Source organism: Enterovibrio baiacu (assembly GCF_004120195.1).
In the GTDB taxonomy this organism is placed as follows: Bacteria; Pseudomonadota; Gammaproteobacteria; order Enterobacterales; family Vibrionaceae; genus Enterovibrio; species Enterovibrio baiacui.
Map to the genome: position 1 here is coordinate 1 of NZ_SCHN01000009.1, position 57,348 is coordinate 57,348.

At 48.0% G+C, this 57,348-nt stretch carries 54 protein-coding genes and 2 pseudogenes; 32 read left to right on the forward strand and 24 right to left on the reverse strand.

Annotated elements, in window-relative coordinates:
• Positions 1-389, reverse strand: a 389-nt coding sequence (locus EQP46_RS09470) for an Hcp family type VI secretion system effector (RefSeq protein WP_161972855.1), incomplete at its 3' end; no start/stop codon positions are given.
• Between the two features lie 280 nt (positions 390-669).
• Between EQP46_RS09470 and EQP46_RS09475 the strand changes: the two genes are divergently transcribed.
• Positions 670-1,197 (forward strand): DUF4395 domain-containing protein, encoded by a 528-nt coding sequence (locus tag EQP46_RS09475; RefSeq protein ID WP_129493419.1) that lies wholly within the window; start codon positions 670-672, stop codon positions 1,195-1,197.
• Positions 1,198-1,272: 75 nt separating this feature from the next.
• Here the strand turns inward: EQP46_RS09475 and EQP46_RS09480 are convergent, their stop codons facing one another.
• Positions 1,273-3,513, reverse strand: a complete 2,241-nt coding sequence (locus tag EQP46_RS09480; protein WP_129493420.1) for a DNA/RNA non-specific endonuclease — start codon at positions 3,511-3,513, stop codon at positions 1,273-1,275.
• A 141-nt stretch (positions 3,514-3,654) separates the two neighbouring features.
• On the opposite strand from EQP46_RS09480, the gene EQP46_RS24105 reads away from it, so the two are divergent.
• The 4 genes from EQP46_RS24105 (at position 3,655) to EQP46_RS09495 (ending at position 5,807) form a co-directional block, all read left to right on the forward strand.
• Positions 3,655-3,831 (forward strand): hypothetical protein, encoded by a 177-nt coding sequence (locus EQP46_RS24105; protein ID WP_161972856.1) that lies wholly within the window; start codon positions 3,655-3,657, stop codon positions 3,829-3,831.
• Positions 3,825-4,040 carry a DUF3820 family protein gene (locus EQP46_RS09485; RefSeq protein ID WP_074928672.1) on the forward strand — a complete coding sequence of 72 codons (216 nt, stop codon included), beginning with the start codon at positions 3,825-3,827 and terminating at the stop codon, positions 4,038-4,040. The genes EQP46_RS24105 and EQP46_RS09485 overlap by 7 nt, the downstream gene beginning before the upstream one ends.
• An 84-nt stretch (positions 4,041-4,124) precedes the next feature.
• Positions 4,125-5,276 carry a winged helix-turn-helix domain-containing protein gene (locus tag EQP46_RS09490; protein ID WP_129493421.1) on the forward strand — a complete coding sequence of 384 codons (1,152 nt, stop codon included), beginning with the start codon at positions 4,125-4,127 and terminating at the stop codon, positions 5,274-5,276.
• Between the two features lie 138 nt (positions 5,277-5,414).
• Positions 5,415-5,807: a hypothetical protein gene (locus tag EQP46_RS09495; RefSeq protein ID WP_129493422.1), complete on the forward strand. Its 393-nt coding sequence runs from the start codon at positions 5,415-5,417 to the stop codon at positions 5,805-5,807.
• 99 nt (positions 5,808-5,906) lie between these two features.
• Here EQP46_RS09495 and EQP46_RS09500 read toward each other — a convergent pair whose 3' ends face one another.
• From EQP46_RS09500 to EQP46_RS09520, 5 genes are all read right to left on the reverse strand, one after another.
• Positions 5,907-6,872 (reverse strand): nucleoside hydrolase, encoded by a 966-nt coding sequence (locus tag EQP46_RS09500; protein ID WP_129493423.1) that lies wholly within the window; start codon positions 6,870-6,872, stop codon positions 5,907-5,909.
• 301 nt (positions 6,873-7,173) lie between these two features.
• The gene (locus tag EQP46_RS09505) at positions 7,174-9,162 is read right to left on the reverse strand and encodes a putative bifunctional diguanylate cyclase/phosphodiesterase (protein WP_240671695.1); all 1,989 of its coding nucleotides are present in this window, start codon (positions 9,160-9,162) and stop codon (positions 7,174-7,176) included.
• A 113-nt stretch (positions 9,163-9,275) separates the two neighbouring features.
• Positions 9,276-10,100 carry a substrate-binding periplasmic protein gene (locus tag EQP46_RS09510; RefSeq protein ID WP_167482756.1) on the reverse strand — a complete coding sequence of 275 codons (825 nt, stop codon included), beginning with the start codon at positions 10,098-10,100 and terminating at the stop codon, positions 9,276-9,278.
• Positions 10,101-10,866: 766 nt separating this feature from the next.
• Positions 10,867-11,754 carry a LysR family transcriptional regulator gene (locus tag EQP46_RS09515; RefSeq protein WP_129493425.1) on the reverse strand — a complete coding sequence of 296 codons (888 nt, stop codon included), beginning with the start codon at positions 11,752-11,754 and terminating at the stop codon, positions 10,867-10,869.
• A gap of 76 nt (positions 11,755-11,830) precedes the next feature.
• Positions 11,831-12,394 carry a pyridoxamine 5'-phosphate oxidase family protein gene (locus EQP46_RS09520; RefSeq protein ID WP_129493426.1) on the reverse strand — a complete coding sequence of 188 codons (564 nt, stop codon included), beginning with the start codon at positions 12,392-12,394 and terminating at the stop codon, positions 11,831-11,833.
• Between the two features lie 457 nt (positions 12,395-12,851).
• Here EQP46_RS09520 and EQP46_RS09525 point away from each other — a divergent pair, with 457 nt between their 5' ends.
• Complete coding sequence (locus tag EQP46_RS09525) at positions 12,852-14,063, forward strand: iron-containing alcohol dehydrogenase (RefSeq protein WP_129493427.1); 1,212 nt, start codon at positions 12,852-12,854, stop codon at positions 14,061-14,063.
• Positions 14,064-14,158: 95 nt separating this feature from the next.
• Entirely contained in the window at positions 14,159-15,058 is a 900-nt protein-coding gene (locus EQP46_RS09530; RefSeq protein WP_129493428.1) for a hypothetical protein, read from the forward strand.
• A 68-nt stretch (positions 15,059-15,126) separates the two neighbouring features.
• Here EQP46_RS09530 and EQP46_RS09535 read toward each other — a convergent pair whose 3' ends face one another.
• Positions 15,127-15,780, reverse strand: a complete 654-nt coding sequence (locus EQP46_RS09535) for an HD domain-containing protein (RefSeq protein WP_129493429.1) — start codon at positions 15,778-15,780, stop codon at positions 15,127-15,129.
• 304 nt (positions 15,781-16,084) lie between these two features.
• On the opposite strand from EQP46_RS09535, the gene EQP46_RS09540 reads away from it, so the two are divergent.
• Together EQP46_RS09540 and EQP46_RS09545 are read left to right on the forward strand one after the other, a co-directional pair.
• Complete coding sequence (locus tag EQP46_RS09540) at positions 16,085-17,458, forward strand: DEAD/DEAH box helicase (protein ID WP_129493430.1); 1,374 nt, start codon at positions 16,085-16,087, stop codon at positions 17,456-17,458.
• A gap of 186 nt (positions 17,459-17,644) precedes the next feature.
• A complete protein-coding gene (locus EQP46_RS09545; protein WP_240671696.1) occupies positions 17,645-18,289 on the forward strand; it encodes a hypothetical protein in 645 nt (214 codons plus the stop codon).
• 86 nt (positions 18,290-18,375) lie between these two features.
• Here EQP46_RS09545 and EQP46_RS09550 read toward each other — a convergent pair whose 3' ends face one another.
• A complete protein-coding gene (locus tag EQP46_RS09550) occupies positions 18,376-19,821 on the reverse strand; it encodes an ArnT family glycosyltransferase (protein WP_129493431.1) in 1,446 nt (481 codons plus the stop codon).
• Positions 19,818-20,891, reverse strand: coding sequence for a glycosyltransferase family 2 protein (locus EQP46_RS09555; RefSeq protein WP_129493432.1), 1,074 nt, complete (start codon positions 20,889-20,891; stop codon positions 19,818-19,820). The genes EQP46_RS09550 and EQP46_RS09555 overlap by 4 nt, the downstream gene beginning before the upstream one ends.
• A 125-nt stretch (positions 20,892-21,016) precedes the next feature.
• Between EQP46_RS09555 and EQP46_RS09560 the strand changes: the two genes are divergently transcribed.
• From EQP46_RS09560 to EQP46_RS09575, 4 genes are all read left to right on the forward strand, one after another.
• Positions 21,017-21,703 (forward strand): response regulator transcription factor, encoded by a 687-nt coding sequence (locus EQP46_RS09560; protein ID WP_017010229.1) that lies wholly within the window; start codon positions 21,017-21,019, stop codon positions 21,701-21,703.
• Positions 21,700-22,971 carry a sensor histidine kinase gene (locus EQP46_RS09565; RefSeq protein ID WP_129493433.1) on the forward strand — a complete coding sequence of 424 codons (1,272 nt, stop codon included), beginning with the start codon at positions 21,700-21,702 and terminating at the stop codon, positions 22,969-22,971. Before EQP46_RS09560 ends, EQP46_RS09565 begins: the two co-directional genes overlap by 4 nt.
• Positions 22,972-23,035: 64 nt before the next feature.
• Positions 23,036-23,410, forward strand: coding sequence for a c-type cytochrome (locus EQP46_RS09570; RefSeq protein ID WP_017017410.1), 375 nt, complete (start codon positions 23,036-23,038; stop codon positions 23,408-23,410).
• A 677-nt stretch (positions 23,411-24,087) separates the two neighbouring features.
• Positions 24,088-25,212 carry a DUF3541 domain-containing protein gene (locus tag EQP46_RS09575; protein WP_129493434.1) on the forward strand — a complete coding sequence of 375 codons (1,125 nt, stop codon included), beginning with the start codon at positions 24,088-24,090 and terminating at the stop codon, positions 25,210-25,212.
• 90 nt (positions 25,213-25,302) lie between these two features.
• Here EQP46_RS09575 and yegD read toward each other — a convergent pair whose 3' ends face one another.
• On the reverse strand, positions 25,303-26,655 hold the full coding sequence (gene yegD, locus EQP46_RS09580; RefSeq protein ID WP_129493435.1) for a molecular chaperone: 1,353 nt from the start codon (positions 26,653-26,655) through the stop codon (positions 25,303-25,305).
• Positions 26,656-27,168: 513 nt separating this feature from the next.
• Here yegD and EQP46_RS09585 point away from each other — a divergent pair.
• Positions 27,169-27,918, forward strand: a complete 750-nt coding sequence (locus EQP46_RS09585; RefSeq protein WP_129493436.1) for an HAD-IA family hydrolase — start codon at positions 27,169-27,171, stop codon at positions 27,916-27,918.
• 198 nt (positions 27,919-28,116) lie between these two features.
• The gene (locus tag EQP46_RS09590) at positions 28,117-28,653 is read left to right on the forward strand and encodes a DUF924 family protein (protein ID WP_129493437.1); all 537 of its coding nucleotides are present in this window, start codon (positions 28,117-28,119) and stop codon (positions 28,651-28,653) included.
• Between the two features lie 88 nt (positions 28,654-28,741).
• On the opposite strand, the gene EQP46_RS09595 is transcribed toward EQP46_RS09590, so the two are convergent.
• A complete protein-coding gene (locus EQP46_RS09595) occupies positions 28,742-30,265 on the reverse strand; it encodes an FMN-binding glutamate synthase family protein (RefSeq protein ID WP_129493438.1) in 1,524 nt (507 codons plus the stop codon).
• Positions 30,266-30,554: 289 nt separating this feature from the next.
• Between EQP46_RS09595 and EQP46_RS09600 the strand changes: the two genes are divergently transcribed.
• Positions 30,555-30,809, forward strand: coding sequence for a DUF3081 domain-containing protein (locus tag EQP46_RS09600; protein ID WP_129493439.1), 255 nt, complete (start codon positions 30,555-30,557; stop codon positions 30,807-30,809).
• A 68-nt stretch (positions 30,810-30,877) separates the two neighbouring features.
• Here the strand turns inward: EQP46_RS09600 and EQP46_RS09605 are convergent, their stop codons facing one another.
• The gene (locus EQP46_RS09605) at positions 30,878-31,945 is read right to left on the reverse strand and encodes an acyltransferase (protein ID WP_129493440.1); all 1,068 of its coding nucleotides are present in this window, start codon (positions 31,943-31,945) and stop codon (positions 30,878-30,880) included.
• A gap of 407 nt (positions 31,946-32,352) precedes the next feature.
• Between EQP46_RS09605 and fusA the strand changes: the two genes are divergently transcribed.
• Positions 32,353-34,440 carry an elongation factor G gene (gene fusA, locus EQP46_RS09610; protein WP_129493441.1) on the forward strand — a complete coding sequence of 696 codons (2,088 nt, stop codon included), beginning with the start codon at positions 32,353-32,355 and terminating at the stop codon, positions 34,438-34,440.
• A 138-nt stretch (positions 34,441-34,578) separates the two neighbouring features.
• Here the strand turns inward: fusA and EQP46_RS09615 are convergent.
• From EQP46_RS09615 to EQP46_RS09640, 6 genes and pseudogenes are all read right to left on the reverse strand, one after another.
• Positions 34,579-35,037, reverse strand: a pseudogene (locus tag EQP46_RS09615) (DUF302 domain-containing protein); the annotation flags it as partial.
• Positions 35,038-35,272: 235 nt separating this feature from the next.
• A complete protein-coding gene (locus EQP46_RS24585) occupies positions 35,273-35,509 on the reverse strand; it encodes a winged helix-turn-helix domain-containing protein (RefSeq protein WP_338068750.1) in 237 nt (78 codons plus the stop codon).
• Positions 35,460-38,195 (reverse strand): alkaline phosphatase family protein, encoded by a 2,736-nt coding sequence (locus EQP46_RS09625; RefSeq protein ID WP_129493740.1) that lies wholly within the window; start codon positions 38,193-38,195, stop codon positions 35,460-35,462. The genes EQP46_RS24585 and EQP46_RS09625 overlap by 50 nt, the downstream gene beginning before the upstream one ends.
• Before the next feature lie 293 nt (positions 38,196-38,488).
• Positions 38,489-39,145, reverse strand: coding sequence for a c-type cytochrome (locus tag EQP46_RS09630; RefSeq protein WP_192545494.1), 657 nt, complete (start codon positions 39,143-39,145; stop codon positions 38,489-38,491).
• Between the two features lie 14 nt (positions 39,146-39,159).
• Positions 39,160-40,494 carry a molybdopterin-dependent oxidoreductase gene (locus EQP46_RS09635; protein WP_129493443.1) on the reverse strand — a complete coding sequence of 445 codons (1,335 nt, stop codon included), beginning with the start codon at positions 40,492-40,494 and terminating at the stop codon, positions 39,160-39,162.
• Positions 40,495-40,722: 228 nt separating this feature from the next.
• Positions 40,723-41,997, reverse strand: coding sequence for an amino acid deaminase (locus EQP46_RS09640; RefSeq protein WP_129493444.1), 1,275 nt, complete (start codon positions 41,995-41,997; stop codon positions 40,723-40,725).
• A 35-nt stretch (positions 41,998-42,032) separates the two neighbouring features.
• Between EQP46_RS09640 and EQP46_RS09645 the strand changes: the two are divergent.
• A pseudogene (locus tag EQP46_RS09645) lies at positions 42,033-42,218 on the forward strand (RidA family protein); the annotation flags it as partial.
• A gap of 46 nt (positions 42,219-42,264) precedes the next feature.
• Here EQP46_RS09645 and EQP46_RS09650 read toward each other — a convergent pair.
• The 3 genes from EQP46_RS09650 to EQP46_RS09660 all read right to left on the reverse strand — a co-directional run bounded on the left by EQP46_RS09650 (position 42,265) and on the right by EQP46_RS09660 (position 44,057).
• Positions 42,265-43,179, reverse strand: a complete 915-nt coding sequence (locus EQP46_RS09650) for a sterol desaturase family protein (RefSeq protein ID WP_129493445.1) — start codon at positions 43,177-43,179, stop codon at positions 42,265-42,267.
• 108 nt (positions 43,180-43,287) lie between these two features.
• Entirely contained in the window at positions 43,288-43,563 is a 276-nt protein-coding gene (locus tag EQP46_RS09655; protein WP_129493446.1) for a VF530 family protein, read from the reverse strand.
• A 152-nt stretch (positions 43,564-43,715) separates the two neighbouring features.
• Positions 43,716-44,057, reverse strand: a complete 342-nt coding sequence (locus tag EQP46_RS09660) for a hypothetical protein (RefSeq protein WP_129493447.1) — start codon at positions 44,055-44,057, stop codon at positions 43,716-43,718.
• Positions 44,058-44,321: 264 nt separating this feature from the next.
• On the opposite strand from EQP46_RS09660, the gene EQP46_RS09665 reads away from it, so the two are divergent.
• From EQP46_RS09665 to EQP46_RS09705, 9 genes are all read left to right on the forward strand, one after another.
• The gene (locus EQP46_RS09665; RefSeq protein ID WP_129493448.1) at positions 44,322-44,690 is read left to right on the forward strand and encodes a DNA-binding response regulator; all 369 of its coding nucleotides are present in this window, start codon (positions 44,322-44,324) and stop codon (positions 44,688-44,690) included.
• Between the two features lie 264 nt (positions 44,691-44,954).
• Positions 44,955-45,728, forward strand: a complete 774-nt coding sequence (locus tag EQP46_RS09670) for a DUF3450 domain-containing protein (protein ID WP_129493449.1) — start codon at positions 44,955-44,957, stop codon at positions 45,726-45,728.
• On the forward strand, positions 45,725-47,074 hold the full coding sequence (locus EQP46_RS09675) for a MotA/TolQ/ExbB proton channel family protein (RefSeq protein WP_129493450.1): 1,350 nt from the start codon (positions 45,725-45,727) through the stop codon (positions 47,072-47,074). The genes EQP46_RS09670 and EQP46_RS09675 overlap by 4 nt, the downstream gene beginning before the upstream one ends.
• Positions 47,071-47,652: a MotA/TolQ/ExbB proton channel family protein gene (locus tag EQP46_RS09680; protein ID WP_129493451.1), complete on the forward strand. Its 582-nt coding sequence runs from the start codon at positions 47,071-47,073 to the stop codon at positions 47,650-47,652. The genes EQP46_RS09675 and EQP46_RS09680 overlap by 4 nt, the downstream gene beginning before the upstream one ends.
• Positions 47,649-48,053, forward strand: coding sequence for an ExbD/TolR family protein (locus EQP46_RS09685; RefSeq protein WP_102315868.1), 405 nt, complete (start codon positions 47,649-47,651; stop codon positions 48,051-48,053). Before EQP46_RS09680 ends, EQP46_RS09685 begins: the two co-directional genes overlap by 4 nt.
• Complete coding sequence (locus EQP46_RS09690) at positions 48,053-48,748, forward strand: energy transducer TonB (RefSeq protein WP_129493452.1); 696 nt, start codon at positions 48,053-48,055, stop codon at positions 48,746-48,748. Before EQP46_RS09685 ends, EQP46_RS09690 begins: the two co-directional genes overlap by 1 nt.
• Entirely contained in the window at positions 48,745-49,962 is a 1,218-nt protein-coding gene (locus EQP46_RS09695) for a tetratricopeptide repeat protein (RefSeq protein WP_129493453.1), read from the forward strand. The genes EQP46_RS09690 and EQP46_RS09695 overlap by 4 nt, the downstream gene beginning before the upstream one ends.
• Positions 49,963-50,180: 218 nt before the next feature.
• Positions 50,181-50,729: a hypothetical protein gene (locus tag EQP46_RS09700; protein WP_129493454.1), complete on the forward strand. Its 549-nt coding sequence runs from the start codon at positions 50,181-50,183 to the stop codon at positions 50,727-50,729.
• Positions 50,730-50,931: 202 nt separating this feature from the next.
• Positions 50,932-51,390: an exoribonuclease R gene (locus EQP46_RS09705; protein WP_129493455.1), complete on the forward strand. Its 459-nt coding sequence runs from the start codon at positions 50,932-50,934 to the stop codon at positions 51,388-51,390.
• Between the two features lie 273 nt (positions 51,391-51,663).
• On the opposite strand, the gene EQP46_RS09710 is transcribed toward EQP46_RS09705, so the two are convergent.
• On the reverse strand, positions 51,664-52,146 hold the full coding sequence (locus EQP46_RS09710; RefSeq protein WP_010439750.1) for a hypothetical protein: 483 nt from the start codon (positions 52,144-52,146) through the stop codon (positions 51,664-51,666).
• Positions 52,143-52,478, reverse strand: a complete 336-nt coding sequence (locus EQP46_RS09715) for a DUF805 domain-containing protein (protein ID WP_029189246.1) — start codon at positions 52,476-52,478, stop codon at positions 52,143-52,145. The genes EQP46_RS09710 and EQP46_RS09715 overlap by 4 nt, the downstream gene beginning before the upstream one ends.
• 188 nt (positions 52,479-52,666) lie before the next feature.
• Between EQP46_RS09715 and EQP46_RS09720 the strand changes: the two genes are divergently transcribed.
• The 5 genes from EQP46_RS09720 to EQP46_RS09740 all read left to right on the forward strand — a co-directional run bounded on the left by EQP46_RS09720 (position 52,667) and on the right by EQP46_RS09740 (position 57,089).
• The gene (locus EQP46_RS09720) at positions 52,667-53,707 is read left to right on the forward strand and encodes a helix-turn-helix domain-containing protein (RefSeq protein ID WP_129493456.1); all 1,041 of its coding nucleotides are present in this window, start codon (positions 52,667-52,669) and stop codon (positions 53,705-53,707) included.
• A 365-nt stretch (positions 53,708-54,072) separates the two neighbouring features.
• Positions 54,073-54,348, forward strand: a complete 276-nt coding sequence (locus tag EQP46_RS09725; RefSeq protein ID WP_129493457.1) for an ECs_2282 family putative zinc-binding protein — start codon at positions 54,073-54,075, stop codon at positions 54,346-54,348.
• A gap of 14 nt (positions 54,349-54,362) precedes the next feature.
• A complete protein-coding gene (locus tag EQP46_RS09730; protein WP_129493458.1) occupies positions 54,363-54,824 on the forward strand; it encodes a hypothetical protein in 462 nt (153 codons plus the stop codon).
• Between the two features lie 466 nt (positions 54,825-55,290).
• A complete protein-coding gene (locus EQP46_RS09735; protein ID WP_129493459.1) occupies positions 55,291-55,812 on the forward strand; it encodes a hypothetical protein in 522 nt (173 codons plus the stop codon).
• A gap of 221 nt (positions 55,813-56,033) precedes the next feature.
• The gene (locus EQP46_RS09740; protein WP_129493460.1) at positions 56,034-57,089 is read left to right on the forward strand and encodes a hypothetical protein; all 1,056 of its coding nucleotides are present in this window, start codon (positions 56,034-56,036) and stop codon (positions 57,087-57,089) included.
• Positions 57,090-57,348: the final 259 nt, after the last annotated feature.

Genomic DNA, 57,348 nt, shown 5'->3' on the forward strand with positions numbered 1-57,348 from the left:
CAATGAGGCATTTGGCAATCGATATCGATGATGGTGCCGTCGGTCAGAATGGTAGAKAAGAAGTGCTCTTGCTTACCTTCCACCGAGGTGCGGTACCACTTGAGTTCAATCTTCGGCAGCATCTCACCAGACGCTAGCGAGTTGTACATCAGTGGCACGGCTTTGTTCAGTGCCACGGTGAACTTGAATGGCTTGTGAACACGTTGGCCAGAAGGTTGGCCGCTTTGTGGGTCAGTCGGAACCGTCACGATGTGGTCAAAGGCTTGAACCAGCATTTGGTCTTCGTGGCCTTCCACGTAGATGTTACCGACAGAATCAGCAGTGAACGCGCCAGCAGTGATGTTGCCCTGAGTTTTGCCTTCGATGGCGATATAACAAGGAGTTGGCATTGCGATGTCCTTATGCAGTGGATACCGACCAACAAGGTCGATATAGACGTTAGTTTTGATTACAACGTAGGAGATAACGCAAGGGGTGTGCCAGCTATGGAGGTCAATAAAAACATAGGGTTAGGTTACATTAAAGGAATGAAGAGCAAGGAGTTGCTTAGTTGCTGGGCGAAAAATTGCTCACTGAGCAAGAATTGGCCGAAATGAGCAGATAGGTTTTTCTGCATTGTCTTATAATTAGGAAAAGCTAATCTACATGCAATCCCTGAATGGAATCGTGATGAACATTGAAGACTTCAAGCAATACCATACATTTCTTACCCAACCTATTCTTGCTGTTGGGCAGTGTATTCCGGGAGAAAGTGACTTACGGTTAGATGAGACGGCGGCGAGAGCCAGAGCCGGGTTGCTGAATGTTTTATCTGGTATCACGATATTTCTCTTGATCATGCATCCGGAGTTAGACCCCGTTCTCTATGTCGCTCCTTACGTTATCTTTGATATGTTAATGGCTGTGCTTTTCGGGTTAACACCTTTGAGCCCGAGTGGGGTGTTAGGCACAGCACTGACTATGAAATCTAAGCCTGTTTGGAGACCAATCAAACCGAAACGTTTTGCATGGACCTTAGGCGCGATCATGGGGGCTAGTTGCTTAGGTTTTCGATTACTGGATACCCCAGACAGTTGGATGCTGGCGGTATTGGGCATGTGTTTTGTGCTGACATGGCTTGAGGCTGTACTAGGCTTCTGTCTTGGTTGCTGGATGTATGGGAAGCTGTTTGGTTGTGAGGCCTGTGCGTGGGATTGAGCCAATAAAAATAAAGGCAGCAAACGACATAGCGTGTTTACTGCCCTTCAACGTTTTGATTGGCGTGTCGAAACGTTAACTAAATGTCAGCACTTGGCCTTCAGCGCTTCTACTAAGGGCTTTGTATTCCACTTTTGACACAACATTGCCCTGGGCATCATGCAATTCAATCCATGTGCCTTTGTTGGAAAGTGCCGCGCCACCACCGCCCGCGCGAACAATCACTTTATGTTCTCGCCCTAGCGACAGCACCAAACGCTGACGCAAGGTTGTCGTGCCGGATTTGGTTTTGACCTGCCAGCCTGTGACATCAAGTAAACCGGGGCTATCATTTCGAATGGCAACCCATTCATTCCGATCACCCGCACCAACGGGGTTCGGCAATGCAGATGAAATGGCGACGTCGCCTTCCTCAAATAACACCACATCAGGATTAGAGTGCGGGTCGAGAAGCGGTTTGCTGTCATCTCGGTTTTTCAATACGGGGAAGAACGAACGGATGTGCATACCGCGTGATTTATCTTGCGCGGTTTCTCGGTAAACCACCAAATCGTAGCGCCAACCATTGATCGCGACACGGCGTTTTGCTTCGCCATTGAAAAACGAAAGAGGGTCGACATCATTCTTGTAACTCTCAATGGTCGCGAGCGTCCCAATGGCGAGCAGGCATTCAGGGCTGATGCCGACGAAGAACCCACCTTTCGATTTGTGTGCCGTTTTGTTGCCTACGCGCCAACGCATCGACAGGGTAGCGACATCGGTATTCAATTGGCCTTCTGGGCCGTCGTAAAACGAACCGAGGTAGTTCAAATCCGTTTTGCCATCAATGCCGTTTTGCTCATCCCAATAGAATTTCACCCAACAGTGATAGCCGCCCACTTGGTACTGCGCGCCTTGCTTCTTAAATTCGCCGAGGAACACATGTTCAAAGCCCGAGCAATCGTGAGTGGGGGAACTGTAGTAGTTGGTGTAAAGCCCAAACCACATGTTTTTCACTGAGGCTTTGAATGTTTCTAGGCTCGTGAAATCAACACACTGATTGGCACCAAAGGTATCACTACTGAACGGCAAATCTGTTTGTTTATTTGTGTCGTAACCCAAGCCGCCTTTTGCCGTGTCTGCGATGGCATACTGATAAACCTGCTCCATCAGTGACGGTTGGTCGGCTTGATTACGCGCAAAGCACGCATCTAAGAAGGTGTCGATCTCCTGCAGTTCTTCTGCGGTGTAGCCCTCTTTTTTGCTCTGCACCAGATTGTAATTGTCGATCAGCGCCTTGAGTGATTGGTAGGTCGGTAGCGTCGCGAGCTTGTCGGTATTCACGTCTTCAAATAACGAAAACAGCGCAAAATCACGATGTTTTGGCTTACGATTGCCTTGCTCGCGTAACTTGATATCTGCGTGTTCATTGACCCAGCGGCCATCTTTCATGCGCGTGACGGAAAAGCCCGTTTCGTCACCATCCCAGAGATCTTGCACGATGTCGAAGTAGTCGCCACGCGTCTCAATGATGTCTGTTGGAGACTCAATTGGCTGCATTTCTGGTGTTTGAATGTCATTAGCGTCGGTGTAGTTATTTGGGGAATAGAACATCGGGTTTGCTTCGTACAGCGCTTGCTCAAAATACAGGTCAGTCAGTTCGCTGATCTGCGTTAATGAAACCTGATAGTTCTCGAGGTTCAGGGCATGCTTGCCGTTCTGATCATCCCAAAATTCGCTTTGTTTCATCAAAAACGCTCGGCACTGCAATTCCCCATTTTTGGTGAACACAATCACCTTCCAAAACGCAGAAGGAATATAAGTACCGCGATAGGGCTGATCGTTGATGGTGTTGATAGGGCCGGTAAACACCGACAATTTGTCGCCGAGTTCCGGGTCTTCAAGCAGCCAGTTTTCAAGCTCTAGCCACTCATCTTGATTGAACTTGGCATGCTGCAGGTTCGCATTGGTATAAAAAAACGAGTCGCGGTTCGCTTGGCTAGCTTCGGCACGTGTGCCCCAAGTGATCGCTGCGCGGCGAACCATGTGGCCACGGTCCCAATCATTGTTCTTGTATACGCTTGCCCCTGCTTGATAAGCAATGTCTACGCGTGGGTCGATTTTCCAACGGCTACGACGGATCTGCATCAAGCCGTTACGGTCAACGTTATGGGCGGTGTAGAACGCGGTTTTGGTTTCGCGGTTCATCACCAATGAAAAATGCTCATAGTGGAGCGGATCGCCATCATCCCAAGCAATTTCTCGTAGTTCTTCGCCAAGGCGAGGTAATTGAACAGGATGCGCGAGAAAGTCGGTATTGAATCCTTGAGCTGCCATCAAAATCTCCAGTAGGGGAATGAAAACACCCTCCTACGGTAAAGCACTTGCCTTGGAAAATGGGCGAAACTGGCGCTGGATTCCAACATTGCTTCGTTGTGTTACAAGGTGATCGAACGTGTTGGAAATAAGAGTCGGGCGTTGACGGCAGTGGATCAAGAATCGCCGGGCGGAAGAAATATCGGAAAGATGATCAAGGTAAATTATTACCGACAACGAGAGGCGATGGCGGCATTTACTCGCGTTCGCCTAATGAGTGAAAAAGCACAAGGTGATACACTGCTCGCTTTCTACGTTACGAAGAAAATCCCATGTTAGACAAAGAAAAGATGCTGAAACTGGCACGCATGAAAATGCCGTTTGGTAAATACGCGGGGCGCGTGATCATTGATTTGCCCGAAGAGTATTTGCTGTGGTTTCGCAAGCAAGGCTTCCCTGAAAATGAGCTAGGCGCATTAATGGAACTGGCACTAGAGCTAAAAATTGAAGGGTTAGAAACCCTCATTCGACCGCTAAAACAAGATTGATAATCACGTCGTAAACAACTTACCAATTGCTGAGTGGCGGCTCAGCAAGCTGCATCAAGGACGAGTGTTCGCTCGATAGACATCATGGAATCATTGTCACTCTCGCAAGCCCGTAAACTTATCCTCCATTCTCAATGGCTGCCCCAAACCAAGCAAGGGGGCAGTGCCTTGTCAGCCACCTTGTCGGCGATTGAGCAATTGGGTTACATCCAAATTGATACCATCTCCGTGGTGCAACGCGCGCATCACCACACCCTGTGGAATCGTAACCCGCGTTATGACGTTTCCCACCTTGATACCTTGGTTGCAAACAAACAGGTCTTTGAGTACTGGTCACATGCCGCTGCTTTCCTGCCCATGCGAGATTATCGTTATAGCTTACCGAGAAAACATGCGTTCAAAAGCGGCATACAAAACCACTGGTACAAACGTGATCAAGCGATGATGGATGCGATCCTAAAGCGCATCGAACGTGAAGGCCCGTTGTTGGCAAAAGATTTTGAAGGGGAGCGTACAACCAAACAAGGGTGGGGGAGAAAGCCATCAAAGCACGCGCTAGAGAACTTGTTCATGCAAGGTGACTTAATGATCACCGAACGTCGAAATTTCCAGAAAGTGTATGATCTTACAGAACGTGTGTTACCTGAAGGCATAGACACATCACGGCCAGATGACGAGGAATACGCCCGCTTTTTGATCACGCGTTTTCTTGAAGCCAATGGCTTAGGGAATGCAATAGAAATGAGCTATTTGCTCAAGAACACCAAACCGCTTATCACGTCGGTGCTGAAAGATATGGTTGCCAGTGGAGACATCCTTGACGTTGCGATAAGCGATGCGGTGTATTTCGCGTTGCCTCAGTCTCTTTCCTTACTCGATAAATCCCTCGTCAAACGCAAAGCCAAGATCTTGTCCCCGTTCGATAACCTGCTCATTCAACGAAAACGCGCCCAGTTCTTTTTCGACTTTGACTACCTGATCGAATGCTATGTGCCGGAAGCCAAGCGCCAGTTTGGTTACTTCTCGCTGCCCGTATTGTGGAATGGCGACTTGGTTGCGCGAATGGATTGTAAAGTCGATAAGGCGTCGTCAACCTTGTTGGTGTTGCACCTTGCCCTTGAAGCAAAGCTCAAGAAAACAGAAACATTTAACGCGAGTTTGCACGACGAGCTACAGCGTTTCGCTGCATTTAACGGGTGTGAAGGCTATCGTATTGAAAGAACCTCAACAGCGTAAAGTGCCTTAGGAGGAAGAGACATTAAACCGGTTCAATTTTTGTCTTGGTTTCTCACTATTGGTTGATTGTCTATCTGCGTTGTCGTGCACCATATCGACAACAAATCACGTCGAACAAGGTTAATCACCTCACACACCATGAACAAAGCAAAACACCTTCAATTACTCATCTACAGTTTCGTCACGTGGTTGAGTTTCTACTTGATAGGCTTACCTGAGTATTATCAACAATGGCCGCTATGGTCCAAATTGGTGATCCTTCCCTTGGTGACCTTCATCTACTTTCCCGTCACCCGCTACACGCTCAAGAAATATTGGGATGATGGGCGTCACCTGGTTAACGCATGTTGGCTCGCGTTATACCTCACCGTGCCACTGTTCATCTATGACTACTTGCTGCTTGCCGTCTACAAAGGGCTAGGAATCGAATTCGTCATACCGTATTGGTATCTCACCTTCTTCTATTTCTCATTCTGGGTGCAGTTTCCCTACGTGGGGTGGCGAATGGAGCAAGAAGAGAGCAACGCATAGCCGTTACTCACTCCTTTTGATAGGAGGAGAAAATGGTTTATGGGGATGGGGATGCGCGTCAGACGAAAAGAGGCCGCATCATGCGGCCTCTTTGGGTGTTTATTCCGCGCCGTAGCTGGTCATAGAATCGAGGTAGAGATCGAGCAAGGCTTGATCGTTAACCTGAATGGCAACGTTTTGCGCGGGCATGTCACTCCATTCATCGGTTTTGTGTTTGGTGTCCGCGTATTTTTGCAACGTATGGCCAACAGCGGGGCCATCGCAGACGACGCGCACCGGGCCTTTACGAAGGGTGAACAGCGAAGGGTCTATCACATAGGCGATGGCTGATGGATCATGCACAAAGCAGCCATCTACCCCCATGCGTTCTTTGTAGAAGTTTAAGTAGAAGCGACTGATGTCCCACATAAACTGTCCCACTTCTCCGCACGTATCGCGCAGTGTGTCGATGTAATCTGACGAGAAGAAGGCTTCATGTGTTACATCCAACCCCACGATGGTGACTTGCCAAGGTGCGGTGAACACAATGTCTGCGGAGTGCGGGTCATCGTGAATGTTGGCTTCGGCAAACGGTGTGACGTTGCCTGTGTGTTCGCGCGTGCCAAATGCGCCACCCATGATCACGACTTCTTTTACGAGGTCAGCGATTTCAGGGGCATGATTATACGCAAGCGCAAGGTTGGTTAATGGACCAACAGCCACGAGCGTGACGTCGCCAGGCGATGCTTTTACGGTATCGATGATGTATTGAAACGCGGGGCGCGGATCCGCGGCGATCGTTGGGGCATCAATTTCAATGCCACCAAAGCCATTTTCGCCATGCACGGCGACACTGGCACCAACTGGTTCGCGATATAACGGTTTATCTGTCCCTTTCACAACGTCGCACTGAAGATTAAAGCGTTCTTTGAGATAAAGCGCGTTGCGTGTTCCGGTGTCGATGTCTGCATTGCCAAAGATGGTGGTGAGAGCCAACAGTTCAATGTTTGGATTTGCTTCAGCAAAGAGGATCGCCATTGCATCATCAATCCCCGGGTCTGTGTCTAATATTATTTTGGTTGTCATTGTGGAGACCTAGCCGATGAGTGAGTGCCTATTCTAGGGAAATTTCACTGGTGACTTGTGGGGATATGTGTATTTTTATTGTGACACCTATCAATTAATACGCGGAAAGTGACGTTTATCCCACTGAAAATAGAGGGGAATTATCACCAAGTCTCTCATTTTAGATGTCAGCGTTTCTGTGTAGAGAAAGTTTTATCACGTGCGTGGCATGGCAGTGCGTTGTTTAAATAGAGATAAAAGAGTGCCAGAGGCTGCTCTTTTATCTCGTCGTGGTTTTTAGACAATGCATAAGAAGGCGTGACTAACGATCGACACCCTCTATAGCGGGAGAGATAAGGTGTCGGTTTTCTAAAAAGCTCATTAAATCTTCAATAGGTAGGGATTTAGAATAGAAATATCCCTGAACATAATCAAAACCTTGATGTTGCAAATAAGATTGTTGATCAATGTTCTCAATACCCTCTGCGATGATCCCCATATTGAGCTTATCGGCAAGGTATTGAACCACACTGAAAATGGCTTTTGCATCTTCATCACGCGGTAGTGCTTGAGTGAAATGACGATCGACCTTTATTTGGTCAAACCCGTAGGTCAGCAAATACTCCAGTGAAGCAAAGCCTGTCCCAAAGTCGTCTAGGGTTACAGTCACCCCCGCATTCTTTAGCCAGTGACGCACTTTGTAGCTTTTCTCGGTATCACAAATTTGGCAAGACTCTGTAATTTCGATATCAATGCGCGTCAACGGAACATTAAACTCGTCTGAAAACGTCAATAAGTCGCTGATGAATTGATCTGACACCAACTGCTTCGGTGACACATTCACACTCATCCGAAAGTTTTCAGGTAGTGCATCTAAATAATGACTGAGGTCGGAAAAGGCGCGACGTAGGATGGCTTGCCCAAGCGCAACGATCAGCCCGTTCTTTTCTGCTTCTTCAATGATTTCGACAGGGGCGCCGTCTTGTTTGGTGTTACTGTTCAATCGCAATAAAGCTTCACAACCGACGACTTCACCCGAGTGCATGCTGACTTTGGGTTGGTACTCCAAATAGAAATCATCATTTTCAATGATTTTCTGTAGTTTCTTCCTTGTCACATCACGGCGAGAACGCTCTAGGTCCGCATCTTCGTCATAGAAGCGAATGCATTTTCTGCCGGCGTCTTTCGCCACATATAGCGCGATATCCGTGCAGTGAAGAAGACGTTGAGGTGTGTGTGCATCTTGCGGATACACAGTGACGCCAATGGAGGTGGTAATCCATTGCGTGTTGTTGATGTCTTCGCGATGCAAAGGCACGTTCAACACAGGGTTAAGTTGCTCGATCAACGCCTCGGGTGTGGTGTAGTTGTTAAACACGATGATAAATTCATCGCCACCCGGCCGACTAATGATCGCGGTGTCTTTTAGTGTGCTTTGAAGAATCTCGGCGAGTGTGGTGAGCAATTCATCCCCCAATTGATGTCCGTACGCATCATTAATGCCACCGAAGTTATCAATGTCCAAGGAGACAACAGCAAAGCGAGAGTTTTGTTCACACAGCGCACTGAGCGTTGAAAGCAATGCTCGTCGATTAGCTAACCCTGTTAATGGGTCTTTCTCAGACAATGCTTTAAGTTCCGCTTTGGTTCTTTCTAGCTTGTTCATGTACTTGGCAGCATGATCAATGGAGGTGTTGTAGGCCTGAATGAGTCGGCCAAATTCATCCTTTTCATGACCGGCGACGGTGATCAGTTTTGCTCGGTTAGTACGATCAATGTGTGAGTTTTCATCAATGTGCTGAATAATGCTCGACAGTGGCTTACCAATCTGGCGGTGAAAGAAAACACACAAGAACACTGCCGTCATGAAAATTTCGACTGATGTAGAAAGGAAAATCGTCCAGATCAGTTGGTGAAACTCATCTGCAGTGGGCACATAGTCGATGCTGCCCACGAGTGAGCCCACGTCGGAGTCTACGTGCTTACCGTCGCGAAAGACGGGAAACGTCAGTGCATGGTTTATCGTTGATGTTTCGTAGTTTGGTAGAAAAGAAACGAACCAATTTTCCGTCGAAGAAGACGGTGTTTTTGATGCTTTAGCAACGACGTCACCATAGTTATCGAGCAAGATAACTTCTGAAAATAAAGAATCTTTCTCGAAACCTTTGAGCAGCGAATACGCCTGCGTGGAATCCAAGTTGAATGCGGCGTAGGCGGCGCTGTCAGTAATGTTCTCTAGCTGAGAGTTGGCTTCACGATACTTTTCGTCATAGAGGCTCTGCAATTGCACATTGGCCATGATGACGCTCATTATCATCCCTGCCACAAAACTCAGTAATATCACTGAGGTGACAAATCTGCGCATCAATGGTGCTTTTGATGATGAAAACAACCAGTTGCTCATGGATTACCTTCTGTTTTTCACTATGGTGCTGCGGCTTCACACGAAGCAACGTGCAGTTTTTTAGGATCATCTTGCGTGCACACGTCATAGAGCTTGCCGCTTTTACGTAATCTGTTGTATGCATTCTCTAATGCGCTAATCACACTAGGGTCTGATTTGGGGTTAATGGCAAGGTTAAGTACCAGAGGGGATTCAGGGTCGCCTAAATAAAGGAACGATTTCAGGTCTTTGCCGATGCTGTCGTCAAATGCATAGGTAGACCAAGGGCCTAATACGAAATCGCACTTTCCGTTTCTCAACAAGCTAATGCGAAGCGCCGGTCGAGCGACACTGCCATCCGGCGTTCGGAATGTGTTTAGAAGGCTGTTTAAAGAGAAGAGGTTTTTATTTTGCTCGAACCCGAGTGTTTGTAGCTGCTGGTAAGAATAGGTTTCTAGTTCAGAGCAGACTCGAAATCGTTTGGCATCTTCTAAAGAGGTAATGGCTAAATCTTCACGGTGGTTTAAACCAATTAATGATGAACGTTCAAGCGCATAAAGGGGGCCAATCCAATGAAATAAGTTTTTTCGCTTCTCGGAATAAGCGATGGAGAAAATGGCAACATTCTTTTCTTTTGTCGCCGTTTTATAAGCGCGCGCCCAAGGCATAACATCAATTTCTGACTCTTCCATATTCGCTTCTTTGAGTATGACTTCCATCATATCAACGGCGCGACCACTGAATTGGCCTGCATCATTAAAGACTTGAAATGGGGGTAAAAACTCACTCACAACGCGTAAGCTATTGTCTGCGCGTGCTCGTTCGCTGAATATCATCGTCATTACAACTAATAGTATTAATTTCATTATTTTATCTTGCCCGTCAGCGTTGGTTTAATGCTGCTGGATGCTCACGATTCGCGGTGTGTCACCTTTTGGTATGGCACGCGAGTTCGGTTGCTGTACATCTCCTAAAACTGGTTTAGGCAGCACGACTTAGTCATTAATTAGAAAGTGTACAAGGTGCATCAATAAGAAACTGTCTCTTATTTGACACATTCAAAAGTTTATTCGCGATTGAATTTAAGTGTCGATACAAAAGAATGGAAAATAAGTCTTTGTTTTAGTGAAATTAAACAGATTGCTTATCTAAGTAAGGTGTTGAATATAATATTGAAATAAAGGCTATTTGTGCGCAAATTCAAACAAGGGGTCAATAACCTTAACAGTGCTATGTCTATATTAACAGCATAATTCGTTTGATTTCATAATGGGAAGTAAGCTCACACTTTTGATGTTTAAAAAACGGGGAAATAAACCCAAACAATCTGAAGATGCTCGATGTCATAGGTCATCAGAGTGTTCAATTCAAGGCAAATTCTTGTAGGAATAGTCATTCTATTTCACAGGGATTTAACGATGAAGTGGACGCTCTGAGGGCCTCCCTTCGGGCGAGTTTACTGATGCCACACCTTGTGTTGTCCCTTTTTGATGGAGCCCACTATATCGGCAAAGGGACGCCTTGATCATAACGTCAGTAAAGCTCGCTGAATCCTGCATCTTCAGGTTGTTTGGGTATAGACCCTGATAATCTAAAAATACCAGCGACAGAGTGCCAAGGTGAATGTTTCGATTACCAATGTTGAGCAGAGAAATAGTCGCTAAGGTGATCAATGAGCGCACGCACCGCAGGTGGCATATTTTTTCGCGAGGAATAGAGCACATAGATCTGCATGTCTTTAGGCTTCCAGCTGGGTAATACCTCAACAAGCTCCCCTGATTGCAAATGTTTGGCAACAAGGTATTTAGGTTGCATCGCGATGCCTAAATCGGCAATGGCGGCTTGCGTTAATAATGTCGCGTCATTTGCGGTGAGGTGGCAGCTGATATCAATAGATTCAATGTCAGCGTCTTTGTGAAGGTGCCATACGTGGCGTTCGAAGTTTTTGTATCCCAAGCATTCATGCGTCTCGAGATCGCGTGGGTGTTCTATCCTTGATGCGCTGTTGATGTACCCCGGAGAAGCCACCAGTATTGATTCGCACGGTGCAATTGGCTTACCAATGAGTGACGGGTCAGGATCGGAGGCTATGCGCAAAGCAAGGTCGATGCGTTCTCGTGTCAGATCCGTGGTCGAATCTTCCAAATCCACATCTATCACCACGCTCGGATGGGCTGACATAAACCCTTTCAACGCGGGCACCAGTTGTGCATAACCAAAAGACATGCTCGTCGCGAGCCGTATTGTGCCCGTCAGTTCATCATTTGCCGTGGTGAGTAAGGTGAGTTCATCCGCTTTTTCGAGAAGGCGTTCGACATCGGCAAGGCACGTTTCTCCTGCAGATGTCAGAGACACTTTGCGCGTGGTGCGATTCAAAAGGCGTGTTTGCAGCCAGTTTTCCATTGCTTCGATATAGCGAGTCACCATGGGGCGGGACATGTCCAAACGATCGGCGGTCGCCGTAAAGCTCCCTGAGTAGGCCACGTCCACGAAGACCTTTGCAGCGGTTATTCTGTCCATAGATGTCTATTTTACGAAATAATAGCATCAGTATTTGCGGCATTTTTGAACATGTCAACACTGCCCATTTTCATGCTTATTCTTCCCCAAGCCCTGTGCGTTTGGCGATGTCAGATTCAAATCCATCTAAGCTGGTTTGGTTTTTCTTGAGCCAATAGCGTTCAATACCGGCTTCACCTTGACGATCTGACCACTTGTCCAAATCGTCACGATCTCCCTGGTAGCTGTAATACGGCACAGACATACCACACGAGCTTTGCACAAGATCGATATCCAATAAGAAGATTTGACGTGAGGCAAAATTGACGGGAAACAGGGCCGAGAAAATTTCCCACTCAGGATCGTTTCTATGCAATGCACGGGCTTGACCATAAGCGCGAAGGATCAATGGCGCGCCTTCAAATGCACAAAACATAATGGTCATTCGTGGGTCGCGAAGCACATGTGCTGCAGATTCATTGCCGCTACCTGTTTGGTTGAGCCAAGCAATGGTCTTGTTGTCGATAACGCGCAGTGAATCACCGCCCTTGGGAGACAGGTTAACTTTCCCGCTCTCAGCCGCTGTGCCGACAAAGTACATTTTCTGCTCGCCAATAAACGCGATGTGTTTTTCACTCAGTGATTTGGTTATTTGTCCCATGTTTCGTCCTTTATGTTGCCGCTATATACCCAAACAACTTGAAGATGCCGGATTCAGCGAGCTTTACTGACGTTATGATCAAGGCGTCCCTTTGCCGATGTAGTGCGCTCCATCAAAAAGGGGCAACACCGAGCATGGCGTCAGTAAACTCGCCCGAAGGGAGGCCCTCAGAGCGTCCACTTCATCGTTAAATCCCTGTGAAATAGAATGACTATTCCTACAAGAATTTGCCTTGAATTGAACACTCTGATGGCCTCTGATATTGAGCATCTTCAAGTTGTTTGGGTATATGCCGAGCGAATACCGTAACATTGTTGAATTTTCATACCAAATCACGTGGAACACTGTGCGATTGAAGTGGCTGAACCGTGACAAAACGCGCCCTTTTCGTGTGTCCAAATAGCTGCTTCAATGAGTCTTGCCTAATCTTAAGCGACTGTTTTAAGGAGTGAACCGCATGTCTGGCAACGCAGCGCTATTTGTCTACAAGACGTACATGAAAGCCCTGAAAATCGCGGCGCGAGTGATTCCGATTCCTCGGCCAACGCTTTTTTCTGGCGCAAATAGCAGCGAGCAACTGTGCGAAGCGATTGGGTTAATGCACATTGGCAAGTTGCTGATCGTGACAGATAAAGCGCTGGTGGACATTGGCCTTGTGGGCAATATCGAAGCGCACCTCATCGCAAACGGCGTGGACGTTGTGCGTTTCTCTGATGTCACGCCTGACCCCACTTACCCGCAAGTTGAAGAGGGGTTGGCGCTTTATCACGCAGAGCAGTGTAACGGCATTCTCGCCATTGGTGGCGGCTCCCCCATTGACTGCGCGAAAGTGATCGCCGCGCGAGTAACCAATAAAAAATCAATCAAACGTTTAGCGGGTTTGCTGAAGGTATGGCGAACGCCCGCGCCACTGTTTGCAGTGCCAACTACCGCGGGTACAGGTTCTGAGGTGACAGTCGCTGCCGTGGTTTCCGATCCCAATACGCACCAAAAAACACCGTTAATGGACCCGAAACTTGTGCCCATTATGGCAGCACTCGATCCCGTATTGATGACGGAACTTCCTCCGCACATTACGGCTGCAACGGGCATGGACGCGCTCACGCATGCCGTGGAAGCGTACCTTTCGTTGAATGCCACACCAGAAACCGATGGTTACGTGAACGCCGCCATGACCCTGCTAAGTCGCAACCTTATCGCCGCTTACAAGGACGGACGTTCTCTTAAAGTCAGGCAGAACATGGCGTTCGCGTCTTACTATGCTGGCCTTGCGTTTACCAAAGCGAGCTTGGGTTACGCTCACGCCATTGCGCACAACCTCGGTGCGAAATATGGCACGCCACATGGCGTCGGAAACGCGCTGGCGCTTCCTCATGTTCTGGCATTTTCATTGCCAAACGCAGCCCGCCGAATGGGTGACCTTGCAAAGATGGTGGGGGTGGGCGATGAGGAGTGGGACGACATGACCAATGCGCAGGCGTTTATTGATTATGTGGTGATGTTGCAAGAAGAAATGGCGCTACCGAAAACCTTAGAAGCCATCAAAAACCACGACGTGTCCACTATCGCAGAGTTGGCCATCAAAGAGGCGAACTGGAATTACCCTGTTCCCCGTTATTTAACCCAGCTTGAATGTGAATCACTGATTCAAAAATTGATGGTGCAATAAGTTTTATTTTTGGTTCGCATAAATACGATGGCCGGATTGAGGATAATAATAATCTAGTAAACAATAGCCTCCGCTAATTAACGCAAGGAGGCTTTATGTTTAGTGTGTGCAATGTGATCAAGAAAACCATCATTTCTCTCGGATTAATATCGTTAGCAGGTTGTGCGACACCGCCTGTTATCGACACGTCAAAAATTAAGAATGTTAAAAGCGTTACGATTGTTGATATTCCAGAGGTTCGTGTACATGCGTTAGTCGGACAACTTCCCAATACGTATGGCATTGTGCATTTCTCCGATGATTTGGCTGCATTTTATGATGTAGAAAAAGCGCGAAAAACTGTCGCCATTGAACAAGCGAACATGGAAATAGGTAAAGCGGTCGTTGAAACACAAATCATGAACACGCCGGATACAACGGTGGTGAGCGCAGGGCTGTCTGGGGCGGCGGCAGGTGCAACCGCTGGGTTGATCAATGCGATGGGAGAAAGCGCGAATGAGAACGCGGCTAACTTCAATGAAATCTTTGAAGAGAAGAACCCCAACTTAAATATTCGTCATGATTTTCTTACTGGATTAACCAAGGCCTTAGAGGGGAAAGGCATTGAAGTGTATCTTGCGAGTGATCAGCTATCCCATACCCCTTACTTTAGATGGGATGCACCCAATAAAAAGGGGGCATCGTTCCAGCAGCAATATCCTGATGCTTTGCCCGCTGTGGACACTGATATCCTGATTCAAGTCAGTCCTATCGTGTTGTTCAATGCGCAGTCCGCGCTTAATGCGTATGCAAGAATTGCGAGCGTAGGCATTGCGGTTTATGACGGCCGAACGAAAGAGTTCTTTGGCTATCAAGAGCTATCTTCTGTTGATGGGCTGTTTGACTACCATGTCTACGACAATCTCGTGAAGGACATTAACGTTGCAGGGCCAGCTATTCATGCGCAGTTGATGATGCTTATACCTGCCATTGCCGATGCAATGGAAACAAACTAATTCATTAAGATAGGGGAGCTTGGCTCCCCTGCTTCTTTCCGGTTATCCCTTCTTTCATAAACGCCTGTTTATCCGATTTCTTCTGCAAGCTGTGCCAAATACGATTGCATGAACACGGTGCGACGTTTGGCTTCTTTTTGCGCTGCGGCGGTTTTCATGGTGTTTTCGAGTTTCAACAGCTTGGTATAGAAATGATCCAAGGTGAACTCACCATCATCTGGCTCTCGCGTTTCGCAGAAAGGGTCATCCGGCGAATAGAAAGGGCGATTAAGCGTCACGCTCACTTGTAAGCAGCGAGCAACGCCAACGGCACCAAGGGCATCTAAACGGTCAGCGTCTTGAACAATTTTCGCTTCGAGCGTGTCTGTTTCCACATTGGCACTAAAACTGTGCGCCACAATCGCATGATGAATACCTGCCAGATACTGTTTTGGATAACCCGTATCTTCCAGAAAGGCTTGCGCTTTGTCAGCGGCATAAAGCGAGCTTTGGCGGCGTTTAGGGTGGCCTTTTCCAAAGGAAAAACAATCATGCAAGTAGGCGGCGGGAATCACGATTTCAGGTATTCCGCCTTCTTCTTTGCACAACTGCTTGGCGGTTTTTACCACACGCAGAACATGTTGAAGATCATGCGCGAGATCTTGCGTCATTTCTTGTTCGATAAAGGCAAGAAACGTGGATTCACGCTCAGGCGTAAGGGCTGGGGTGTTGTTTAGGATCATGTCGGCCAACAATGGATTATTTGGAAAGCAATGCGTCGCCTAGTAAGGTCCGCAAACCGTTGAAATTTGCGTCATAGTATGCGCCAATTGCCGTTGAATTCTAGCGTCTTAATGCCACATGAACTGGGTGTTATCAGAAAACGTGAAGGCCGAAAGGCGTGCTCTACGTTGTTGCTTATTCTTCGCGCATTTAGGCGGAGAAGACATTGCTCTGTTTTTTTAACGCCCCATGCTAGAATGCGCGCCCTTTGTGGCAGGTGATATCTGCCATACTTGTTGTTTTTCCATTTAGCCGAGATTTCTCATGCCATTCTCTAAGCTGGGCTTAAGCCTGCCGATTGTTTCAGCCGTCACTGAACTTGGGTACGAATCCCCAACGCCGATTCAAGAAAAAGCAATTCCTGCGATCTTGAAAGGTGAAAACCTATTGGCTGCTGCGCAAACCGGTACAGGTAAAACCGCCAGCTTTGTGCTGCCGATTCTGGAAATGTTGAGCCGTGGCGAGACCCAGCGCAAAAAGCGTGTGCGTGCGCTGATCCTTGCGCCTACGCGTGAGCTGGTGGCACAGGTTGAGAAGAATGCAGAGCAATACGCGAAGAACCTTTCGCTGACGACGCTTGCTATGTACGGCGGCAAAGAAATCGCGGCGCAAAAACAACGCTTGATCGAAGGCGTGGATATTCTGGTCGCGACGCCAGGGCGTTTGCTGGATATGTACTCTCAGCGCGCGGTTCACTTCGATGAAATCGAAATCTTGGTGTTGGATGAAGCCGACCGCATGCTCGACATGGGCTTCATTGAAGACATCAATAAGATCATTGAGCGTTTGCCTTATGATCGCCAAAACCTGCTGTTCTCAGCGACCTTGTCTGACAAGATCCGTTTCCTAGCAAAAACGGCAGTCCCTAACCCGATTGAAATTTCTACGGCTAACTCGCAAAGCAAGCCGGAGATTGAGCAATGGTTGACGACGGTTGATAAAGACAAAAAATCCGCGCTGCTAAGCCACTTGATCACCGAACAAGCGTGGGATCAGGCGTTGATTTTCCTCGAAACCAAGCACGGTGCAGCCAAATTGGTTGAACAGCTTGGCAAGCGTGGCATTCAAGCCGAATCATTCCACAGTGGCCGTAGCCAAGCGGTGCGTGAGCAATTGCTGGAAGATTTTAAAGCGGGCGACTTGAAATTCTTGGTTGCGACCGGCGTTGCATCGCGTGGTATCGACATTGAAGAACTGACGCGTGTCGTGAACTACGACTTGCCGTTCCCAGCAGATGATTACATTCACCGCATTGGCCGTACTGGCCGTGCAGGTGCGAAAGGTGAAGCGATCACCTTCTTGTCGAAGGATGATTTCAAAAACCTTTGCATGATCGAAAGCCGTCTTGGGCATTTGATCGAGCGTCGTGAAATTGAAGGGTTTGCACCGCGTAAACCTGTGCCGATTTCTATTTTGAATTACGTGCCAAAGAGCAAGCAAAAAGGCGACGGTGCTGAAAAACGCGATGCGAAATCGCAACGCAGCCCGCGCTCAGGTGCAAAACCAAGTGGACGTTCAAGCAATCAAGATCGTCGTCGCTCTGATGAGCGCACGAACAAACCTGCACCGCGTCAGCGTTCAGAGTCAGGCCGTTCGAGTAACCCTTGGGATTCTCTGAAACCGAAAAAGAACATCTAATAGCGAACATAAAAGCGCAATCATTAAACCTTCGTGTTTACTGAGCGCCTTGTTCTAAGAAGCCCGTGCTCGCGGGCTTTTTTGTGCGCGCAATGAATTACCGCACTGTCGTCTTAAAAACGGGAGACATGAATTGACCTTGGCGCATTTCACCGCCATGGTTGACATGGAGATCACGCAGCAAAGATGAGTGCCAATAACATGCAGAGACAAGCAACACGCAAACAAGCAATGCAGAAAAAACGCATCAAGCAATCCCTGTTGTTGGGTTTGAGCGCGGTGTTGCTTGTGGGCTGTGTTTCACCTCAGCAAGACGCGTGGGTAACGATCAATGGTATTTCCGTCACGGCCGAGGGTGCGCGCGAAGTCAATCTGCACTGTGAAAATGCTATATCCGCTAAGGTTGAGCGAGAAAACATTGATGCTACGCCCCAAGAACGGGCAGAAGCGATGGATGTATGCATGCTTTCAAATGGCCTTGTTCGCAAAGATGATCTCTATGAATACACGCCCATTTTGGTTGAAGCCACGGCACGTCGAATTAACAGCGATGTGCCGGTGATGGTGGATGATGTGACGCGATTAGATTTGGTCGAGAATGATCGCCGCACATTGCGTTTCTATCACACCATTTTGGATGATTTGGTCGAAGACATTAACCTCGAACAATTCAATCATGTCGTGCCCAAAATTGTGGCAAAAAACAGCTGCAGTGTCCGTCCTACCGCGGTATTACTTGAGAATGACGTGGTCTTTCGCTACTTCTATTTCGATGCGGAAGGCGCAAAAATCTCTGACTTTGACGTCGATATTTCTGACTGCGAGCCATAATCGTCGCAACTCGTCATCTTGATTTCCAGACCTTTCCGCATTGTTAGCGTTTACTCATACCGCAATGCCGCAATGCCGCAATGCCGCTATCCGTTGTTCGGCACGCAATACAAAAGAACACGCTTTCTACTTTCCGCCCTCTGCTGGCATTGCGCTAACGACATATCAGTGCTGTCGTCTGAGTGCGCGTGGGCGTGAACAATGAATGCGGGCTGTTCGAGGTCAGTGATAGTGCTTTGCAGATCCGTCGACACGCGTTTCGCTTTTCCATTCGAATAATATTGCGCCGAAAACGGGCGACTCCCAACATAGTAAAGATCGACGAAGCGAGCTTCCGGTTGTTTCTCCCAAAGCGTCAGCAACGCGTTCTCCGCCGTTTTCCCAGCAAGGTTGAAATTTAAGGCGAGCGCAGCAAATAAGATCAGCACGGGCGTGGTTAAACCGGTTAAATACGCGCGAGTGTTGAGCGGGTTTTCTGACTGATACAAAGCAATCAGCAATGCAAAAGCAGGCAGCCCGGGTAAAACGTAGCTGGCGAGAATATTCCCCGCGAAGGTGAACAGCACCAACGGCGACAGCATCCAACACCACAGGTACTGCGCATACGCATTCGTGACACTCTCTTTTCCTTGTAGAAAGCGTTTGACCAGTTGCCAGAAGAACAAAGGCGTCCACGGCAGTGCTGCAATGGCGGCATACAACCAAATTGTGCCGCGCGGTTCGTTGTGCGCGGTGCCATACAAATCGCCTTCCCAGCCAGAAACCACAAAGCGCATGAAGTGCTCACCCACCAAGAAGTAATTCAAAAATCCCGGGGTTTTGAATTCAGCCAGCATGTACCAAGGTAGTGAAATAGCCAACATCAGCATAGTGCCGCTCACCCAAGGGAGCGCGTGCAACACTCGTCGCCAGCGACCATCGAGCACTATCCAACAACAGAGGCTGATACCAATCAATACCAGCGTGAGAGGGCCTTTGGCGAGTATGCCAATCGCGAGGCCAACGAAAAACAGGTAGCCCGCCATTTTGGAATGGTGCTGAAACGCGAGCCAGAAACTCGCCATGCTGAGGGTGATGCCGAGCGCTAATGCAGTGTCGGTCATGACGGCGCCAGAAATGACAATGAACGCAGTGCTTGTCGCCAAAACCGCGACTGACAGCATCGCTTCTTGCACGGACTTCCCAGCGCGAACACAAAACTGATAGGTGATCGTCAAGATAAGCATGCCCACAAAAAGATGCGGTACCCGAACGGCAAACTCATTATTGCCAAACAAACCGATTCCTCCCGCACTTAGCCATGCAAATAAGGGCGGTTTTCCCCAGAAGGGCACATCGTAGTCGAACATGGGGGTGATCCAGTTTTGGGTTTCGAACATGATGCGCGCCATTTCGCCATACCGTGCTTCTGTCGTGTCCATGAGGGAGTACATCGGCAAAGTGATAAGGCGAATACCTAATGAAATGATCAGCGTGCTAAGGGCGAGTTGGGTCAACGATAGGCGTGAAACGAAGTGTCTTAAACGGTTCATGGTGTAGGGATCTCAGAAACAGCGGAAGTGGATGCTTTGGCAGTGTTTGAAGCCGATGCAGGTGTGACCGTTGAGGCGTTAAAAGATGACGTTGCTGCTGCCTTGGTGAATTGGGAATCCACCAAAAAGAGTGGGCGTTGTTTGGCTTCAATAAACAAACGGCCGAGGTATTCACCTAGCAAGCCAATGGAAAGCAACTGGACGCTGCCGAGTGTCAGTACGGTGAGCATCAGGCTGGGATAACCAGCAACAAGATCGCCCCATATGAGGGTTTTGAGTACGACGACCACGGCGATGCAAAGGGCACTGATCCCCGTGATTAGTCCCGCATAAGTGGCGAGTCGAAGCGGCTTGGTGCTGAAAGAGGTAATGCCTTCCGCGGCGAGATTAAACAGCTGCGCGGTATTCCATTTGGTGGTGCCCGCGAAGCGAGCATCGCGGTCAAATTGAAGCACCGTACGTTGAAAACCAGGCCACGCAAACAAGCCTTTCATAAAACGCGTGCGCTCGGGCAGGGCGTTGATGGTGTCCACAACGCGCCTATCTAACAACCGGAAATCCCCAACGTTTTCAGGAATAGGCACGTCACTCAGTCGGTTCAACAGGGCATAGAACATACGCGCGGTGAATCGCTTGAATGCACTTTCGCCTAAGCGAGCTTTACGCTGCATATCCACAACGTCGTAGCCTGATTGCCAAGCTTCAATCATCTCGGGGATAAGCTCTGGCGGGTCTTGAAGGTCGGCATCCAACAATATGACAGCATTGCCTCGGGTGGCTTTTAACCCCGCAGACATTGCCGCTTCTTTACCAAAGTTCCGGCTGAGCCGAATCAGGGTGACATCATGGTGCGCGGCATCAAGTGCACTGGCAATGTTTGCACTGTCGTCCTTACTGCCATCGTCCACATAGATGATTTCACAGCGGGCGTTGAGTGTGTCGAGCACAGACAAAATGCGCTGATGACACGCTGCAAGAACAGCTTGTTCGTTAAAAAATGGCACCACCACAGAAAGGTACGGTGGGGTATGAGAAGTTGGCTGAGCTGGGAAATATCGGATCACGGTCAAAATGGGCCCTCCTACGTCAGTGAGTGCCACATTACGAGGAGAGAAGTGAAAGAAAGGTCGTTCACTTTTTTTTTATGTTTTCTGTGCAAGAATAAAGAGGAATTCCACTGTCAGGTTTAGTGAAAATGAAAATATTACTCGTTGAAGATCATGCAGATATTGCGGGTGTTATCTTCGATTACTTCGAATTGCTTGGTCACACCATGGACCATGCATTATCCGGTACTCAGGCCCTAAATCTGGTGGAAGATAATCATTATGACGTGGTCATTCTGGATGTCATGTTACCCAAAATGGACGGCATGACGGTGTGCAAAAAACTGCGTGAAAATGGCGTAGACACACCCGTGCTTATGCTCACAGCTATGGGAGAGCGAGAAGACATTCTCTCCGGCTTTGATCATGGCGCAGATGATTACTTGGTTAAGCCTTTTGATTTGAAGATCCTGGAAGCGCGCGTGTTGGCGTTAAATCGACGCCGCACGGGGCAAGTGTCTGTCCGTGAACTGGTCTTTGGTGAACTTCGTCTGTCGCTGACGTCTCACGTTGCTGTGCGCCGCGAGTGCCAATTCACCCTGAACCCATCACTGTTTACTGTGCTCAAACTGTTAATGGCACGCGCACCACAGGTTGTTACGAAAGAAGAGCTCATCACTGCACTGTGGGGGGATGATGAACCTGAGGGTAATGTGTTACGCAGCCACGTCTACCAACTCAGAAACCTCATTGATAAGCCGTTTGAGTATGGGTATATCCGCACCGTTCCGAAGATTGGGTATCAATTGGTCGATAAACCGAGTGGCGAAGCATGAGCAAGATTAAATCCGCGAAACAACTGACGTTTACCTATTTTTCGATCGTGGCGTTTGCCATTATTACTATCCATTTTTCCGTGTTGGAAAGCACGGTAGAAAACCTCGAACACTTTACGGCGCAGTATCGTTTGGAGTCGTTGGCTAACAGCTTAAATGAAGCCGATATCAACAGTGATATTGTGGTGCTCGACAATTTTTCGACCGCCTACATCGGCTATGGTGCGTTGCCCGATTCGCTCGAAATCAGTAAACAACTTGCGCTGAACAGTGCCGTAGAAATCTACAAAGCAGGGAGAGTTGATCAAGAAACGGATTACTTCGTGATGAAAACCACGGTCATGGTCAACGGCGAAATGCTGGATGCATACATCGTTAATAACGATCCGATATTCGAGTTAAGTGAAGAGAAAACACTAAAATCGCAAGCCAATCAGCTGCTCTTGTCCTTTGGGTTACTGATTTTGAGTTTGCTGGTGGTACTGAAAATTGCCTCTCGGTTAACCAAGCCCTATTCGTCGCTCGCTAACCAGTTGAGTGCGAAAACTGAAGGCGATTTATCGCCGCTTTCCTTACCGAAAACAGGTAAAACGGTCGAGCTTGTGACGCTGACGGAGAGCATCAATACCTATCAATCTCAAATCGCTGACATGTTAGAAAGAGAACGCGCGTTTAACCGTTTTGCGAGCCACGAATTACGCACCCCACTCATGGTACTGCGCGGCAGTTTATCCCTACTTGAACACTCAAATGATCCCCAATTTGTTGACAAGCAACGTGTGCGAATGACAGCGGCGGTAGAATCCATGCAAGACTACGTGGAAACCCTGCTGTCGCTGACGCGTGAAAAAGAAGAGACAGTGACACCGTGGCAATTAGACCGTGCCGAAATCGACACCTTACTTTCCCATTTTCAGCTGTTGTTGGAAGAGAAAAACATTGAGGTGTTGGTCAATGTTGAACATGCGCCGTGCTTGCGTGTGTCTCACAAGGCTGTTGGCATTTTAGTGGGGAACCTGATTAAGAATGCCTTCGTTTACACAGAGCAGGGGCAAATCACCATTCATATCTCTTCAAACGCCATCGTGATTCAGGACACGGGGGTTGGCCTAGAGAACAACAGTAAGGTAAATCAAGGGTACGGCTTAGGATTGGTGATTGCACAAGACATCGCACGAAAATATGGCTGGCAAATCGACTTAAAAGAGAATGACGCGGTGGGTTGCACCGCGAGCGTAACAGGGTTAGAAAACGAAGGGGTAAGGTAACGCGTTGACATTTTTTTCACTTGTCGTTTGGTTTACTAAACCTATCGATGAGGAGAGACGTATCATGAAAAAATTGTTAGGGATTACGCTGGGTGTTTTAGGGTTAGGGGTGATTGGCTTCATCGCGTTGGTTGCATATGAAAACACGATCTACGGCGAAAGTGATGTAGCAAACGGCAAGCAAAAATATGTTCAAAACTGCCTTGTTTGCCACGGTGAGAGAGGGCAAGGCGATGGTTTAATCGCTGCAACACTGCCAAAAACGCCCGTGAATTTGCACAAGAAATTTGGCCGTTTGAACCCGGTGAAATCTGGGATAATCGGTGCAGTTCTAGATGGTCGTGATGGCGGAATGCCTGCGTTCGAAGGCGTGCTTACCAAAAACGACGTGAACGACATTATGGCGTATGTGTTGGTGCAAAACGGTGAGACAGATTAGTGCGCAATTTAAGCAATTAGACCTGCGCCGCACAAACTGAAGTGCCTGTCGATTCTGCTTTCTGGCTGTGTCATAAATAATGTATCGCTCAATAGCACATTCCTCTTCACTCCGTGTTTATTGGGCTCTTGGTTTCAATCAGCTATCCACTGCCTTTTAAGCTGATACATTCACAAGTGACATCTCATTTGTGGTCAACCTTCGTCGAGCTTGACGAGCACCCACCAACACCGCATTGGTGTTTAGTGACTGGCACACAGTCACTGGTGGGTGCGTTTTTTCCTCGATTTACACCGTCTTTTAAATTCGCCCCTTTATTTATCGGTCTCTAACCTCTCGCTAGCCCGCATTCCTCTGCCGATTTACACCGTAAATTTTTTCTATCATCTGCGCGAATTCGTTGATGAGACACCTTGGTTGTCAGTCGTGGGCTATACCCAAACGAGTTGAAGATGGCGGATTCAACTCGCCCGCAGGGAGGCCCTCACTGCGCCCACTTCTTCGTTAGATGCCTCGGAAATGGGGTGACTATTCCTAGCGAAATTCGCCGCGAATTGAACGCACTGATGGCCTCTGGATACGAGCATCTTCAGGTCGTTTGGGTATGTAACCTTGCAAACAGTTGTTCGTCTCTTAACACAACCGGGCTAAGGTGAGGGCAAATAGAATGGGGTGTAATGATGAAAAAATGGCGTGTGTTACTGACAAGTGCTGTGGTGATGACGGCACTAACGGCGTGTTCGTTGACTCCCCAAGATCAAACTGACAGCGGTGTATCCGCGTCAGTTGTGCAGATGGCTGAAATCAACGATGCACGACAGATCCGTGACATTTATGATCGGCAGTTAGGCGAATTGTCACCGTATCAACTTGGGCATTACGGGCTGCGCATGTATCGCCAGACTCAAGATAACTATTACAAAGGCGCAGTTTGGACGGACATGGCGCGGGTGGCGAGCCGTCTTAACGGGTATGCCGCCGACATCAACAGCAAAGCGGATGTTGAACGATTAGGTAAGGTGCGTCTCTCCCATTATGAATCGGGGGATTCTGAACGCGATGCGCTACGTCAACAAGCGGGCACTGGGCGTGAAGCGTATTTGGTGCTTGGTGCTGGGCTGATAAGCAGCATGGCGCGCGCCAATGAATATGGCTTGGCACACATTGAAGACGAGAAACTTCGTGAGGTGCTTGGTTGGTATGACTTTCGCGTTTACGTCACCAATCCTGAAATGATCCGCGCGTGGGCAGCGCAGTTGGCGAACCAAGTGTATTGGCTGAAACAGCTTGGCGAGGAAGATCTGACGAAAACGTTCGAATCAGCATTTCGCGAAACCTATCCCGACAGCGAAGATGCACAGCTCTCCACGCAGCAATTCAACAATAAATTGTATGGTATGACGCACATCATTCTCGCGGCATCAGAATATTACCGTGTGCCCGTCGCGGAATCTGATTACGCATGGATCTATACCTATTACCGCAAGAATATAGAGACGATTTTGGCGCGCTCAAAACCCGACGTGGTGGCTGAAATTGGCATCAGTTTCCTGTTGGCTGGGCTTGATGATGATCCTGTCGTCGAACGTGCACAAGCTTACGTGAGAAATGCCATTTCAGAGCAGGCAGGCATTGTGCCTTCAGTGTCGGGTAGCGTCGATCTCGCCAAGGGTGAGCATCGCAATGTGTTGGCGATTATGCTGCTTGATTGGCAAGGTGCGAATGCGGTGCCGATGGCAGGACAGAAAAATGGCATTGTTTCATCTGTGCCATGGGGGTTGGTGCCGAAAGCGAAGCCCTAGAGGAAAAATCGAAACCCATAAAAAAGAGAAGCAGGAAACCCTGCTTCTCTTTTTTATATACGGAAATCAGCGTGTACCGATTAGCGGCTGTTAGCGAAAGCAGTGTGCTGCATAACGCGCCAAACCTGATGTGACAGAACCAAAATAGTCTCCCGCCACAATGGGAACACCGGGAAGGGTGTTTTCCAGCAGTGCGCGAAGAATGGGGGAGCGTGCGCTGCCGCCTGTCATGAAGATCGCATCCGGTTTGGTATCTGCTTGGGCAATGGCATCTTGCACGAGCTCAGCGATGCGCATCACTGGGTTACTGATGGCTTCTGCCAATTGGTCAGATTGAATCGAAATCGTCAGTGCCTCATTGCTCAGTGGTAGCGAATGCTGGGTGCTGGTTTGCTCTGATAAGGCAATTTTGGCTTCTTCCGCGCAACGAACAATTTGGTATCCCAAGGTTTCTTGTTGCACTTTAAGTAAGCGCTGAATTTTCTCAGGCTCACTGGCATCACGAATCAACTGTTCTAACACGCGGCGGTTAGCCGATGTGTAAAATTCAGATTGCGCCGCCACATTGTTGATCGCAATAGGGTTCCAGAATTGCGTCACTGGCATGGCAATGCCGCGTTGTAAGGTGCTGCCTTTACCAAACAATGGCATCAGTTGTTCAAAAGCGAGGTGGATATCAAGGTCATTACCACCAATTCGGCATCCTGAATGCGCGAGCAACGATGCACGACGATCGTCCAATTGGCGCCAGCTTGGACCCATCTGGATTAAGCTGCAGTCAGTCGTACCGCCACCGATATCGACCACAAGCACGGTTTTATCTTCGGCCAGGGCGCTTTCGTACTCCAAGCCAGCAGCAACAGGTTCGAACTGGAACACTGTGTCTTTAAAGCCTGCACGTTTTGCTGCTGCAGTCAGAATCGATTCTGCTTGTTGGTTTGCACGTTCACCGCCAATGCCTTGGAAGTTCACAGGGCGACCAATAACTGCGCGTTCTATGTCTTGTTGTAAGCTCGCTTCAGCTTGCTGTTTGATGTTGGCCATCATGGCGCACACCAGATCCTCGAAGAAGCTGACCTGCACATCACGTAAACCCGTTGCACCAAGGAAAGACTTGGGCGATTTGACGTAGTAGACCTCTTCAGGGTCTTCGAGGTAGGTTTCGAGTGCTGAGCGGCCAAAGCGCAAGTCACCAGGCTCAACATCAATGCCTTCTTCTCGGTTAAATGCGACGGCGCGACGCAACAGTTGCTCGCCCGTGGTATCCGCCGGTTTAATGTCAAAATGACGCCACAGATACTCGCTAACCGCCTCACGCGTGGGCGCGCAAAGCGTCGATGGAATGAAAGGGCTATCGCCTTCTAGGGGCAATAAGCGTGGCGCTTCGTTTTCTATCACGGCGACAGAACAGTTAGCCGTTCCGTAATCAAAACCGATAAACATCAAAAACTCTCCAGCGTCAAAAAGGTCGGACAGTTTACGCGATTACGTCGACAAGACAAGGCGATAAACAGTGCGTTCATTTTTCAGTGTATGCGTTGAAATGAACGGCGTGATGTTGATGAGACCTTGGTCTGCAATTGAATGACATGAATCACACACTCACTTACTTTTACGTGTTCAATTTTTGCCGAGGGAAACTTTTTTCAAGTTTTTAATGCCATGAAAAATAAACGTAATTTACCGAATGGCTGCGGGCGAAAGGCAAAGATCAACGAGATAAAAGACGTGCTGTAATGTTCGAGAATTTGCTTTTATCTGTACTCTGCTAAATTTGAAAGACGACAGGTTTCTCTCCGATTGCCGCCTTCGATTTCGCAATCAACCGCCGTCGTTTACCGGTCTAGAAACGCATTCTTGAATAAACGTTTTCCCATTACTGGCTGGTGCAAATCCCCCTTACTAACCCTAAATATGCGTGGGTCCGTGACCCTGTAAACGCGAGTTGGAGAGACAATGTTGGCAGTTGATGGTGTGAAAGCGGTGTGTTTCGAGTTGGACGGCACATTGGTCGATACCGCGGCAGATATTCGTTATGCCGCAGAGGAAATGCTGAAAGACATCGGGCTTCCTTGTTTGAATGCGGAACACGTCAGCGATTGGATGGGGGATGGCACTGACAAGCTCATTCATCGTATTTTATCGCGACAAATCGATGGCTCTGTGCCTGATCCTATCTTTCGTTTGGGCAGCGCTTTTTTTCTCAAAGCCTATCAGCGCCGCCAATATGCAACAGCCAAACTTTACGAGGGTGTTGACACGCTACTGCGCCAACTTACGCGAAAGAAAATCCCACTGGTGTTGGTGACCAATCAATCGACCTTTCACGCGAACGAGATCCTGACGGTGTTGGGTATCCGCAATCATTTTTCATCAGTATTAGGCCGTGATGCGTTGCAAGATCCCAAACCTTCTCCTGATGGTTTGTTGGAAGCGGCGCTGCTGTTGGGGATCAAGCCCGAGCAATTGCTCATGGTGGGTGGCAGCGTGAACGATGTAAATGCAGCGCGTGCCGTTGGGTGTAAGGTGGCTTGTGTGAGCTATGGCTACAACTATGGCGTCGATATTCGTTTTTCTGCCCCCGACTGTGTGGTGACGTCCATCTCGGACATTGCGACATACTTCGAAAACAATAAAAGCAAAGCGAGTGTAAAGCGCACCCAACATACCGCCCGCACGTCACAATCTGTCAACGAGAAGAGATAAACGTCTTTTTTGTTGTTCATTTTGCCCTCTTTATCCTTATAAAGATGAAAAGCACTTAACCGAGTTCGTTAAGTGCTTTTGTTTGTCCTATAGTGCGAACGGGCAACACACTGAGTAATCACTCTGAACTACAACACACAACAATGACGATTGCTCAGGTCGTGTATTGAATGATTATTAGTACTAGGGAGGGTACGCATGTATCGCAAAGTATTGACGTTTTGGTTTGAGGAATTGACGCCAAACGACTGGTTCTCGAAAAGTGATGAGCTAGACAAGCAGATTGAGGCGCGCTTTGGTGGTCTGCTCGAACAGGCGTCACGTGCAGAGCTATTTGATTGGCGAAGCTCAGCCAAAGGTCGCTTGGCAGAAATACTGGTATTGGATCAGTTTTCTCGAAATATATATCGAGATACACCAAAAGCATTTGCGCAAGATCCTCTGGCTTTAGCGTTGGCGCAAGAAGCAATCAACCTAGGCATTGAAAGAGAACTGAGTGAAATAGAACGTACTTTTATGTACATGCCATACATGCACAGTGAATCCCAGAAAGTGCACAAAGACGCGATGCAGCTTTTCAATAGCCTTGAAGATAAACAGTCTTATGAATATGAGATTAAGCACAAAGAAATTATCGATCGCTTTGGTCGGTATCCGCACCGCAATGCCATTTTAGGCAGAGAATGTACGGAAGAAGAGACCACGTTTTTGACGCAACCCGGCTCTGGTTTCTGATTGCCGTCAAATTGGATGTGATAGTTCGTTAAAGAATCAGCAGCAAAAGAGGCGCACAGTGCGCCTCTTTTTTTATGTTGTTCGGGGACTACTCTGCTCGCTGTTGGAATTCAGGCTTAGGTGTCACCGGTGGGTGAATCACGTCCAGTGAATCCGGCAAGCCATGATCGTTGATCATCTGAGCGTGCATACGGCGTAGTTGGCGAGGTTCAGCAACGCCGCAGGAATGGGCGATCACGCCGACTTCGTACATCAAGTTCTTCGCATAGTGCGCCACGCGCTCGGCTTTGTCTGAAACGACCAAACCGTGTTGTAACTTAGGATCGTGCGTGGTGATGCCCGTCGGGCAGGTGTTTTTGTTGCACTGCAGGGCTTGGATACAACCTAATGAGAACATAAAACCACGCGCCGAGGTGATGAAATCAGCACCAATACACATCGCCCATGCTACTTCCGCAGGGTTTATCAGCTTGCCTGACACAATCACTTTAACCCGAGATTTCAAACCATAAGATTCCAATATATCCACGACCATGGGCAAGCTACGCTTGATGGGCAGACCCATGAAGTCCATGAGTGACTGAGGTGCTGCGCCTGTGCCGCCGTCAGCAGAATCGATGGTAATGAAATCCGGTGCGGAATCTATCCCGCGCTGGTGGATTTCTTCCATCAGGGTTTCCAACCAACCATAAGCGCCAATCACGGCCTTAAATCCTACAGGTTTGCCCGTTACCTTGCGGACGCGAGCGATCATGTCGAGTAAATCGCCTACGCTGCGGATCTCTGTATGTCCGTTCGGGCTGATGGAATCTTCGCCCTCTGGGATGCCACGAATGGCAGCGATTTCAGCGTTCACTTTGTTCCCAGGCAAGATCCCGCCTTTGCCCGGTTTTGCCCCTTGGCTCATTTTTATTTCGAACATGCGAACCTGTTCGTGAGCGGCAATGGCTTGGAGCTTTTCATCGCTCAAGTTGCCTTGCTCGTCACGTACACCGTATTTCGCCGTACCAATTTGGAAAATGATGTCAGCACCACCTTCAAGGTGATAAGGCGACAAACCGCCTTCGCCTGTGTTCATCCAAACGCCCGCTTTCTTTGCACCTTTAGATAAAGACAACACTGCGGGTACGCTGAGCGCCCCAAAGCTCATGCCTGAGATGTTAAAGAAGCTAGAGGTGGTAAACGGCGTTGTTGCGACACCCTCGCCGAACGTCACGGCGCTGGCTGGCACTGCATCTTCTGAAAGCGTTGGGAAAGGGCAGTTTAGGAATATCACATCTCCCGGTTGGTTTAGCGGTCGGGTTGACCCAAAGGCGACGGTACTATCCACGTTTTTTGCAGCACGGTAAACCCAACTGCGTTGCGCTCGGTTAAACGGCAGTTCGTCGCGGTCTAATGCAAAAAAGTACTGGCGGAAAAATTCTCCCATGTGTTCGAACCAGTAACGAAAGCGACCGACAACAGGGTAGTTTCGTCGAATAGCTTGTTGCGTCTGAGTGACGTCACGAATGTAGATATAGATGATAGATAATACCGCGCAACCGATGAGAAAGACGAAAAGCGCAGCGCTGAACTCGAGTAGTCTGGTTGCCCAGCTGGTAACAACGTCCATTTAGTTTCCTTCCATTTATAGTGTTTTCAATGCTCACGAATCAATAGACCGCCTCTTCGAGGCTATACTTTCTTCGTCATTGAGAGGGCTCGTTATTGGCACTCATCGGCTCGTTATTACTTGTCTGTGGGAAATGTCTTTGTGGTGAGAACGGTCTGGTAGATTGATGGGTCAACTCATCAAGAAATACAAAGGGTTGATCGCCTTAGTGCCTTGAGCAGTATCAGAGAACAGCAGTCATAAAGAATAAGCGGCATGACGCGCTTTGCAGTGTAACGGGGAGTGAACAATGAAAAATGACTTAAATCCGGCGAGACTACTGGAAGCGTTTGAAGTCGTTATGGCAAAGGGTGAGAAGACTGAGCTTGGTAAAATCTATGAAGGCATCGAAGCGATGACAGATTATGACGGCTACAACGTTTACCTTCGGGGAAATGGGGTAGAGCTTCACATTGGCTTTCACAATACCTATGACTTGAAATACGACCAAGCCCACCAACGAGACAGCTTCCTAAAGAAAATAGATGCGTTGCTGAACGCCTGAGTAAATCTAGTTCGCTGACAAGCGTATATTGATGAGAAAAAGCCCTGACGTGTCAGGGCTTTTTCTTGTTACGCTGCTGCGTGTTTGTTTGCTTCTTGCGGTTTGGGTTTGTTCATGTCCACCAAGAAACGTGTGAATCGTGTCTTTTCGAGTGCGATGACCAATCCAAATGAAAGAAGCAGTGTTAGCGGTGCCAGTAAAGCATCGCGGACAATGCCTTCAATGGCATAAGCACCAAACACGTTAAACAATATGAGCATCACAACAAAGTGAGCCACATACACCCCTAAGACGCGTTGGCTCAAGGCAAAGGTCAGTGGCGTGTTTGCCCAGTTCGGATGATTCAGCAATAACATAAACAAACCAATGGCCATAATAGGTGTGCCAATCAGGAAGTCGTGATTGGCCATCCAAACATCATATCGAGCAAGGTTAAAACCTTCAGCAAGGCAAAGCCCCATGCCGCCAATCAGCATCGCCCATGCAGTGCTCGTTGAAAACTGAATGTTTCTGCGGCGCAATTCAGCACCTGCGACCACCATGAGCAGACTGAAAAATGGGCCATTGCGACTAAAGATAGGTGTTTCGCCTTCCAATATCGGTTGATAGCTGCCTGCACCAAGCCCCCACACATAGAGCCCAAGCGCGAGAGGCACCATCAAGGCTTCTTGTCGTTTACTGATCAGCAGTGCCATTATCCCAAGTGCGCAAAGTAACCCAGGAATATACCAAAGGTGGACGAGTCCTCCTTCAAACAGCGTGTTGAGCGGTGTCTTCAACAAGAAGTTCCAGTAGCCAGATCGTTCCGCGAGATACCCTTGTGACATGACAACGTCAAATCTAAACGGCAGCAGTAGATAGATGACACTCCATGCTAACCAAATGAGCGAAAGGGGCTTTGCATAGTGGAGAAAGGTCTCTTTAGGGTGTTGAGAGAGTTTAGGTTGAACAAAGTAGCCTGTAAGTAAAAAGAAAAAAGGCACCGCAAATCGGCAGATTTGGTTGATGACATCTGAAAGTGTATTGATGGATTCGTTATACATTTCACCGCGTAGTGGACCCGTATGGATAACAACGACGGCAAAGATGGCGAGAACACGGCCCATCTCGAGAGATGATAATCGAGAAGACGACATGAAAGCTCCTAGCTAAAGCAGTAACACAAAAAAACGTGGTGTTAAGAAGTGCGTTGAATATAAAGAAAATCCATTTGGATTCTGAGGTGGGTTTCTCGAATTTGCGAAAAGGTGTGAGTTTCGTCCTGAAAGTGACATTGTGTTGCGTGAAAAAGCATCAGTTTATGTGGTGCAAAAATAAATCATCACGATTCATTATTCGGTTCTACCCTTATTTTTGCTCGTTAGAATCTCAACTACGAGCAAAAACGGGTAGAAAATGGCTCGCATCTGTTCATAAATGTGCCAAGAAATGCGTCGTTGAACACTTATCGTATATCGCTGTGTTCTACATGTTTCTTTACACGCCAACGCCTGCTATAATCGCCGCCCTTATATAAGCCAGTAATTGTTTATAGAGACGAACAATGACAGATCTAAGTAAATACAGAAACATTGGTATTTTCGCGCACGTTGATGCGGGTAAAACCACTACTACCGAGCGTATCCTTAAGCTTACCGGTCAAATCCACAAAACTGGTGAGGTTCACGATGGTGAATCTACTACCGACTTCATGGAACAGGAAGCTGAGCGTGGTATTACTATCCAGTCTGCAGCAGTAAGCTGTTTCTGGAAAGGCTACCGTTTTAACGTTATCGATACTCCGGGACACGTTGACTTCACCGTTGAAGTTTACCGTTCACTGAAAGTACTCGATGGTGGTATCGGTGTTTTCTGTGGTTCTGGTGGTGTTGAGCCTCAGTCAGAAACTAACTGGCGTTACGCGAATGACTCAGAAGTAGCTCGAGTTATTTTCGTAAACAAACTAGACCGTATGGGTGCTGACTTCTTCAGTGTTGTTGACCAAGTTAAGAAAGTACTTGGCGCGACTCCACTGGTTATGACTCTGCCTATCGGCCGCGAAGACGATTTCGTGGGCGTTGTAGACGTTCTAGAGCGTAAAGCATACGTTTGGGATGACTCTGGTCTTCCAGAAAACTACGAAATTCAAGATGTTCCTGCGGACATGGTTGACGACGTAGAAGCATACCGCGAAGAGATGATCGAAACTGCTGTTGAGCAAGACGATGATCTAATGATGGCTTACATGGACGGCGAAGAGCCTTCTATCGAAGAAATCAAGCGTTGTATCCGTGCGGGTACTCGTACTTGTACTTTCTTCCCAACGTTCTGTGGTTCTGCATTCAAAAACAAAGGTATGCAGCTTGTACTAGACGCAGTTGTAGATTACCTGCCGTCTCCTACAGAAGTTGACCCACAACCGTTGACTGACAAAGAAACTGGTGAAGCTACTGGTGAAGTTGCGACTGTATCTGCAGACGAACCACTACGTGCTCTTGCGTTCAAAATCATGGACGACCGTTTCGGTGCTCTAACCTTCATCCGCATCTACTCTGGTGTAATGAAGAAGGGTGACACCATCCTTAACTCAGCAACAGGTAAAACTGAGCGTATCGGCCGTATGGTTGAGATGCAAGCTGACGAGCGTAACGAACTGACTACTGCACAAGCGGGTGACATCATCGCTGTTGTAGGTATGAAGAACGTTCAAACTGGTCACACTCTTTGTGATGTTAAGCACGAGTGTACGCTTGAGCCAATGATCTTCCCTACTCCAGTAATCTCTATCGCTGTTGCTCCTAAGGACAAAGGCGGTTCTGAGAAAATGGGTATCGCGATCGGTAAAATGGTTGCAGAAGATCCAACGTTCCAAGTTGAAACTGATGAAGAAACTGGCGAAACCATCCTTAAAGGTATGGGCGAACTTCACCTAGACATCAAAGTAGACATCCTGAAGCGTACTTACGGCGTAGACCTAATCGTTGGTCAACCTCAGGTTGCTTACCGTGAAACTATCACTCAACAAGTTGAAGATAGCTACACGCACAAGAAACAGTCTGGTGGTTCTGGTCAGTTCGGTAAGATCGACTACCGCATGAAACCAGGTGAGCCAAACTCTGGCTTTACCTTCAAGTCTGTGGTTGTTGGTGGTAACGTTCCTAAGGAATTCTGGCCTGCAATCGAGAAAGGCTTCAAAGGCATGATGGATACCGGTGTTCTTGCTGGCTTCCCTGTTCTTGACGTTGAAATCGAGCTGTTCGACGGTGGCTTCCACGCAGTCGATTCATCTGCAGTAGCATTTGAAATCGCAGCACGTGGCGCATTCCGTCAATCTATGCCTAAAGCGGGCGCGCAACTTCTTGAGCCAATCATGAACGTTGACGTGTTCACTCCAGACGATCACGTTGGTGACGTTATCGGTGACCTTAACCGTCGTCGTGGCATGATCAAAGACCAGCAAGCTGGTGCTACTGGCGTTCGTATCAAGGGTGACGTACCACTTTCAGAAATGTTTGGTTACATCGGTACCCTACGTACAATGACTTCTGGTCGTGGTCAGTTCTCTATGGAGTTCTCACACTACGCACCATGTCCAGCGAACGTTGCTGAGAAAGTAATCGCTGATCAAAAAGAGAAAAACGCTAAGAAGTAATTCTTAACGACTCTTTTTAGATGCTAAAAGCCCCGCATGCGAAAGCCTGCGGGGCTTTTTTATTTCTATACCAAGAATGTTTCTAACGGTCAGTCGAACATACGATTTTCTCGCTTCTCGCTTCTCGCTTCTCGCTTCTCGCTTCTCTTGTGTTGCTTGCTTCGCTAACGAAACCAGCGCTTTCTCTACCTTATCAATAGGTAAGCCACATTCTTCGAGGTGATGACGCTCAACCAAATAGTCGGGATTGTTGTATCCTAACCACACGTCGCCGTTTTCATCTTCCCAAATCAGTGCCTTTTGCGGTAGGTCGATACCTGCGGTTTGATTGCACACCATCATTGGCGTACCCACTTTCGGGTTTCCAAAAATCACCAGTTGTGTAGGCCTTAGTGCCAATCCTGCTTTCTTTGCCCCTTCTCCGTGGTCTACACGCGCCATGACGGTTAAGCCGCGTACTTTCGCTGCTGCGATTAAACGATCAGTGGTCACTGGGACATCAAATTGGCTTTTAACTTGGACCATTCCTTGATGTGCAAGCGCAGGGAGCGCAATGAAAGTGGCTGCGAGAGCGATAATTCTCAGTTTTATTCCCATAACAAAGCCCTTTTTGATGTGGCGGATTAAAAGCATGTGCTGGGTGAGCAAGGCGTTGATACGTTACTGAACGCTTAGGCCGGGAACCCCTTTGATATACAGCACAAACCATGGGCAAAAAGCATGCCCTCATTTTAAGACTAGCAAAATAGTCAGGCTGTCACTGATAAGCCCTTGGTTTTAGGCAGATAGGTACGGTTGTCGCGTTATTGGATATGAGCACTGTAATGCACAGTCACAGTACTAACTTGTAGCCAACACTGTAAACCGACTGTACAGGGTCATCATCTGGCCTCACGACATTGAGCTTTTTACGGAGTTTTTTAATGTGCCTATCGACGGTTCTTTCACTGACCACGCGGTAAAGAAAAGCCACTATTGATGAGTGGCTCAATAACAGGAGGGGGTGTATACCTAAAACGCTATTTTTCGAGATGTTGGAGTAAAGAAGGAAATCCCCAACCGTCCTCACCCACTTTCACTGGCTTACCAGACAAGTATTCATATAGCGTTGGTGCAAGTGAACCATTCACTGCTGTCGGTATGCGTTTTTCATTGGTGACAGGCGTACCCCAAAAACCAATGAAAGCATCTTTTTCGTGGAAATGCTCACCAGCATGACGGCCCGGTACTTTGGTGTTGTAGCCTACACCCATGGCAGGGAACAAGTTGATGGAGCCTGCGCGATCTTCATCGTAAAGATGTGCTAACTGATTCACGCTGTCAGGCCGCGGTGTCAATCTTGTGAGTTGCTGCCACGTGTTTTTATCGCACCAGGTTTGCGGGTTGGTAGCATCTGCTTTGTTCATGCACTGGTCGATTAGTGCTGACTTTTCTTGCTGTTCTGATTCACTTAGCGCTGCTGCGTAAGGGTTGGCCTCATACAGATTCAATAGTACTGGAGGTTGTCCGTTTTTAGCATGATATAAGGTGCGGTCACCTTGGCGAGTAATGAACTCATCATGTCGAACGCCGTCTTTCACGGCGACCAATCGCAAGGTACAGGCAGACAAGCTGCAATCTTTTTCGCGTACCGCAAGGTAGTCCAAACTGTCACCAAGGCGCAAAGCGGTTTCGTGCACCATGTCTATCGCTGGGGCTTCTTTCTCGGCGGACAGCGGCTTCCAGAAGGTCAATTCGCTATAGAGAGGCTGTGTTTGCCACCCGCGTTGGCTATTGAACAAATCCATCATGTAATTACCACCCGCGGTGGATGCCACAATCACATCAATCTCTTTATTGCTGGGGTAATCAAAGGTGTGAGTAATCTTCGGGCCTTCGCCTTCGTCAGACGAAATTTTGCGAATACGCAAAGACATGTCGTAGTCCGACTGAATGCCTGCAAACACTTCTTTCTCTGGGCTGACGATATGGTAGATAGGTGATAAACCATGGTCCCCCGCAATACCCCAAAGCACCTGATCGTACACCCCTGCCTTGCGGTAAACCGTTTCCATTTCCCCTAGCCAGAAATCCAAGCGATTGAGTTCGCCCGTCGGCGCAAGGATTTCATCCGCAAAGGGGCCAGTGAAGTGGGCGAAGTGATCGGCCCAAGGGTTATAGGCCAACACAAAGTCAGGCAGCCCTTTTTGAGAAAGCTGTGCGTAATCTTCCAGCTTGTCTTTAATGGTCAAACGCTTAGTGGTGCGGGTCAGTGGCGTCCACCATGTGATGTCTTGATAGGCTTGAATGTCTTTGATTAGACCTTCACGCATCGTGTGAAGAGAGACCTCTATTTCGCCGCGCTTACGCAGATCTTTCAGGCAGCGCTGCTCACCAAAATCACGTATCGCTTCCCCAAGACCTAGGTTGATTAGAGGGTCGTAACTGGACTGTGCATACCAATCATATTGGGCGTTGCAGTTAAGCGTGACGAGAGGAACGAGCCTTTCAAATTGCGTCTTTGCGCCGTTACCGCTGAATAAAGGGTCGAGTTGAATGGCGTCGTTACCGAAGAAGTAATAGGCGCGATCTTGCTCGCGATCGACGAAGTGGAAATTCGGGATACCTGTGCCACCTTCCCCTGCCACGTTTGCCCCGGTTTTGATGATAGGCAAATTGCGGACGCTGATGGTGGGTGTGGTCGACACGCCATATTCCACAATGCCTTTCGCGCCGTCTTGATACAGCTTGCTGAAAAACGGCAAGTAACGTGGATCGGTATAAGGCGTATCCGCTACCTCAAACAAGAAGGTGTTATCTGGTGTGTGGTCTGTCTGTGTAATGTCGACCCCTTTCGGGGCAAAGTTCTCGATGTTCTGTTCATCGCGCTTTACTTGCTGCAAGAAAGGCGAAGGTTGCTTGCTCACCAAGCCTTGAATCAGACTTTGCTGCAAACCATCGACCGTCATTTGAACGGCAAATGGGCGCGTGTTCTGATGGGTGAGATAGGTGAGCAGTCCCTCAGGATCATCGTCTAGCGCATCTTGCATCCAGTGATCGAGTGCGTCGATTTTTGCGCCTTCAAGCAGGTATTGGCGGTAGCCTTTCAACACGTTTAGTCGTACAAAGTCGACCAAACTGATGGTAATGGCTTGAGCGCGGTTGTTTTCTTTGGTTTGGTTTTCGGGTTTGGCATCATCAATGATACCGAGAATGGCCGCTTTCATGTCGCCTTCTTCAAGGCTTTCGCTGTACTTAGTGAGCATGTTTACCAGCACGTGCTGCACGGTGGCGACCGTTTCTCTGTCAGCTTCACTGTCGGTTAAGTATTGATATTGATCCGGCAGGTCATCGCCATAAAGCAGTTTGTCTTTACCAAACAATGCGTCATACAAAGTGACCAGAGCGGCGATGAATTGTCGATTTAGTAGGGCTTCTTCTTCGGTTTTCGGACCATGGCTACTTGATTTGGCTGCTTCTTTTTTGTCATCGAGTGAGAACAATGAATGCTCCCATTGTGCGAGTTCGGCCTCACTGAAAGTGTCCAGCAGGTAGTGTTTGAAGATGTCTTCATTGACCACTTCGCCCGTGTAGCGGTCGTAAAAGCTATAGAGCAAGTGCCCGAGCTGAATCGCGTATTTCGGGTTGGATAATTGAGAAATGACCCGTGCTTTCACACTCGCATCGAGCGGCAAGGTCAATACCAGCGCATCGAGCGTCACGCCACCGACCGTAAACAACGCAATGTCGCGGCTGGTGGCGGCGCTGACATTCATGGATTCGTAAATACCCGAGAAAACCAACTGGCTGCTGTTATAGATTGTGCCGACGATAGGCGTACTGCCAAGATCGGTCTGTGTATTCGCAAAGGCAGATACAGGAGAGAGGGTCAGCGCGAGAGAGACTGCCGCTGCACTGCGTGTTAACGATTGGATGCGCGTCATGAGCCTATTACATTGTCATTGTGTATGACATAGAGCTTACTAAAGATATCAGATTGTTAGAAAGAGAGGCGGAGCCATTTTGCGCAGTTGCTCCGCCTACAAGTGAGAACAAAATTCAGAATGTGTTATTCGCCATAATACGTGGCGAGGTAATCGAGAATGCGTTCATGATCCTGATCGTCGAGCTCATCCATGCCTTGTTCATCGACCATCCATTCCAGAGTCTCATCCCAGCTATCGCGGCTCAGCCCTTGCTGAACAACAATGTGCAGGGAATGACATACGGAACACGTAGACGCAACCAATGCCATGTTTTCATCGGGGGCAAGAATACCTTCACCCAACGCTTTCACCTGAATTTCCTCGTCGCTGCTGGACCAATTTGGCGGCGTCGGGTTTTTTGTGGCAAGCCATGCAATGATGGCCGCGCGTGCTCCGGGATCTTTCACGCCGGGGTACACCATGTTAGTGCCCGGTGCGAAATCAGCAGGTGACGCCAAAAAGGCATCCAGAGATTCCGCATCCCACGTTTTCCCTTCAACACGGTTCGCTGAAAGGCCATCGCTGTAATTGAATCCCGAAAACGCCGCGATTTCTCGGTCCGCGAGTCCATATAGGGGAGGGCCAACCACCGTAATGCCGTTAGGTTCGACTTGGTGGCATGCTTTACACACGGCAGCTTGTTGTTCTCCTGCAGCAATCAGTGCTTCATCTGCGGCGTTTGCTGCGAGGGGAGAAAAGAGGAAAGCAGCGCCGAATAACGACGCTGTGGTTGATTTCATCAAAGCCATTTCACCTACCCTTTCACAACGAGTGCGATGCGGTGAAAGCTGTTGTTGAGGTAACCTTTCGGGTTCCATGCAATGGCGAAGGGTTGGCTAACACCTTGGTCATCGGTCGCTTTTGCCCAGACCTCGTAATAGCCGGCCTGCGGGAAAGTGACTTTTGATTCAAAGGTTTGCCATGCCCCTTCGTTAGCGGGATCGGAAAGATCGGCATCGATCCAGGTTGCACCGAAATCATTCGAGAGCTGAACCTTGGAAACTTTTCGATCCCCAGACCACGCGTGACCGCGAACCAAAACTTCTTTACCTGCCACTTCGCTGTTCGTTTGTGGCGAGGTGATCAGTGATTTCACGGGCATTCTTTCGATGATCACAAAATCGTCTTTATCGACTTTCTCACCAGGAGCAACAGGCCGGTTAGGCACACGATACGCTTTGCCCGTCATCTTCGGCCCATCATGCACTTGGTCTCTGACGGTGATTTTGGTGAGCCATTTTTGCGAACACGAGCCCGGCCAACCTGGCACGACCAAGCGAAGCGGTGCGCCGTTCATGTCGTGCAATGGTTCTCCATTTTGCGCGAAGGCTATCAGGTTTTCACCGCCCAAGGCTTTCTCAATGGGCACGCCACGGGAAATGGGCAGCTTGCCTTCCTTGCCAGAAAGGTGTTTGTCCGCGCTGTAGTGGGCGGTATACACCGCGCCTTCTTGCACGCCAGCGGCTTTCAATACATCCGCCAAGCGCACACCCGTCCATGATGAACAGGCGACAGCGCCCAAGGTCCACTGATTGCCTTTGGCTTTCGGTTCAAAATACGCGCGGCCGTTACCGCCGCATTCCACAACCAATTGCTGCTCAACCACCTCGAAGTTCTTCTTGAGATCCTCGATGGTCAGGGTCATGGGTTTATCGACTAAGCCATCAATGGTCAGCGTCCATGTGTCCGCATCGACAGCGGTAGGTGGAATGCCGTTGTTTCGAATGAAGTGCCGTGCAGTTGGCGTGACATCGTCATTAAGCAGGTGAGGGGGCGTTTCCGCGTTCAAAGGTCTGTCGTTAAGCACAATCAGGCCATCTTTACCTGCGATGGTGACATCATCGAGCCCTTCAGCAAAGGCGGCAGGCACCATGCCACCAGGCATGTTGCGGTGAAATGGAATTGCGCCGCCGAGCACGGCCGCCATGGTGGCTAAACCTGCACCTTTGAGAAATCCACGCCTGTCAGAATGCGTCTTTCGACCAAATACTGTTTCATCTGCGGTGTCTGGGTGTTTGCTATAGAGGTCGTAGATGCCTTCGGTTTGTTGCGCGTCCGTGTCTGATGAATGTCCTTTCTTCTCCGACATGGTGCCTCCTACTTAATGGGCCAACTGAACTGTTTGGAGAGTTAATTGAAAAATGTAAGCGGTTACATTTTTGTAACGTAAAGTATAGGCACACCTTTGATTGGGTTTTAGGGTGACTTGCAGGGCATTCTTAGTAGCGGGACATGGATGCATGAATATGCAATGAAATTTGAGAGGTATGCGCGTTTTTTGATAAACAAAAAACACGCATTCGAGGCGCTGCTTTGTTTAAAACTGCGTGATCATCCAATCGCGGACGACAAAACTGTCATCGGATAACGCAATATAACGCCACTTATCGAAGGTCAAACAAGGGTGCGATGTCGAGAAAGTTAAGATATCGCCCACTTGAAGGTCACAGTGTTCAGGCACGTCCATAAAGGTGTGTTGATCCATCACCGCTGTCGCCACAAGCCCTTTGACATCAAGGGCTTTACCTTGCCTAAAGCCGCGTTCAGCGATGGGAAGGCCAGCATCATAGGCCGCATCTCGTTTACCCATGCCAATCACGGCTTTGCCTTTTTCGGGTAACGAAATGACATACGCCCAGACTTCCAGCGCGTTTTGCAGATCGCCCTGAATCTGCTCGGCGATACCTTGGTTTTGTTTGGCGCGCGCGTTTACTTTTTTCTGAGCGACGCGATAGATGCCGCTGTCGTGTGTGACATAACAACCGGGGCGGATAACAGGCAGCAAATCCGCGTAGCGCGAGAAAACATCTGCAACGATGTCATACCACGCAGACCCCGCACCGGTGAGGATGGTGTCAGGCGTGTCGATTAGCCCCTCACTTTTCAGTGACTGGCAACATTGTGCGGTCTCTTCGATAAAGGCGCGAACGCGATTTTCCATGTCTTCGCCATGAATCACGCCTTCATACACTTCTACACCTGCTAATGACACGCCGGGTAGTGCATGTACGTAACGCGCAAGTTCTGCTGCAGCCTCTGTGCCGCGAATGCCACAGCGTCCACCTGGCACGCCCAGCTCAACAAACACCTTCATGCGTTGGTTCTGCTCCCCAAAGAAAGCGGAGAGTTGCTCAACGTTCTGGCGCGAGTCGACACTGCAATATATATCGACAGCGTGCTCGCGTTGAAGCGCCGCAATGGATGCCATGTTGGCGTTGCCGACTAACTGGTTCGCGATGATGATGTTTTTCGCACCCATCGCCACTGCAATTTCGGCTTGGGCGGGCGTGGCGATGGTCATCCCCCACGCACCGTGCGCCAGTTGTTGCTTGAAGAGCGTCGGGGTCATTGACGTTTTGCCGTGTGGACAAAGTTTCACGCCGTTTTTATCCGCGAAGGTTTGCATCCACGTCAGGTTGTTGGTCAACGCTGTTTGGGAAATCACGGCAGCGGGCAGGCTGATGTCTTCTTCTAGCAAGTGATATTGCCCGTTTTCCTTCTGTTCAACCCAAACGCCTTTGGTGCCGATAGGCCAACCTTCTCGATAGGTATCCTGATAGGGGGAAGCGTCATTGTGCGTCGAGTGAGTCATTCCTTTTCTCCTAGCCGTTGCCGTGATTCATCTGAAATGGCGATGTTGTCGCGGGCGCAATTGTTGATCAGTCTCGCTTAGCCGTTACAAAACTGCGTCGATATGATGAAAGAAGCGGGATACGGATTAGAAGATGTGATCCACATGAAAGTAGTATTGACGGATTCGCGCTATTTTCAGTCATCAATAAGGTGTTTCAGTCGTTTTTTGGCGAACACCCGCTGACCAAACAAACATAACAATATTAAGTCTCACACCACTTGGCCATCAGGAATGATGGCTTTTTTCTTTTCCCGTTTTTTCACCGAGATCCCCCGTCGTACTTTCGCGCGCCAAGATAGCCGTATCACTGAACGCAGGTGAACCAAAAAGGTACTTTAGCCGCGTCTTCATGGGTGTAGGCTTGCGAGAAAATGCCAATGTTGTGAGCGTTTTCCATTGGTGAAACGTCGCTACAAAGGGATTCCAACTGTTGACGGGCTTGGGAATGCCATAGTCGATGTGAATATCATCCTTCTCTTCCACGTATGTGCCAAAGCACTTGTCCCAAATGATCAGTACGCCCGCAAAGTTACGGTCAATGTATTCAGGATTTCTCGCATGATGCACGCGGTGATGTGAAGGGGTATTGAAAATGTACTCAACCCAGCCAAGTTTGCCGACGATGCGAGTATGAACAAAGAACTGAAACCCAAGATTTAACGCCACAACCAACACCACGAACGTTGGGTCAAACCCGATCAGCATGAGTGGTGTCCAAAAGAGCCACATGCCCGACAATGGGTAGGTCAGGCTTTGGCGAAAGGCGGTGGTGAAGTTCATGTTCTCGGAGCTATGGTGCGCCACGTGTGAAGCCCAAAGCCAGTGAACATGGTGCGATGCGCGGTGGAACCAGTAATAGAAGAAATCTTGCAGCACAAAAACGGCGAAAACGGTGACAGGCGTCAGGGTGATATCAAACAAGCGGAATTGAAATAGCCAGAGGAAGAAGGGCATGAGCAGCAAGGTGGCAATGACGTCTGCGCCTTGATGAAGGCCGGCAAGGCTAAAATTGCAGAGCAATTCTTTGAAGGAGTAGTCAGTTTGGTGGCGGCGTTTCAGTACGCGATACTCCAAGATCATGCAAATCAGGAATATCGGGGAAAGAAAAAGCAGTGTCAGTGATGCTAAGCCTGAATCCATGTCGCCTCCATATGTACTCATACCCGCGAGATATAAGTGACACTACATGACTGTAGGAGAAGCGACAAATTCAGTGTGGCAAAATGATAACAGCGATGAATGAGCTGGTTATGATTTCTTTAGCTTTTCCATGGCATTCGCCCACGGATCTGCTGGGGTGTTGTCGCCCGCGCAGAAGGTGTCGAGGTAAAGGTTTTCGACTTGTTCCTTTGCCCAAGGCGTGCGGCGCAAAAACTTCAGGCTAGATTTCACCGAAGGGTCATTCTTAAAACAGTTAATAGCAATCAGTTTACCGAGCTGCGCCCAGCCGTAATGGTCAACTAAATCATTAACGATTTGTTCAAGCTTAACGCCGTGAAGTGGGTTATTAGGTTGCGCGTGCATAGTACTGCTCATCAATCATTGGAAACGGCAGCGACTCTGCCACAATGTGCGCCAGTGCGCAATAAATCGTGAGTGAAGAGAGCGTGGGACGTGTGTTTTTTAAGGCAATAAAAAAGGAGCAAAGTGCTCCTTTTTTCGATCTCATGCAAATATTAACGACGCATTGAAAGTGTTTGGTCGCTGAATTGTGTCATGCGGAGGCGTGTTTTTATGTCTTCACATGCACGCTGAACACTGAAGATTTCTTCGTCAGAAAGGTGGAAAGACAAGGTGCTTTTGAATCGGATGTCCTCACAAATGTCGGCCAATCCAACAAGGTCGCTCAATTTTGCATCTTTCGGATCTTTTAGCATTTTTTCATGTTGCTTCTGGATCTGAATTGTATAGATTTTGCTCGAATAAGTGTAAGAGGATAGTGTCATCGCGATCATGGCAATCAGTAAAATTGCGGAAACGATGAAAAGTGGTTTTTTATTAGGCAAATCTGAAAACATGCGAACTTCTTATTGATGTAATTGTAGGTAATTCTCAAACGGAAAGAGAGTCTACTCTTCTAGGCATTCGCATCGCAAGTACCTTGCGTTTCATTTCACCTGCTTTTTGAGATATTAATCCAAAAATGTGCATCATGATGCGCATTTGGAACGGTTGTGATTCGCAACCTTTGAATTATTAGGTTGTTACACACTTTTTTCAGGCGACATATTGCACACAGTTAAGTATAATGAGAATCAATATCAATAAAGACCTGTTTAATTATGTGCCAAGTTCTGATGATTGAACGTGTTGCGTCGCTGTGTGGTTGGGTCAGAACCACGTTTGCCCAACATGGCTGTAAGGTGACGCGAGTATTGCACGTAAAACAGGCGGAAATTGCGCTTAACCAATGCCATTTCGATTTGGTGCTGATTGCATCAGAGAACACAGCATTGTGCTTACCTGATATAAAAGTGCTTCGTCATCAAACCGTCGCGCCGATGATTGCTCTGCTGCCTCCAGAATCTGAGTTTGATGATGCTTCTTTATATCAATGTGGTGTCGATAAGTGCGTGTGTAACAGCATCGACCGCACGTCACTGTGGGAAGCGGCGCAAAGCGTGTTGAGCCAACCCGCTGAAGTAAAATAGAACGTGAAAAGCACAAGATAAGAAAGGACTGAACGCCTGCGACGGAAAGCATGTGTCTTTGGCATGGCCGCAAATCGTTGGACAAAACCTCAGTGAATGAGGACACATGATCGTTGAGGGAGTGAGTCTGAATCGAAGACAGCTTCTGAATTCACGCATCGTGTTCTTGTTGGGGAATAACAATCGTCACTTATGCAATATAGCGCGGTATACTTGGCGAGTTTTTGTTACGCGCAACCATTTTACCCAGAGACTAGCACGACCATGACAATCAACCTGCGTATGGCATCACTTGTATTGATGACCTTGCCTTTTTCTCTTCATGCCAGCGAGCTTGATACGGCGACAGCCATTGAAGCGCAAACGACAAAATCTGCTGCAGCTTCCCAACAACGCATTGATACCAGCGCCATCACGTCGCTTCAACTCAAAGCGGACATCGCGCAACGCCAACAAGAAATCGAAAACCTCACCTTGTATCGCAATCACCTTCAAGCGCTGGTCGTAGACCAAAACAATGAAGTGGATAGCCTGAACCAACAAATCACCGATATAAAAGAGACCCGCAAAGGTGTAGTACCGCTGATGTATCGCATGATTGATGATTTGCAGACCTGGGTTGAGCAAGATTTGCCGATCAAATCTGAAACCCGCACGGCGCGTGTTGAAGCACTGAAAGCCATGATGGGACGCGCCGATGTGGCTGATGCGGAAAAATTCCGACAGATCCTCGAAGCCTATTTGGTGGAGTTGGCTTACGGCGGCAAAATGGGCTTGTACCAAGAAACATTGAACATTGCGGGACAGCAACGTGATGTGGACGTGCTGCACCTTGGTCGTTTATCGCTGGTGGCGCGCAGCCTCAATGGTGAAGCCTTCTGGTATTTTGATGCGCCGACGTCGTCTTGGACTGCGGTGGATGCCAGTCAAAACGAGGATTTGGCCTTTGCCTTTAAGGTGGCCAATCAAAGCGTTGCGCCAACACTACTGACATTGCCACTGACGGTGTCGCCTTCTCTCGCGGAGGCACAACAATGAGCCGAATGAAACGCACACTCATCGCTGCGCTGTCTGCCTGTACGCTTCTCTCTCCGTTGCCAGCATTGGCTGATCTGGTCAGTGACACCCGTGTGGCCCAGCAGCAATCGAATGCGCACAATATGGCGCGTGAAGCCGGTTTTGAAGAGACCGAGCAGAATTTGAAAGCACAATTGGCCGCGTTGGATGCGCAACATGCTGCGCTAGAAATGGAAACCCAAACGCTAAGCGACACCTTTAGCGATAACGAACAGTATTTGGCGGAGCTTGATGAATCCCTGCGCTTGGAAACAGGCACCTTGGGTGAGCTTTTTGGCGTGCTTCGTCAGTCCAGCCGCGAGCTGAAAAATGAACGTGTGGATGCGCCTGCAGCGATTGGTCAGCCTGATTACGATGCGGCACTTGATCTGATTTTGGATGCGAAGGCCTTACCGTCGCTGTCAGCGTTGAACACGGTTTGGCACGGCATGCAGGACGAATTAGAAAACGGACGCGTGATTGCGCCATTGACGCTGAATGTGCGTGATGCCGAAGGTGTGGTCACGGAACGTGCCGTTACGCGCTTAGGTAACATTGGGCTGGTGGATCAACATGGCTACCTTGGTTGGAACAGTGCGAAGCAGCAAGCCAACCTGTTGCCTGTTCAACCTGAACATGGCCTAACATCGATCTCGCTGGCACAAACTCAAGCGGGTGACAGCGTGATCCTCGATCCGACCCGTACCGAATTACTCAACCAACTGGCCTTTACTCCAACCTTGAGCGAACGGTTCGCGCAAGGCGGGCTTGTCGGAAAAATCATCGCCGTGTTGTTGTTTGTTGGCCTTGCAATCAGTGCGGTTCGCGGTGTGTCTTTGTTCCGCGCACGCGTCGCGATTCGCAAGCAAATGAAGCACCCAGAAACGGCAGGTGATAACCCATTGGGCCGCATTCTTTCTGTGTATCAACAAGCGCCAAATCGTTCATTAGATGCGCTTGAATTTCACCTGCTTGAAGCCATTGTTGATGAACAACAGGGCTTTGAAAAAGGCTTGTCCATGCTCAAATTGCTTGCTGCTCTCGCGCCTATGCTGGGTCTGTTGGGGACAGTGACGGGCATGATTGAAACCTTCCAAGTGATCACGCAGTTCGGTAATGGTGACCCTACCGTGATGGCGGGTGGCATTTCGATGGCGCTTATCACCACAGTACTGGGCCTTGTTGCTGCAATGCCATTGCTATTGGCGCATAACGTATTGAGCACGCAAGCGGAAACCTTGCGCGGTACGCTAGAGAAAGTCGGCATTAGCTTGGTCGCACAGCAATCTGATCTGGCTGATAACACGGTGACCAAGGCAATCGCATGACCGAGCTAACAACTGTGGCTTCTCAACCTCTTTCGGCTGGCCTGTTTGACGGGCAGCTCTTTGAGCACGGTTGGCAATCCCTCTCCCTGTTTATGCAGCAGGGTGGCCCCATACTTTGGGGTTTGGCGCTGGTCGGTGCCGCGAGTTGGTTGGTGGTGATCGAGCGGCTGATTTACGTATTCAGTGTGTTCCCGAAACAAGAAAAGCACTGGATTGAACAGTGGCGTCAGCGCAAAGGTCAACGTGAATGGGCATCACGCGCCATTCGCGATGGCTGGCTGTTTGAAGCGCATGTGTCGCTGCACCGCAACCTCAATTTACTCAAAGCATTGGTGTCACTGTGTCCCATGCTGGGGCTATTGGGCACTGTCACCGGCATGATCACTGTGTTTGATGTGATGGCTGTGCAAGGGACGGGAGAGCCGCGCTTAATGGCGGCGGGCATTTCAATGGCAACCCTTCCAACGATGGCGGGCATGGTTGTGGCGCTTGCGGGCATGTTCGCGCAAGCCCGAATTTCTAAAATTTGTGAGCGCCGTGAAGCGTCGCTGACGAAAGCATTAAGGAGTCGCTCGTGAGGTTTCAGCGTGCGCAAAAAAATCGTGAAGATGCTCAAATCGATCTCACGTCGATGCTCGACATCGTCTTTATCATGCTGATTTTCTTTATCGTGACGAGCTCGTTTGTGCGTGAATCCGGTGTGGATGTAAACCGTCCTTCTGCCAGCAATGCTTCTGCCAAAGCAAGCGCCGGTATTTTCGTGGCGATCACCGCCAACAATGACATCTACATTGATCAGCGTGTCATTGATGCAGAACGTGTCGAAGCAACGTTAGAACGCCTGCTGATAGACCAACCCGAAGCATCTTTAGTGATTCAAGCCGATGAACACGCCTATAACGGCACTGTGGTCACGGTGATTGATGCCGCTAAAAGTGCGGGTATTGCCAATATTGCATTGGCGGCGGAGCAACCCTAATGTCACGTTGGGTTATTGCACTGCCTTTGGCGATTGCGTGTGTGTCTGGCTTGTTTCTATTGATGGCAGCCATGGTGACACCCACAACGTTTGAGGACGATGAAAACAAAAGCGGCATGGTGTTTGATTTGGTGATGCAAGAGCCTGAAATGGAACTGAATCGACGCCTGCGCGACGTACCGCCTAAGCCGGAAGAACCGCAAGAGCCTATGTCTCAGCCAGCACAAGCAGCGGCGCCTCAAACGCAGACACAGACCTTGTCTTCCCCGCTTCCTCAGTTATCGTTTGATATGCAGGTAGAAGGGATCAGCATTTCAGCGCCAACGTTTGAGCAGCCTGTGGTGGCAGAAAGTGCGGTGGGAGAGATTGCCGAAGTCAGCCTTGCTGCGCCAATAGCGTCAGATTTGGATGGCACGTCGAATCAACAAGCCATGCCGATGTATCGCTCAGAGCCGAGCTACCCAGCGAAGGCGCTGCGTCGCCGCATTGAAGGGTATGTGGTGATCCGTTTTACCATTGATGAAACCGGGCGTCCGCAAGATTTAGAAGTGGTGGAAGCCTCGCCGAAGCGCGTCTTTGAACGTGATGCCATGCGCGCCCTAAAGCGTTGGAAATACCAACCAAAACGCCTTGACGGTAAAGCCATCAAGCAACCGAATCAAACAGCAAAAATAGAGTTTAAGTTAGCCAAATGATGTGTCGTAGCACCTTCTCATTGTCAAACGCCATTCGCTGCGTGTGTCTCGCTGTCGCGCTATGTTCAGCGCCGTCGTTTGCTGCACAATTGTCGCAAGGCACTGTGCTGAAAGTACAGAAAGCGTTCGCGTTTCAAGAGAAGGAAGCGTGGCGTGATGCCATTGCTGTACTGCGAGAAATAGAGACCAAGAAAGCCTACGATCGTGCTTACGTTGATCGCATGCTGGGTGTGTTGTATTGGCAAACAGACGATGTGAACAGTGCGATGCGTTTTCTAGAGAAAGCGGTCAAAAGCGATGCGTTGTCGGGTGACGAAATGCGTTCAGCACAACGCATGCTTGCGGATCTGTACTTGTCTAACGGCAACTATAAATCCGCCGCAACGCTGTATTCACAGCTAGTAAAAACCGCCAAAGACAAGAAAGAGTCAGCAGAGCTTTGGTTGCGTTTGGCTCAGGCGAATTATCAACGCAAGGCGTGGAAAAGCACGCTGACCGCCATCAACAAATACCTTGCTTTGACCTCGCCGGATACGGTGTCAGCGCTTTCAATCAAACTGGGCGCAGAACTTCAACTGTCCCGCTGGAAGCATGCAAATAGCACTCTGGAACACCTCATCGCCCTTGAGCCCAAGAAAAAGGTGTGGTGGATACAACGCGCGGGCAACTACCAACGTTTAGAACAGCCAGAGAATATGTTGAGCACGTTACTGCTTGCTCAGCGTGAAGGCATTGAATTGACCACGTCAGAGCAAAGAACCATTGCGCAGCTTTATGCGCAAAAAGGCGTGCCGGAAAAAGCCGCGTTAGTGTTAGACAGCTTACCCGCCTCAGAACAAGATGCAGTGACCTTGTCGCAAAGTGCTTCTTACTGGCAACTTGCCAAAGAGTGGGATACCGCGATTGCCGTTTGGAAGAAAGCGGCAAAAGCCGATAACACGTATCGTTGGCAATTGGCGCAGCTTCAAGTGCAACAAGGGCTTTATTTCGATGCCCTGTCGAGCTTGAACAAAGTGACATCGCCAGAGAAAAAAGCCTCGGTAGAAATGTTGCGTGCCACGGCGTACGACAAACTAGAACAGACCGACAATGCTTTGCTTCATGCCAAGCGCGCACACGCTCTTCTTCCGTCATCAAAAAGCGAAAGTTGGTTGAACTACCTGACGCAGAAACGAAAAATGGCCAAGGTTTCAACACCCCCTCAAGTGCACTAAATACGCCGTAACATTTATTGTGCCGTTCTCTCTTTTTATTAGTTGATAATAGCGTCAATACCGCCGTATTATCCTTGCCTCATCCTTGAAGAACCCCACTTTTACTGGGGTTGCTAGGTGAATACTCGGCCATCAGAGAAGAGCACCTTCTCAGCCGGTTAAGGAAAACACGCGAAAGGGCACCATTGCTCACTCGTATTATCAAGAGAACATGCTGAATGACGCTAGACCTGATCACCGACATCCTTGGTTGGACATCGGTTGCTTTCTATATTTCTATCACCATCTTCAACACCATGAAGTTCACCCGTTTTGCTGCGTTTGGCTCTGCTGCCAATGACACACTCTGGGCATTTTTAATGGGCTGGTGGCCTAAAGTCATTCTCAACCTCTCTGTTGCTTCCCTGAACACCTACCGTTATGCGAAGGATTTCACCGCCGCACCTAAGTCAGTGATCATGGGGTTAGGTGGCTTGATGGCGGCGGGTATTCTTTACATCGCTTATGTTGCGGTATCGGGTTTCATCGCGGATCCAACCTTGGCGGTGGCGCTTCAATTCGCCGATTTAGGTGTGATTCTCGCGGCGTTGTACATGACCACTTTGACCAACTACCGCAAGCTGATGCTCCTTTCAGGCTTCATCGGCATGGCGGCTTACTACGGCAACGACCAAATGATGATCATCAAGGCGCTGGTTATCGGCATCATGACCTACAAGCTGCTTTTCGATAAATCACAGAATGTTGAAACGGCGAACGCTGCGTAACAACAACGCGGCTTCGACGAGAGAAAACACAAAAACGGCACTGCGAGCAGTGCCGTTTTTTTATGGGTGGGTTTGAGATAGAGAGAACACCTGATAACGCAGTGCTGTTTAATGTTTTGATGAGTGTGTATTAACAGTGGTAAATACCACCTCAGCATTTAGAATACGCCCATTGAAATCTACAACGAATTAGAGTGACCTTATGCTTCGTGATTACACCTTTGAATGTCTCGTAACCATGCCTCGCCATGAACTGGAAGAGTTTAGTGCTCGAATCATAAGCAAAATGGTGCCAGAAGACGTGATGAGTGAAATTTTCACGTTTGAGCAAGAGGAAATAGACAGCGAAGAGCGTTTATTGTCAGCACGTCTTGATGCCATGCTACGCATGACGGCGATTGCACTGAACGAAACGCAACAAGCGTTTGATGACTCAGAAAACGCCAAGCAGAACAGCGAAAGGATGACGCGATTAATCCTTTGGCATTTCTACGCGATTTCGTTCCGTTTGGAACAAGCCATTTCCCTTGAAACCCATTGCGAACACGTTGAAGCATTGCTGAAAAACGCACCAACGGATGTATTCGGCTGGGTCAAAACCCTCACAGAACTGCTTCACACCTATGCAGAAATCAGCGAGAAGCAAAACCCACAAGGGTGAGTAAACCGCTGGGGTAACTCCCTCTGAGTTTGCAGAAACGGCACTGGTAGCAGTGCCGTTTTTTTTGTGTCTGGGGAGGGGGAGATATTGGTTTTTGTGTTGCTCTAAATGGTTTATGCCCCTTTCCGAGTTGCTCGATCAAATTTAGTAAATCGAACTATGTGTTTTTTCCATAGATAATCTACCGCAAAAAAAAGGCTATGAATATAAATGGCCTGACTTAAGGTGAGCCCATGGCATCGCAGAATGAGCTCGTATTCATTAAGCTATAGATTAATGACAAACAACATTTTGATCATCTCCTAGAAACCAAGAAATCCACTTTCGTTTAGAGTTTAAAACGAAGCTCTCGTCAAGGCTAATTCCACTGGTAATCAATCCGTCAATATTTTCATCATACGCTTTCGTGGTGAAATTCCATTCTTCACTACTTATCCGTTTCCCTTGAAGAAGAGCATCATTGAGACGTTGGCTCACAATGACGATAGCTAGACCTTTTGTTTCACTGATACCCAAATCTGGCTCAGAAATACGACCTACAGCAACTGGTACCTTTAAAGTGCATGCCTTCTCACCTTGACGAGTAAATGCGTAGGTTGCATCCCCAACTCGACCATTAAGCCAAAGGAGCTGTCCTTGAGTCATGTTGTTGACAGACAGAGTTCCAAAACTACCTGTGGGAGATATAGTTGCGGCCCAGCTATATGTAGAAACAAAAACGGATAAAAAAATATGCAGAATGATTACTTTTTTCATACTAAAACCTCCCCGTCTAGGTGAGTATTGGTCGATTGAGCTAACAAATATATTAACCAGAACGGTCCTACTATCGGTATGAAAAAAACTAGTCCCCAAAAGCCAGATTTGTTGATATCGTGCAGTCTACGAACAATTACTGAAAGCATAGGGATGAAACTTACAGCGCTATAAATAGTGTCGAACCATGTTGTCATGTTCATAGCAATATCTGCTCCAATGCATCCTATCGCTACCAACGTGTGTACTAAAAGAAACATCCAACATTCTTTGCGGGACGAACAACCAGAAAAGTCTAAACTTCGCTTCCAAGCTAAAAAATAGTATTTCATAAATGCCACCTCAATATTTGACTGATGGTGATATTTTGCCTCGGAATAAGTGGTGTATACGTCTCAAAACAGGTTTTAGGTCGTTCTTAAACCTATTTTAGTCTACGTTGCGTTTTCAATTGTATTTCATCGAGTTATCCTTGATATTCACTGAAAGTGATAACTCATTTATCAATCTAGGACTTGCTATGCTTGCGATACCTGTTCCGTTCGTTGTTTCCATGCTACTTGGACTACTAGCGATATCACTTTATGCCCAGCTTTCTCAGCAGGGTAAAGTCGCTAGCATGTTTTTAGGGTTATGTGCTGTGACGACCTCAATGGTTGGTTTACGTTGGACATTTGGACTTAGCATTTTCAGCATCGCGCAACCTATTCTGGCCTCCATAATTCCTGTTGTTGCGTGGTATGCGTTTGCACACGCCAATCGTGATTTGGGCATCTTGCCTATTAAGCATTTTGTTGCGCCATTATTCGTTATTATTAGCGCTGTATCTCAACCTTGGTTGGCACTTCCACTAGATGTACTACTTACTTTAATTTACGCTTGCTATGGAGTGGCACTAATCCGCTTTTCGTCAAAAGAAACAGCACTGATTAATGTTTCATTAGGGAATTGGGAAGGAGTAAAGAAAGCGGAGAATATTGCGGGATGGATGCTGATATTTTCTGCGTGTGTAGATACGCTCATGTCGTTAGATTTCACTTTTAATCAAGGTGGATTTTCACTGTATATCCTTACTGCGGCACATTTGATTCTTCTACCCGTGTTATCGTTAGCTGTAATTGTAGTGGGCATTAATACACCTATTTCATATGAGTTAAAATCTAAACAAATCAGCCCCAATGACGAGACAAGTAATTCCCAAGTAATGACCAGTGAGAGAGCTCACGAGATCTCTTTACTGTTAGACTCTAAAATCCGACAAGACAGACTTTACTTAGACCCTGAGCTAACCCTTTCAAAACTGACACGAAAGTTAGGTATACCAGCAAAACAAATTTCAATTGCAGTTAATCAGGTACACGAAAAGAATATTTCTAAGATCATAAATGGGTATCGCATAGAGCATGCCATGCACTCCTTGGATACGTCACAAGATACTATTACGCAAATATTCATGAATTCTGGTTTTCAGACCAAGTCTAACTTTAATCGTGAGTTTTCAAGAGTCGTGGGTATGACTCCAAGTGAATACCGTAAAAGTAAAGCTCAGCACCCTAAGTAAGATTCACTATTAATATGGAAGATCTAATAGCTAACTTTGCCATACATTTCCTAATCTGTTTAGGTCGAGTTAGAGCCATTACTCTAACAAACTTTTGTCCAAAAGTGAGTTTGAAACAGCAAACCTCGTCAGTGTTGCCTCATTAGTTTTCGATAGATTTCCTTATGCCAAACGTGAAGTGTGTGGAAATCCCCCATTTTGTCGTTTTCTCTCGCTACCGCCTCTATCGAACTCCATGATATCCTCTTTAAAACATGCGCTTATGATCATTTTTGGCATTTATCCGATACATAAAAATCCTGAAATGGAGTGTTTAAACACCCCATTCTGGGATATAACAAATTGTTAGGTGCTTAGGAGGAAAAATGAAAATTAATAACCTTGATAGACAAATTAGTATGTTGTGTCCAACTTGTGGTTGTAAAGAATTCTCTTTCGATGAACATGATGAGAATGGACTTGTTACTTGTACTCAGTGTGAACGCCAACTGACTCGTGCAGAACTTGTCTCTGAGAACTCTGAGTTAATAGCAGAAAATCAAAATGAGCTCGCTAAAGAAGCACAAAAGCAAATCGAAGCTGAAATGAAAAAGATGGTTAGAGATGCATTCAAAGGAAACAAGAATATAAAATTTAAATAGAGGGCATTAACCTTATGGACTTTGGTGACGGTATAGCACTTTTGGCTTTGGGGCTGTCTGGGTACGCTACATGGCGGACGATTCAATTCAACAAAAGACAGGACTCTCTAATTGAAACTCAGAAAAAGCTGAATGAATTACTACTAGCTAAAGAAACTGAAGAAGTACTCGATGATCTTAGGGCAGATTTAGGTGCGTCGATCATTAAGTTAGGTAACCATAAGTATCGTTTGAAAGTTTGGAATAAGGGAAATGCTGAAGCTAAAAATGTAACAGTAGAATTTCCTGACGGTAATGAACTAGTTCCAAACTCGGAGCTACAGAGCAAACTGCCTTACGAATCGCTCGAAAAACATGCATCTATTGAGTTAGTTGCAGTAGTTCATATGTCAACTCCAAGAAAGCACAAATTGAAACTTTGTTGGTCTGACGAACATAGAAATAAAAAAGAAAAAATCGTATATCCAACACTTTAGAGTGTGCCTAACAAATAAGAATCAGTGTCGCGCAGCGGACACTGATTTGGGTGTTGAACAAGACCATTCTCGAGACACAACATGATAACTTGCCCAAAATCAAGTTATCCGAAGTGAACGCTGTAGAGCATAAGATCTAACTGATTTCTGTCCAAAAACCATTTAGTGAAGTCCATAAAGCACCATTCTCCGTAGCGATAACCCCCCTCTAACTCCCCCCTTGAAAAGTGGGGAGGATCAAAAGCGGTGTACAAATCAGACGCATACTTGACCGGACACATCCTTTACATCTTTCTCTTGGGTAGACGCTAAACACGTGGTTTTTCGTCCTACTGACTTGGTTAAGTCTGTTCGTTGCCTACCCATTAATATCAAGCCGCACTGTCACAGATTGAGGCACTCAATACGGGAATGTTATTCAGATACTGTATTCTGGCGAACATGACGTAGCGACGAGTGATGAAAGTTGTTTGTACGAAAGTTCTTCAAGAAAGAAAAACCAAGGGTGTACCTCGACTCGATATTTGTTGTGCCTCGCGGGGAGCTAACGTCAAGCGATGAATGGGGATTTCTGGCGAGTGCCGAGAGTTTTGAAGAGAGTATTCGCTCTGAGCTTGGTGAGATCTTTAACTTGCCACATATTTCTACTGCGTCAGAGGTGACGCGACGTGATCTTGGTTTGCAGGTGGCAGTTGTGGGATACCGAGGTGGAGAGCTTGTTGATGCGGGTTTGCATCCCATATCGGTACCAATATTTTGGAAACCCAAGATAGAGATACATTCACGTTTGTTCTATTTAGATAGTCAGAAAACATTCAAAAAATACAAAGTGGTAGAGCGTTTCTCTTGGTCTGATTTTGTTGGGCGTTCAATGACGCTTAATGGATTGTTCTTTCGGTATAAGCCTTTGTATAACAATAAAGATATGGAGCACTTGCTTGTGAAGGCGTGCTTTCGGCTTGTAGAGAAAATGAAATCCTCGTTATAACCGAGCAGACAACGAACCACTAATGGGATGGTTTTTTAAGCATGTCCTTAGTTCTGTCCCTAGTTTTGCTCACACGGAAGAGGCAGAATTCACGACGTTCAACGCCTGACACGTGCGAAGCGCGTCCGTTAATATGTCGATATTCGCAAATTTGATAGTCCAGATTACTGGATGAGGTGTGTTCATAATGATTTTATTCACTAAAATCAAGGAAGCGTCGCGTGTCAAAGCAGTATGTGTCTGTTATCCCTAACATGGATATGCCCTCCAATATCAGGGGCGTGGGTGGTGGTGCCAAGCTGAAAACGTATGAGCCAACATCCGAAAAGGATGACTTTGTTTCACGCAAAATACGTGAAAGCGAAGCAGTCCAAAGCCGCACCAATGGCCCTGTAAAACAGGGAGAGCCGTTTAAAAGCCAATCTGTGCTCGATTCACAGAGCGCACAGAATGCCTTCGTCAATGACCAACCAACCACGGACGAAGAGAAAGACCACTTAGTGGTGTTTTTAGGTGGTGCGGGAATGCGTGGCGACTATCAATATGACATGGTGCGCGCCTTGATGCAGGCCGGTATTAAGCGGGCTGTTTGTGGTAACTATTCCGGTGTTTTTGAGAATGGCGAAGATCTGGATTACAACGAATACGTCGATATGGGTGCCGATGCGACTTCTGTGATTTTCTATAATCAGGCAGAAGATGACCCTATTGCCCTTCAGATGGTGAACTCAAGCGAGTGTAAAGTCGAATCCAAATACGAGATGGGTGATACCGAGTGGGTGACATATTCAGGCAAAAACGCCTATGGCGACGAATGCCCCTCCTCAGTGTTGAGAGTGAAGCTGGCACCAAGAACGCTGGATCTTTCACTTCAGGCATTAGGCGTCACCGCTCCAACCCCGTGTCAAGGTGGGGAGTTTGCTCTCATAGGTTATTCTTGGGGGGGTGTTATTTCCGCGCGTGCGGCGGTGTATCATGCCAACAACGGCTTAACTGTTAATAATCTGGTGCTGATTGGTGCTCCTATTAACCATAGCCTGGTCAAAGCCGTTAAATCTCATGCGAACATCAAAAACGTGATTATCATGGACTTAAAAGAACAGGGCGATCCTATCTATGCAGGTATCAGCGATGGTGAGATCATCTCAGCCTCTTTCGAGCTAGGAAACCAGATGATTCAGGGGAACGGCCACTTTTATTATTCAGGGAATGATAGTGAAGGTAAAAAACGTCGAGAGGAATTGGCTGCAACACTGGTTGGAATGGGCATTAAATGATCGCAAACATACTAAGAGCACTGACACTTTTATTGCTGGTTTTGGCTGTTATCACATTCAGTGTTAATCACTTGTACGATTTAAAAGAGTTCCCAGAGGATGTGACTTACATTTTTTCAGTCATCGTTATTGGCTCGCCAATTCTTGTCATTCCATCACTGATTGCCATGGTTGGCATCGACCTCTTCTGCATCGTAAAGCTGAAAAGTGCCAGACACAGGAAATGGCTAGGTTGGGACTTGTTTGTACCGCTACTAAC

What these genes read in the sequence shown, in the direction of transcription:
- EQP46_RS09545 (WP_240671696.1), top strand. Translation starts at nt 17,645, where the DNA reads ATGAGTGCCAATAACATGCAGAGACAAGCAACACGCAAACAAGCAATG.
- EQP46_RS09650 (WP_129493445.1), bottom strand. Translation starts at nt 43,179, where the DNA reads ATGGATTCAGGCTTAGCATCACTGACACTGCTTTTTCTTTCCCCGATA.
- EQP46_RS09505 (WP_240671695.1), bottom strand. Translation starts at nt 9,162, where the DNA reads ATGAGCGTCATCATGGCCAATGTGCAATTGCAGAGCCTCTATGACGAA.
- EQP46_RS09565 (WP_129493433.1), top strand. Translation starts at nt 21,700, where the DNA reads ATGAGCAAGATTAAATCCGCGAAACAACTGACGTTTACCTATTTTTCG.
- EQP46_RS09680 (WP_129493451.1), top strand. Translation starts at nt 47,071, where the DNA reads ATGACCGAGCTAACAACTGTGGCTTCTCAACCTCTTTCGGCTGGCCTG.
- EQP46_RS09520 (WP_129493426.1), bottom strand. Translation starts at nt 12,394, where the DNA reads ATGGGACAAATAACCAAATCACTGAGTGAAAAACACATCGCGTTTATT.
- EQP46_RS09485 (WP_074928672.1), top strand. Translation starts at nt 3,825, where the DNA reads ATGTTAGACAAAGAAAAGATGCTGAAACTGGCACGCATGAAAATGCCG.
- EQP46_RS09665 (WP_129493448.1), top strand. Translation starts at nt 44,322, where the DNA reads ATGTGCCAAGTTCTGATGATTGAACGTGTTGCGTCGCTGTGTGGTTGG.
- EQP46_RS09585 (WP_129493436.1), top strand. Translation starts at nt 27,169, where the DNA reads ATGTTGGCAGTTGATGGTGTGAAAGCGGTGTGTTTCGAGTTGGACGGC.
- yegD (WP_129493435.1), bottom strand. Translation starts at nt 26,655, where the DNA reads ATGTTTATCGGTTTTGATTACGGAACGGCTAACTGTTCTGTCGCCGTG.
- EQP46_RS09500 (WP_129493423.1), bottom strand. Translation starts at nt 6,872, where the DNA reads ATGACAACCAAAATAATATTAGACACAGACCCGGGGATTGATGATGCA.
- EQP46_RS09550 (WP_129493431.1), bottom strand. Translation starts at nt 19,821, where the DNA reads ATGAACCGTTTAAGACACTTCGTTTCACGCCTATCGTTGACCCAACTC.
- EQP46_RS09710 (WP_010439750.1), bottom strand. Translation starts at nt 52,146, where the DNA reads ATGAAAAAAGTAATCATTCTGCATATTTTTTTATCCGTTTTTGTTTCT.
- EQP46_RS09475 (WP_129493419.1), top strand. Translation starts at nt 670, where the DNA reads ATGAACATTGAAGACTTCAAGCAATACCATACATTTCTTACCCAACCT.
- EQP46_RS09635 (WP_129493443.1), bottom strand. Translation starts at nt 40,494, where the DNA reads ATGTCGGAGAAGAAAGGACATTCATCAGACACGGACGCGCAACAAACC.
- EQP46_RS09605 (WP_129493440.1), bottom strand. Translation starts at nt 31,945, where the DNA reads ATGTCGTCTTCTCGATTATCATCTCTCGAGATGGGCCGTGTTCTCGCC.
- EQP46_RS09570 (WP_017017410.1), top strand. Translation starts at nt 23,036, where the DNA reads ATGAAAAAATTGTTAGGGATTACGCTGGGTGTTTTAGGGTTAGGGGTG.
- EQP46_RS09640 (WP_129493444.1), bottom strand. Translation starts at nt 41,997, where the DNA reads ATGACTCACTCGACGCACAATGACGCTTCCCCCTATCAGGATACCTAT.
- EQP46_RS09575 (WP_129493434.1), top strand. Translation starts at nt 24,088, where the DNA reads ATGATGAAAAAATGGCGTGTGTTACTGACAAGTGCTGTGGTGATGACG.
- EQP46_RS09535 (WP_129493429.1), bottom strand. Translation starts at nt 15,780, where the DNA reads ATGATCCTAAACAACACCCCAGCCCTTACGCCTGAGCGTGAATCCACG.
- EQP46_RS09700 (WP_129493454.1), top strand. Translation starts at nt 50,181, where the DNA reads ATGACGCTAGACCTGATCACCGACATCCTTGGTTGGACATCGGTTGCT.
- EQP46_RS09675 (WP_129493450.1), top strand. Translation starts at nt 45,725, where the DNA reads ATGAGCCGAATGAAACGCACACTCATCGCTGCGCTGTCTGCCTGTACG.
- EQP46_RS09670 (WP_129493449.1), top strand. Translation starts at nt 44,955, where the DNA reads ATGACAATCAACCTGCGTATGGCATCACTTGTATTGATGACCTTGCCT.
- EQP46_RS09660 (WP_129493447.1), bottom strand. Translation starts at nt 44,057, where the DNA reads ATGTTTTCAGATTTGCCTAATAAAAAACCACTTTTCATCGTTTCCGCA.
- EQP46_RS09595 (WP_129493438.1), bottom strand. Translation starts at nt 30,265, where the DNA reads ATGGACGTTGTTACCAGCTGGGCAACCAGACTACTCGAGTTCAGCGCT.
- EQP46_RS09725 (WP_129493457.1), top strand. Translation starts at nt 54,073, where the DNA reads ATGAAAATTAATAACCTTGATAGACAAATTAGTATGTTGTGTCCAACT.
- EQP46_RS09705 (WP_129493455.1), top strand. Translation starts at nt 50,932, where the DNA reads ATGCTTCGTGATTACACCTTTGAATGTCTCGTAACCATGCCTCGCCAT.
- EQP46_RS09490 (WP_129493421.1), top strand. Translation starts at nt 4,125, where the DNA reads ATGGAATCATTGTCACTCTCGCAAGCCCGTAAACTTATCCTCCATTCT.
- EQP46_RS09495 (WP_129493422.1), top strand. Translation starts at nt 5,415, where the DNA reads ATGAACAAAGCAAAACACCTTCAATTACTCATCTACAGTTTCGTCACG.
- EQP46_RS09540 (WP_129493430.1), top strand. Translation starts at nt 16,085, where the DNA reads ATGCCATTCTCTAAGCTGGGCTTAAGCCTGCCGATTGTTTCAGCCGTC.
- EQP46_RS09525 (WP_129493427.1), top strand. Translation starts at nt 12,852, where the DNA reads ATGTCTGGCAACGCAGCGCTATTTGTCTACAAGACGTACATGAAAGCC.
- EQP46_RS09630 (WP_192545494.1), bottom strand. Translation starts at nt 39,145, where the DNA reads ATGAAATCAACCACAGCGTCGTTATTCGGCGCTGCTTTCCTCTTTTCT.
- EQP46_RS09695 (WP_129493453.1), top strand. Translation starts at nt 48,745, where the DNA reads ATGATGTGTCGTAGCACCTTCTCATTGTCAAACGCCATTCGCTGCGTG.
- EQP46_RS09730 (WP_129493458.1), top strand. Translation starts at nt 54,363, where the DNA reads ATGGACTTTGGTGACGGTATAGCACTTTTGGCTTTGGGGCTGTCTGGG.
- fusA (WP_129493441.1), top strand. Translation starts at nt 32,353, where the DNA reads ATGACAGATCTAAGTAAATACAGAAACATTGGTATTTTCGCGCACGTT.
- EQP46_RS09625 (WP_129493740.1), bottom strand. Translation starts at nt 38,195, where the DNA reads ATGAATGTCAGCGCCGCCACCAGCCGCGACATTGCGTTGTTTACGGTC.
- EQP46_RS09510 (WP_167482756.1), bottom strand. Translation starts at nt 10,100, where the DNA reads ATGAAATTAATACTATTAGTTGTAATGACGATGATATTCAGCGAACGA.
- EQP46_RS09560 (WP_017010229.1), top strand. Translation starts at nt 21,017, where the DNA reads ATGAAAATATTACTCGTTGAAGATCATGCAGATATTGCGGGTGTTATC.
- EQP46_RS09720 (WP_129493456.1), top strand. Translation starts at nt 52,667, where the DNA reads ATGCTTGCGATACCTGTTCCGTTCGTTGTTTCCATGCTACTTGGACTA.
- EQP46_RS09515 (WP_129493425.1), bottom strand. Translation starts at nt 11,754, where the DNA reads ATGGACAGAATAACCGCTGCAAAGGTCTTCGTGGACGTGGCCTACTCA.
- EQP46_RS09480 (WP_129493420.1), bottom strand. Translation starts at nt 3,513, where the DNA reads ATGGCAGCTCAAGGATTCAATACCGACTTTCTCGCGCATCCTGTTCAA.
- EQP46_RS09655 (WP_129493446.1), bottom strand. Translation starts at nt 43,563, where the DNA reads ATGCACGCGCAACCTAATAACCCACTTCACGGCGTTAAGCTTGAACAA.
- EQP46_RS09600 (WP_129493439.1), top strand. Translation starts at nt 30,555, where the DNA reads ATGAAAAATGACTTAAATCCGGCGAGACTACTGGAAGCGTTTGAAGTC.
- EQP46_RS09715 (WP_029189246.1), bottom strand. Translation starts at nt 52,478, where the DNA reads ATGAAATACTATTTTTTAGCTTGGAAGCGAAGTTTAGACTTTTCTGGT.
- EQP46_RS09590 (WP_129493437.1), top strand. Translation starts at nt 28,117, where the DNA reads ATGTATCGCAAAGTATTGACGTTTTGGTTTGAGGAATTGACGCCAAAC.
- EQP46_RS09530 (WP_129493428.1), top strand. Translation starts at nt 14,159, where the DNA reads ATGTTTAGTGTGTGCAATGTGATCAAGAAAACCATCATTTCTCTCGGA.
- EQP46_RS09690 (WP_129493452.1), top strand. Translation starts at nt 48,053, where the DNA reads ATGTCACGTTGGGTTATTGCACTGCCTTTGGCGATTGCGTGTGTGTCT.